The organism is Weissella uvarum (assembly GCF_016908785.1).
Lineage (GTDB): Bacteria > Bacillota > Bacilli > Lactobacillales > Lactobacillaceae > Weissella > Weissella uvarum.
The window spans coordinates 1-57,671 of record NZ_JAFBEO010000003.1; the positions used below are offsets into that span (position 1 = coordinate 1).

Annotated in this window: 63 protein-coding genes and 3 pseudogenes (1 of these 66 running past the window's edge); 58 read left to right on the plus strand and 8 right to left on the minus strand. The window is 33.8% G+C overall.

The annotated features are described in order from the left end of the window. The 13 genes and pseudogenes from JOC36_RS04330 to JOC36_RS04400 form a co-directional block, all read left to right on the plus strand. Positions 1-1,204 (plus strand): LPXTG cell wall anchor domain-containing protein (locus tag JOC36_RS04330; RefSeq protein WP_205145289.1); only part of this gene is annotated, 1,204 nt, incomplete at its 5' end. Between the two features lie 195 nt (positions 1,205-1,399). Beyond that, a complete protein-coding gene (locus JOC36_RS04335; RefSeq protein WP_205145290.1) occupies positions 1,400-2,056 on the plus strand; it encodes a phosphatase PAP2 family protein in 657 nt (218 codons plus the stop codon). Positions 2,057-2,184: 128 nt separating this feature from the next. Then, entirely contained in the window at positions 2,185-2,859 is a 675-nt protein-coding gene (locus JOC36_RS04340) for a VTT domain-containing protein (RefSeq protein WP_239517534.1), read from the plus strand. 621 nt (positions 2,860-3,480) lie between these two features. After that, a complete protein-coding gene (locus JOC36_RS04345) occupies positions 3,481-4,242 on the plus strand; it encodes an HAD-IIB family hydrolase (RefSeq protein WP_205145291.1) in 762 nt (253 codons plus the stop codon). Between the two features lie 127 nt (positions 4,243-4,369). After that, a complete protein-coding gene (locus JOC36_RS04350) occupies positions 4,370-5,677 on the plus strand; it encodes a Y-family DNA polymerase (RefSeq protein ID WP_420825617.1) in 1,308 nt (435 codons plus the stop codon). Then, entirely contained in the window at positions 5,670-6,041 is a 372-nt protein-coding gene (locus tag JOC36_RS04355) for a hypothetical protein (RefSeq protein WP_205145293.1), read from the plus strand. Before JOC36_RS04350 ends, JOC36_RS04355 begins: the two co-directional genes overlap by 8 nt. Positions 6,042-6,454: 413 nt before the next feature. Beyond that, positions 6,455-6,967 carry a glycosyltransferase family 2 protein gene (locus tag JOC36_RS04360; protein WP_205145294.1) on the plus strand — a complete coding sequence of 171 codons (513 nt, stop codon included), beginning with the start codon at positions 6,455-6,457 and terminating at the stop codon, positions 6,965-6,967. Further along, the gene (locus JOC36_RS04365; protein ID WP_205145295.1) at positions 6,940-7,191 is read left to right on the plus strand and encodes a glycosyltransferase family protein; all 252 of its coding nucleotides are present in this window, start codon (positions 6,940-6,942) and stop codon (positions 7,189-7,191) included. Before JOC36_RS04360 ends, JOC36_RS04365 begins: the two co-directional genes overlap by 28 nt. Before the next feature lie 99 nt (positions 7,192-7,290). After that, the gene (locus tag JOC36_RS04370) at positions 7,291-7,752 is read left to right on the plus strand and encodes a hypothetical protein (protein ID WP_205145296.1); all 462 of its coding nucleotides are present in this window, start codon (positions 7,291-7,293) and stop codon (positions 7,750-7,752) included. Between the two features lie 5 nt (positions 7,753-7,757). After that, entirely contained in the window at positions 7,758-8,228 is a 471-nt protein-coding gene (locus JOC36_RS04375; protein ID WP_205145297.1) for a hypothetical protein, read from the plus strand. 306 nt (positions 8,229-8,534) lie between these two features. After that, positions 8,535-9,572: pseudogene (locus tag JOC36_RS08705) on the plus strand (ketopantoate reductase family protein). Between the two features lie 187 nt (positions 9,573-9,759). Then, positions 9,760-10,515 carry an ABC transporter ATP-binding protein gene (locus tag JOC36_RS04395; protein WP_205145300.1) on the plus strand — a complete coding sequence of 252 codons (756 nt, stop codon included), beginning with the start codon at positions 9,760-9,762 and terminating at the stop codon, positions 10,513-10,515. 11 nt (positions 10,516-10,526) lie between these two features. Beyond that, positions 10,527-12,329: an ABC transporter permease gene (locus tag JOC36_RS04400; RefSeq protein ID WP_205145301.1), complete on the plus strand. Its 1,803-nt coding sequence runs from the start codon at positions 10,527-10,529 to the stop codon at positions 12,327-12,329. 76 nt (positions 12,330-12,405) lie between these two features. On the opposite strand, the gene JOC36_RS04405 is transcribed toward JOC36_RS04400, so the two are convergent. Then, the gene (locus tag JOC36_RS04405; RefSeq protein ID WP_205145302.1) at positions 12,406-13,476 is read right to left on the minus strand and encodes a YdcF family protein; all 1,071 of its coding nucleotides are present in this window, start codon (positions 13,474-13,476) and stop codon (positions 12,406-12,408) included. A gap of 441 nt (positions 13,477-13,917) precedes the next feature. Between JOC36_RS04405 and JOC36_RS08710 the strand changes: the two genes are divergently transcribed. The 3 genes from JOC36_RS08710 (at position 13,918) to JOC36_RS08720 (ending at position 14,703) form a co-directional block, all read left to right on the plus strand. After that, the gene (locus JOC36_RS08710) at positions 13,918-14,184 is read left to right on the plus strand and encodes a TraX family protein (protein WP_239517535.1); all 267 of its coding nucleotides are present in this window, start codon (positions 13,918-13,920) and stop codon (positions 14,182-14,184) included. Positions 14,185-14,256: 72 nt separating this feature from the next. Next, entirely contained in the window at positions 14,257-14,502 is a 246-nt protein-coding gene (locus JOC36_RS08715) for a hypothetical protein (RefSeq protein WP_239517536.1), read from the plus strand. 3 nt (positions 14,503-14,505) lie between these two features. Further along, complete coding sequence (locus JOC36_RS08720; RefSeq protein WP_239517537.1) at positions 14,506-14,703, plus strand: TraX family protein; 198 nt, start codon at positions 14,506-14,508, stop codon at positions 14,701-14,703. Between the two features lie 67 nt (positions 14,704-14,770). On the opposite strand, the gene JOC36_RS04415 is transcribed toward JOC36_RS08720, so the two are convergent. Continuing rightward, positions 14,771-15,043: a hypothetical protein gene (locus tag JOC36_RS04415; RefSeq protein ID WP_205145303.1), complete on the minus strand. Its 273-nt coding sequence runs from the start codon at positions 15,041-15,043 to the stop codon at positions 14,771-14,773. A 710-nt stretch (positions 15,044-15,753) separates the two neighbouring features. Between JOC36_RS04415 and JOC36_RS04420 the strand changes: the two genes are divergently transcribed. From JOC36_RS04420 to JOC36_RS04440, 4 genes are all read left to right on the plus strand, one after another. After that, entirely contained in the window at positions 15,754-16,332 is a 579-nt protein-coding gene (locus tag JOC36_RS04420) for a hypothetical protein (RefSeq protein WP_205145304.1), read from the plus strand. 5 nt (positions 16,333-16,337) lie between these two features. Further along, a complete protein-coding gene (locus JOC36_RS04425; RefSeq protein ID WP_205145305.1) occupies positions 16,338-18,431 on the plus strand; it encodes a hypothetical protein in 2,094 nt (697 codons plus the stop codon). Next, a complete protein-coding gene (locus JOC36_RS04430; RefSeq protein WP_239517538.1) occupies positions 18,428-19,084 on the plus strand; it encodes an ATP-binding cassette domain-containing protein in 657 nt (218 codons plus the stop codon). Before JOC36_RS04425 ends, JOC36_RS04430 begins: the two co-directional genes overlap by 4 nt. Positions 19,085-19,818: 734 nt before the next feature. Next, positions 19,819-21,036, plus strand: coding sequence for an AbiH family protein (locus JOC36_RS04440; RefSeq protein ID WP_205145307.1), 1,218 nt, complete (start codon positions 19,819-19,821; stop codon positions 21,034-21,036). A 571-nt stretch (positions 21,037-21,607) separates the two neighbouring features. Here the strand turns inward: JOC36_RS04440 and JOC36_RS04445 are convergent. From JOC36_RS04445 to JOC36_RS04450, 3 genes are all read right to left on the minus strand, one after another. After that, a complete protein-coding gene (locus tag JOC36_RS04445) occupies positions 21,608-22,090 on the minus strand; it encodes a hypothetical protein (RefSeq protein WP_205145308.1) in 483 nt (160 codons plus the stop codon). A gap of 314 nt (positions 22,091-22,404) precedes the next feature. Further along, on the minus strand, positions 22,405-22,530 hold the full coding sequence (locus tag JOC36_RS08770) for a hypothetical protein (protein ID WP_275585799.1): 126 nt from the start codon (positions 22,528-22,530) through the stop codon (positions 22,405-22,407). Positions 22,531-23,178: 648 nt separating this feature from the next. Beyond that, positions 23,179-23,598, minus strand: coding sequence for a hypothetical protein (locus JOC36_RS04450; protein ID WP_205145309.1), 420 nt, complete (start codon positions 23,596-23,598; stop codon positions 23,179-23,181). 500 nt (positions 23,599-24,098) lie between these two features. Here JOC36_RS04450 and JOC36_RS04455 point away from each other — a divergent pair, with 500 nt between their 5' ends. From JOC36_RS04455 to JOC36_RS04595, 29 genes and pseudogenes are all read left to right on the plus strand, one after another. Next, positions 24,099-24,848, plus strand: coding sequence for a hypothetical protein (locus JOC36_RS04455; protein ID WP_205145310.1), 750 nt, complete (start codon positions 24,099-24,101; stop codon positions 24,846-24,848). 80 nt (positions 24,849-24,928) lie between these two features. After that, positions 24,929-25,150, plus strand: a complete 222-nt coding sequence (locus JOC36_RS04460; protein WP_205145311.1) for a hypothetical protein — start codon at positions 24,929-24,931, stop codon at positions 25,148-25,150. A 57-nt stretch (positions 25,151-25,207) separates the two neighbouring features. Continuing rightward, positions 25,208-25,654 (plus strand): hypothetical protein, encoded by a 447-nt coding sequence (locus tag JOC36_RS04465; protein ID WP_205145312.1) that lies wholly within the window; start codon positions 25,208-25,210, stop codon positions 25,652-25,654. Between the two features lie 211 nt (positions 25,655-25,865). Further along, the gene (locus JOC36_RS04470) at positions 25,866-26,111 is read left to right on the plus strand and encodes a hypothetical protein (protein ID WP_205145313.1); all 246 of its coding nucleotides are present in this window, start codon (positions 25,866-25,868) and stop codon (positions 26,109-26,111) included. A 33-nt stretch (positions 26,112-26,144) separates the two neighbouring features. Beyond that, a complete protein-coding gene (locus JOC36_RS04475; protein WP_205145314.1) occupies positions 26,145-27,041 on the plus strand; it encodes an FtsK/SpoIIIE domain-containing protein in 897 nt (298 codons plus the stop codon). Between the two features lie 395 nt (positions 27,042-27,436). Beyond that, on the plus strand, positions 27,437-27,763 hold the full coding sequence (locus tag JOC36_RS04480) for a hypothetical protein (protein WP_205145315.1): 327 nt from the start codon (positions 27,437-27,439) through the stop codon (positions 27,761-27,763). Beyond that, positions 27,756-28,976, plus strand: coding sequence for a replication initiation factor domain-containing protein (locus JOC36_RS04485; protein ID WP_205145316.1), 1,221 nt, complete (start codon positions 27,756-27,758; stop codon positions 28,974-28,976). Before JOC36_RS04480 ends, JOC36_RS04485 begins: the two co-directional genes overlap by 8 nt. A gap of 33 nt (positions 28,977-29,009) precedes the next feature. Next, positions 29,010-29,312 (plus strand): hypothetical protein, encoded by a 303-nt coding sequence (locus JOC36_RS04490; protein ID WP_205145317.1) that lies wholly within the window; start codon positions 29,010-29,012, stop codon positions 29,310-29,312. A 261-nt stretch (positions 29,313-29,573) separates the two neighbouring features. Next, positions 29,574-30,095: a flavodoxin gene (locus tag JOC36_RS04495; RefSeq protein WP_205145318.1), complete on the plus strand. Its 522-nt coding sequence runs from the start codon at positions 29,574-29,576 to the stop codon at positions 30,093-30,095. An 84-nt stretch (positions 30,096-30,179) separates the two neighbouring features. Beyond that, positions 30,180-30,824 (plus strand): NAD(P)H-binding protein, encoded by a 645-nt coding sequence (locus tag JOC36_RS04500; RefSeq protein ID WP_205145319.1) that lies wholly within the window; start codon positions 30,180-30,182, stop codon positions 30,822-30,824. A 45-nt stretch (positions 30,825-30,869) separates the two neighbouring features. After that, on the plus strand, positions 30,870-31,724 hold the full coding sequence (locus tag JOC36_RS04505; RefSeq protein WP_205145320.1) for an aldo/keto reductase: 855 nt from the start codon (positions 30,870-30,872) through the stop codon (positions 31,722-31,724). 20 nt (positions 31,725-31,744) lie between these two features. Then, positions 31,745-32,143, plus strand: coding sequence for a MerR family transcriptional regulator (locus JOC36_RS04510; RefSeq protein WP_205145321.1), 399 nt, complete (start codon positions 31,745-31,747; stop codon positions 32,141-32,143). A gap of 371 nt (positions 32,144-32,514) precedes the next feature. Continuing rightward, positions 32,515-33,405, plus strand: a complete 891-nt coding sequence (locus JOC36_RS04515) for a conjugal transfer protein (RefSeq protein WP_205145322.1) — start codon at positions 32,515-32,517, stop codon at positions 33,403-33,405. A gap of 67 nt (positions 33,406-33,472) precedes the next feature. Then, positions 33,473-33,649, plus strand: a pseudogene (locus tag JOC36_RS08725) (TcpD family membrane protein); the annotation flags it as partial. A gap of 8 nt (positions 33,650-33,657) precedes the next feature. After that, positions 33,658-34,032 carry a TcpE family conjugal transfer membrane protein gene (locus JOC36_RS04520; RefSeq protein WP_205145323.1) on the plus strand — a complete coding sequence of 125 codons (375 nt, stop codon included), beginning with the start codon at positions 33,658-33,660 and terminating at the stop codon, positions 34,030-34,032. Then, a complete protein-coding gene (locus JOC36_RS04525; protein WP_205145324.1) occupies positions 34,029-34,541 on the plus strand; it encodes a hypothetical protein in 513 nt (170 codons plus the stop codon). Before JOC36_RS04520 ends, JOC36_RS04525 begins: the two co-directional genes overlap by 4 nt. Positions 34,542-35,223: 682 nt before the next feature. Beyond that, positions 35,224-35,811 (plus strand): hypothetical protein, encoded by a 588-nt coding sequence (locus tag JOC36_RS04530; protein ID WP_205145325.1) that lies wholly within the window; start codon positions 35,224-35,226, stop codon positions 35,809-35,811. A gap of 36 nt (positions 35,812-35,847) precedes the next feature. Further along, on the plus strand, positions 35,848-37,092 hold the full coding sequence (locus JOC36_RS04535) for an ATP-binding protein (protein ID WP_205145326.1): 1,245 nt from the start codon (positions 35,848-35,850) through the stop codon (positions 37,090-37,092). Positions 37,093-37,301: 209 nt separating this feature from the next. Further along, positions 37,302-37,649, plus strand: coding sequence for a hypothetical protein (locus tag JOC36_RS04545; protein ID WP_205145328.1), 348 nt, complete (start codon positions 37,302-37,304; stop codon positions 37,647-37,649). Between the two features lie 198 nt (positions 37,650-37,847). Then, a complete protein-coding gene (locus tag JOC36_RS04550) occupies positions 37,848-39,251 on the plus strand; it encodes a hypothetical protein (RefSeq protein ID WP_205145329.1) in 1,404 nt (467 codons plus the stop codon). A gap of 177 nt (positions 39,252-39,428) precedes the next feature. Beyond that, complete coding sequence (locus JOC36_RS04555; RefSeq protein WP_205145330.1) at positions 39,429-39,896, plus strand: hypothetical protein; 468 nt, start codon at positions 39,429-39,431, stop codon at positions 39,894-39,896. A 12-nt stretch (positions 39,897-39,908) separates the two neighbouring features. Continuing rightward, positions 39,909-40,067 carry a hypothetical protein gene (locus JOC36_RS04560; RefSeq protein ID WP_205145331.1) on the plus strand — a complete coding sequence of 53 codons (159 nt, stop codon included), beginning with the start codon at positions 39,909-39,911 and terminating at the stop codon, positions 40,065-40,067. A gap of 48 nt (positions 40,068-40,115) precedes the next feature. Next, positions 40,116-40,652 carry a phage tail tip lysozyme gene (locus tag JOC36_RS04565; protein ID WP_205145332.1) on the plus strand — a complete coding sequence of 179 codons (537 nt, stop codon included), beginning with the start codon at positions 40,116-40,118 and terminating at the stop codon, positions 40,650-40,652. A 123-nt stretch (positions 40,653-40,775) separates the two neighbouring features. Beyond that, positions 40,776-41,288 (plus strand): annotated as a pseudogene (locus JOC36_RS08730) (CHAP domain-containing protein). Positions 41,289-41,357: 69 nt separating this feature from the next. After that, a complete protein-coding gene (locus tag JOC36_RS04575; protein ID WP_205145333.1) occupies positions 41,358-41,555 on the plus strand; it encodes a hypothetical protein in 198 nt (65 codons plus the stop codon). Between the two features lie 2 nt (positions 41,556-41,557). Further along, positions 41,558-42,070 carry a hypothetical protein gene (locus JOC36_RS04580; protein WP_205145334.1) on the plus strand — a complete coding sequence of 171 codons (513 nt, stop codon included), beginning with the start codon at positions 41,558-41,560 and terminating at the stop codon, positions 42,068-42,070. A 122-nt stretch (positions 42,071-42,192) separates the two neighbouring features. Next, complete coding sequence (locus JOC36_RS04585) at positions 42,193-42,717, plus strand: hypothetical protein (RefSeq protein WP_205145335.1); 525 nt, start codon at positions 42,193-42,195, stop codon at positions 42,715-42,717. Further along, on the plus strand, positions 42,710-43,174 hold the full coding sequence (locus JOC36_RS04590) for a hypothetical protein (RefSeq protein WP_205145336.1): 465 nt from the start codon (positions 42,710-42,712) through the stop codon (positions 43,172-43,174). The genes JOC36_RS04585 and JOC36_RS04590 overlap by 8 nt, the downstream gene beginning before the upstream one ends. A 72-nt stretch (positions 43,175-43,246) precedes the next feature. Continuing rightward, on the plus strand, positions 43,247-43,975 hold the full coding sequence (locus JOC36_RS04595) for a hypothetical protein (protein WP_205145337.1): 729 nt from the start codon (positions 43,247-43,249) through the stop codon (positions 43,973-43,975). Positions 43,976-44,223: 248 nt separating this feature from the next. Here the strand turns inward: JOC36_RS04595 and JOC36_RS04600 are convergent, their stop codons facing one another. From JOC36_RS04600 to JOC36_RS04610, 3 genes are read right to left on the minus strand one after another with little or no spacing between them, the layout of a single operon-like run. Continuing rightward, a complete protein-coding gene (locus JOC36_RS04600; protein WP_205145338.1) occupies positions 44,224-45,486 on the minus strand; it encodes a lanthionine synthetase LanC family protein in 1,263 nt (420 codons plus the stop codon). Beyond that, positions 45,476-47,218: an ABC transporter ATP-binding protein gene (locus tag JOC36_RS04605; RefSeq protein ID WP_205145339.1), complete on the minus strand. Its 1,743-nt coding sequence runs from the start codon at positions 47,216-47,218 to the stop codon at positions 45,476-45,478. Before JOC36_RS04605 ends, JOC36_RS04600 begins: the two co-directional genes overlap by 11 nt. Beyond that, positions 47,218-50,214, minus strand: coding sequence for a thiopeptide-type bacteriocin biosynthesis protein (locus JOC36_RS04610; RefSeq protein WP_205145340.1), 2,997 nt, complete (start codon positions 50,212-50,214; stop codon positions 47,218-47,220). The genes JOC36_RS04605 and JOC36_RS04610 overlap by 1 nt, the downstream gene beginning before the upstream one ends. Before the next feature lie 191 nt (positions 50,215-50,405). Here JOC36_RS04610 and JOC36_RS04615 point away from each other — a divergent pair, with 191 nt between their 5' ends. The 9 genes from JOC36_RS04615 to JOC36_RS04655 form a co-directional block, all read left to right on the plus strand. Next, positions 50,406-50,582 carry a gallidermin/nisin family lantibiotic gene (locus JOC36_RS04615; protein ID WP_205145341.1) on the plus strand — a complete coding sequence of 59 codons (177 nt, stop codon included), beginning with the start codon at positions 50,406-50,408 and terminating at the stop codon, positions 50,580-50,582. Positions 50,583-50,657: 75 nt separating this feature from the next. Next, entirely contained in the window at positions 50,658-51,374 is a 717-nt protein-coding gene (locus JOC36_RS04620; protein ID WP_205145342.1) for an ABC transporter ATP-binding protein, read from the plus strand. Next, the gene (locus JOC36_RS04625; RefSeq protein WP_205145343.1) at positions 51,367-52,092 is read left to right on the plus strand and encodes an ABC-2 family transporter permease; all 726 of its coding nucleotides are present in this window, start codon (positions 51,367-51,369) and stop codon (positions 52,090-52,092) included. The genes JOC36_RS04620 and JOC36_RS04625 overlap by 8 nt, the downstream gene beginning before the upstream one ends. A gap of 851 nt (positions 52,093-52,943) precedes the next feature. Further along, positions 52,944-53,291 (plus strand): hypothetical protein, encoded by a 348-nt coding sequence (locus tag JOC36_RS04630; protein ID WP_205145344.1) that lies wholly within the window; start codon positions 52,944-52,946, stop codon positions 53,289-53,291. Then, positions 53,284-53,895, plus strand: a complete 612-nt coding sequence (locus JOC36_RS04635) for a hypothetical protein (protein ID WP_205145345.1) — start codon at positions 53,284-53,286, stop codon at positions 53,893-53,895. Before JOC36_RS04630 ends, JOC36_RS04635 begins: the two co-directional genes overlap by 8 nt. Next, positions 53,888-54,367, plus strand: coding sequence for a thioredoxin family protein (locus JOC36_RS04640; protein ID WP_205145346.1), 480 nt, complete (start codon positions 53,888-53,890; stop codon positions 54,365-54,367). Before JOC36_RS04635 ends, JOC36_RS04640 begins: the two co-directional genes overlap by 8 nt. Positions 54,368-54,378: 11 nt before the next feature. Continuing rightward, positions 54,379-54,792, plus strand: coding sequence for a hypothetical protein (locus JOC36_RS04645; protein WP_205145347.1), 414 nt, complete (start codon positions 54,379-54,381; stop codon positions 54,790-54,792). Positions 54,793-54,818: 26 nt separating this feature from the next. Then, a complete protein-coding gene (locus tag JOC36_RS04650; protein WP_205145348.1) occupies positions 54,819-55,742 on the plus strand; it encodes a hypothetical protein in 924 nt (307 codons plus the stop codon). A gap of 315 nt (positions 55,743-56,057) precedes the next feature. Next, on the plus strand, positions 56,058-57,671 hold the start of the coding sequence (locus JOC36_RS04655; protein WP_205145349.1) for a mucin-binding protein. 2,889 nt of this gene lie beyond the right edge of the window; only the first 1,614 of its 4,503 coding nucleotides appear in the window; it begins with the start codon at positions 56,058-56,060; the stop codon falls past the right edge of the window.

A 57,671-nucleotide genomic window follows, 5' to 3' on the forward strand; every position in this document is an offset into this window, starting at 1 on the left:
TACTGAAGGTAACGAGAAGGACCAAGCTAACAAGGCTGACAAGGACTTGCAAGACAAGAAGGACGAAGCTAAGAAGGAAGTCGATGGCCTTGAAACCTTGACTGATAAGGAAAAGGAAGATATTAAGGACAAGATTGACGGAGCAGGTACAACTGAAGAAGTCGACAACTTGGTTGATGAAGCTAACAAGCAAGACCAAAACAATAAGTCTGATAAGGACTTGCAAGATAAGAAGGACGAAGCTAAGAAGGAAGTCGATGGCCTTGAAAACTTGACCGATAAGGAAAAGGAAGATATCAAGGACAAGATTGACGGAGCAGGCACAATTGATGAAATCGATAAGACAATTGATGAAGCCAACAAGCAAGATCAAAAGAATAAGTCTGATAAGGACTTGCAAGACAAGAAGGACGGGGCTAAGAAGGAAATTGATAGTCTCGGCAACTTAACTGACAAGGAAAAGGAAGACTTTAAGAAGGAAATTGATGGCTCAAAGACAATTGATGAAGTTGATAAGACAATTGACGAAGCTAAGAAGCAAGATCAAAAGAATAAGTCTGATAAGGACTTGAAGGATAAGAAGGATGAAGCCAAGAAGGAAATTGATGGCTTAGAAAACTTGACTGACAAGGAAAAGGAAGACTTTAAGAAGGAAATCGACAATTCAAAGACAATTGATGAAGTTGACGAAACTTTGAATAAGGCGAAGGACAAGAATAAAGCTAACAAGCCAGATGGAAATGGAAACAAGCCAGACGGTAATGGTAATAAGCCAGATGGAAACGGAAACAAGCCAGACGGAAACGGAAACAAGCCAGAAGTTGAGAACCCAGATGGTAGCAAGAATCCAACAGGAACTAAGCCAGATGGAAACAAGCGTACTGAAGGTGGAACAGACAATGGTGGCCAAACGGTTAATCCGAATGGACAAGTTGATAATGGTTTGTCAGAAGCTAAAAAGACCGGACTTGCGGAAATCGACCGCATGGCTAATTTGACAGAAAGTCAAAAGTCAGCGCTTAAGGATCGCATTTTGAAGGCTAATTCAGCTGAAGAAGTGGCTGAAATCTTAGCAGAAGCTAAGCGGACTGCCCTACCAAATACTGGATTTGAAGATAATGTTGGCATGACCGTTGCTGGTGTTATTTCTGCAATGTTAGCAACCATTGGATTCGGCTTTGCACGTCGTAAGAAAAATGATTAATGAGATTGTTAGCTCATTAGCTAGTTACAATCGTTAATTTATAAATTTGCTCAGTAATCACAATAGTGGTTGCTGAGCTTTTTTTATGGCCGATATTTGAAGAAATTAATATGTTTGGGTATAGATGTTATGACTTTAGTTATTTTTAAGTCTGAAACCTAAGAATAGAAATATTATGAAAGGAAATGAGAAGTGATGATAGAAAAAAGAGAAGTACATTTGGCAGCAGCTTATTCAGGATTGTCTTTGTTAGTTTTATTTTTGATATTAGCTGTTTTGGTGAAATTGCATAGTCCGATTGTTGGCACAATTGATCAATTTGGGTTTCGCTTGGCTGAATCAGTAACATCCCCATTTGGAATTGAAATAGCCAAGATGATGACAACCTTTGGTGGCCCAATTCCAAATACTATTTTTGCTGTTGTAATTGCTACTATTTTTTGGTTCTGGCATAAAAAAGACGCTAGTTTAACATTATTGGTAAGTTATTTTACTGGTAGCGTGCTAGCGTTAATGGCTAAACTTGTGATTCAACGGCCTCGTCCAGTCGACCCTTTACAACATAATCATGGGTTTAGTTTTCCAAGTGGCCACATGGTTACGACGACGTTATTAATTTTATTAGTGACGGTACTTTTGATGCGTTATATGCAGCATGAAGCTTTGCAAGTCGTCTTGTGGATGTTCGCTCTTGCATGGATACTAATTATTGCGCTATCACGAGTTTATTTACGAGCACACTATTTAACAGACATTATCGGCGGTGGCCTTTTTGCCACTGGATTTGTATTATTAACGGTATTATTTAAACCATTGGTTATGCATGAACTTAATGATATGCGAAAAAAGTAGTCAGAGAAGGCTTAAAACTATTTACGGAATGGAGCTATTTCCGATATAATAGAAAAGCTTATTTACTTAACACGACAACATAAAAAAATTACACAAATAATAAAATTGATATTGGAGACACACATAACATGGTAAAAACGGTGGAAACCATTCTTGACATCTTTATTCATTTGGATAAACATTTGGATCATTGGGTAAATATTTTAGGGCCTTGGTCATATGGACTAATCTTTGCCGTTATTTTTATTGAAACAGGATCAGTGATTTTCCCATTTCTACCTGGTGATTCATTACTTTTTGCTGCTGGAGCGGTTGCCGCACTACCAAAAAATGTTTTGAATCCAATTTTTTTAATTGTTATTGTTTGGATTGCCGTTTTCTTAGGTGATTCATTGAATTTCTATATCGGACGGACCGTGGGATTACCATTAGTGCATAGCCGTATTTTTGGTCGCTTTATCTCGCAAAAAAATTTGGATGATACGAATAATTTCTTCCAAAAGCATGGTGCATTAGCTATTATTTTGGCCCGCTTCATGCCAATTATTCGAACGCTGTCTCCATTTACAGCAGCATTATCAGGTTACCCATATAAGCGATTTATCATGCTTGATATGATTGCGGCCGGCTTATGGACTTTGATTTGTATTCCTGCTGGTTATTATTTTGGCAGTATTCCATTTATTCAAAAGAACTTTTCACTCGTTATCTTTGGGATTTTGTTTGTTTCAGCTTTACCAGCCATCATTGGTGGAATTAAGTCGTATCTTTCAAATAAAAAAGAGAATGCGAACGTCGAATAAAATAAAAGCACCTGACCTATATGTCAGGTGCTTTTATTATTTATAATGAATGCCTATTTTTGAAGTCGTGTGATCGTTTTAGTTTTAATAGTTTTGAGGTGGTTGTTAGTGAAACTGATAATAAAATATTGATGATGGTGATGATTAAAAAGCCTTTGGGAATATTAGCCCCAGTGAATTGAATTAATAAGGTGGCTAAGGTCGTAAAAATTGTAATTAAGCTCATAATACCAAGGGAAATTTCATAGTTACCACGTAAATGTAAAATACGGTGGACGGCATATAAAATTCCAACACTAGCAATGATAAAAACCACATAGATGATGAAAAAACCATAAATGAAATTGGTTTGATGGTGTTTAGCATAGGCTAGAATGTCATCACTGGCCGTGAGTCCAATCACGAAATCAAAGATAAGAAAGATTAAGTAAATGGCAATGAGTCAGATGATGCTGGCAAAAATGAAATTAATGATTTTTTTGGAAATTTGTTTTAGATTTGACATGTTAATCCCAACTTTACTGCTATAATTTAGATTATTCATGTAATAGTATACTAAATTTATAAGATTATCGGCGTACGTTTTAAAGAAACTTGTTAAAAGAAGGCTAGGTAAACGGAATGAATGCGGTTTTTGATATTGATGGAACTTTAAGCTTTGATGGTCAGGTGATTGCAAAGACAATAGTTGATGCCTTGCATGCATTAGAAAACCAAGGGTACCAAGTGATTTTTGCTTCAGCTCGTCCAATCCGGGATTTATTGCCAATCATCCCTGAGTTTCAGCAGGATCATCTCTTGATTGGTGGAAATGGTGCAATTGTTCAACGACCGGATAACCAAGTTGTTGCCACACATTTGATTGATAGTGCGGCATTTATAACGATTAAAACGCTGATTGCACAATATCATTTGAATTATATTATTGATGATCGTTGGAATTATGCAGCGCGTGTACCGGCAAGTAATCTTATTTATCGCCAGCTCGATCCGGCCCAACTGGCACAACAAGTTTCCATTGATGAGCTTACTCAGCCAATTAAAATTATTTTGGTAGATATTCCTCAGGAAGACTTCCAAGACGTATTAACGCAGTTAGCGACACTTAAGCAATTGAATTTGGTAATCCATTCTGGCGAGCATAGCATTGATATTACGAGCCAAGGAATTAATAAGTATACAACCTTGATGAAATATCAAAGTCAGCCGTATATTGCGTTTGGGAATGACCACAATGATCAAGAGCTTTTACAACATGCACAAATGAGCGTGTGGGTCGGTGGTGTAAATGAGCGATTAAAACAGCTTAATTTTGAACCTAATCAGGTGGTAGCAGCTGATGTAGATGCCATTGCGCGGGCCATTCAAGATTTGATAAGTTAATGATAATAATATTTTAAAACATGCTATTCCTTGTAGGAAAGCATGTTTTTTATTTTAAGATAGGCTTGCTAAGAGACGTCAATTAGGTTTAAACTTATGTTAGTTAATTTTAAGTTGAGGTTGAATGATGTTTCCGACAGAAAATGAACCACGTAGAAAAATTATGATGATCGATTCAAAAAGTTTTTATGCGAGTTGTGAAAGTATTTCATTAGGTTTAAATCCCATGAAATCAATTTTAGTCGTGATTAGCCAAGCTGAAAATACAAATGGTGGGCTAGTTTTGGCGTCATCCCCCCGGGCTAAAAAAGAATTAGGGGTCACAAATGTGATGCGTAAACGTGATTTACCTCAGGATGAACGGTTAATAATGGTCGAACCGCGAATGAATTATTATATTGCGATGAATAAAAAGGTTAATGATATTTTTAAAGAATTTGTGGCTGAAGAAGATTTACAGATGTATTCAATTGATGAATCTATCCTAGATTTAACGCCTTCTTGGCGATATTTACAAAGTAAGTATGGCCAGGATTTAAACCTAAAAAAACTGGCGCGCATTATTCAATTGGAAATGAAAAAACGCTTAGGTCTGTATTTGACGATTGGCATTGGTGATAATCCAACGCAGGCTAAATTAGCGCTAGACATCGAAGCCAAACATAATCATAGTCTAATTGCTGAATGGCATTATGAAGATATTCCACAAAAGTTGTGGCCAATTACGGACTTAAGTTCAGTTTGGAGTATTGGTAAGCGTTCAGCTAAAACCTTACAACGGATGGGCATGATTTCGATGCAAGATATTGCCTTGGCTAACCCGTATTGGCTAAAAGAAAAACTAGGGGTGCGTGGTGAAGAGTTATTTGCTTTAGCTTGGGGTGTTGATCGCAGTATTGTGGCTCAGAAATATCAACCCAAGGCCGGTAATATTTCAAATAGTCAGGTCTTACCCCGTGACTATGCAGATGAACAGGAAATAAAAAATGTGATTCGTGAAATTGGTGAACAAGTGGCGGCCCGATTACGGAGTCACAATAAAACCTGTGGGGTGGTGTCATTAGGGAGTGGTTCAGCCTTGAGTGAGACGCAAAAAGGATTTTCAGCCCAAGCCAAAATTGACGCGACAAATCAGTCGCATAAAATTGTTGCGGCTCTTTTAGCGATTTTTGATCAACATTATGAAGGCCAGGTTATTCGCCATATTAGTGTGTCAGTTGGCCAATTGCAACCAGCATTAGGGGAGCAATTAGATTTGTTTGTGTCACCAGTTGAAGATATGAAACAGCAACAAGTTGATACAACGATTGACCATATTCGAAAAAAATATGGGGTAACCGCAATTGTAAAGTCTTCATCGAAGATTGATGGTGGGACAATGTTAGATCGAGCTGGTTTAGTTGGTGGCCATAATGGAGGTAATGCATATGGATGATGAGGATGCGTGGGTAATTGCTGAGCGTTTTTTCCGACAAGACTATCATGATCGGGGAATGGTCAAGTGGCAGGGCTTTTATCTTTCTGACCATACTGAAGATGTGGCACACTACACACAAACAGCTCAAGAAAAGCGTAATCAAAAGCAAATGCCTGAAATGGATATCATGGATATTTCGGATTGTCTATTGAAAGCGTACCAGCAAAGCGGTTCAGCTCAGTATCAACTCAAGGGTAAAAATGAATTAGGTTTTTATGCTCCCGTTGTTAAAGGCAAAGTATCGGGTTATCAAGACGAAGATGTCTTTATTGATCAAAATAAAGTTGCTTTAGAAAACATTCAATGGTGTGCACTTTGCTGAAAGATACTTTAATAACTTGTAATATTATTTAGTTGGATGGCGTATTTGGTGAATCAAAGCAGTGATTTTAGCGAAATAATCTAAACTTGGTACTGATTTATATCCTCAAAAGAAAACAGTTAATCTAAGACGACTTTGTGATTTATATCGTAAAGTCGTCTTTTTTTAGTATGCTTTGATGTATAAAATGATTTTAAAAATACGGAACGGTCGAGGTGAAACCTTTTAATTAATAATGTTTTGTCATCAGTTTTTTAATTTAAGGGCGTAACATGCAAAGGTGCTAAAAGCTCTAGCATTTATATAAAAGAATTTAGCGATAACTGGTTATTTTTTTAATATAAAAACTGAGGGAGTAAAAACACATAAATGATTAAACTTATACTGAATTTGTTTTTTTATATCTATTTGTGATGAGTATCATTATCACGATTGAAAGTCTGTATTTTAATTTTTATAAAAGAGGTGAAAAGTACGAAGATAATCCAAATTTATCAGAATACCAGCAATCGATAAGGGCAATCGATGAGCAACCATTCGTTAGTTTGTTAGTTCCGTGTTACAACGAATCAGACAATATCGAAGGTATCTTAAAAACAATCGACGAAGCTTTAGATTATGATTATTTGGAAGTTATTTTAATCAACGATGGATCAACAGATAATACAGCAATTAAGATACGGACTAGTTTGATGCGGATGCATTTAAATAAAGAATTTCGGTTTGTTGATATTGAAGAAAATATGGGAAAAGAAAATGTACTGTTGCAAGGCGCATTAGCCACTAAAGGGGAATTTTTAATGGTGATGGATACAGATGCGATTTTGGATGTGGATGCAATCAAAAAATGGTGGTGCATTTTAAAAATCCAGCTGTTGATGCTGTCACTGGGCAACCATTGGTACGGAATTTTACAACCCTATTAGCTAAAATTCAATTGGCTGAATATTCAAGTCCAGCTGTTGATGCTGTCGCTGGGCAACCATTGGTACGGAATCTTACAACCCTATTAGCTAAAATTCAATTGGCTGAATATTCAAGTATTGTGTCGTTAACTAAACGGGCCCAGAGTGTGCAAGGTCGTTTAAATACAGTTTCAGGAGTATGTGTCATGGTACGTAAATCAGCTTTATTAGCATCTGGCTGGTGAGATGAGACCACTATTACTGAAGACATTGCACTAACTTGGAAACTACAACGAGCAGGGTGACAAGTCGATTACGAACCAGAAGCATTGTGTTGGATCTTGGTGCCAGAAAAAATTTCAGGGCTCTTTAAACAACGCTTACGTTGGGCCCAAGGTGGCGCCGAAGTATTACTACATAATCTAAATCTTATTTTTAAACCGAAAGACTGGCCATTGTTGCCATTGCTATTAGAACAACTGGTCAGCACGACCTGGTGCTTATTGTGGTATGTATCCTTATTTATTTTCATTAAATCATGGATAGTAATGGGCTATCCTAACCGGATTTCAATTGCAATGGGAGCATTGCTAGTGGCCACTTGCTTAGTACAATTTATGACCGCGTTGTATGAAATCAAAAAAGTAGATGATACTGCTACGAGATATTTATATTGGGGAGGTTGGTATCCAATATTCTATTGGATTATTAACCCAGTAACGACACAGTGCTGGCTTTGCCAAAAGCAATTTGGAGTACTTTCGCTCAGAAGCAAGCTACTTGGACAAGTCCAGATCGGGGAGTGAATTAGATGGCAGAAAAACAAAATTATATAATCGATAAAAGTGAAAACCCATTGCTAACATTTTTATCATTTTTGATAACGATGTTAGCATGGTTGTTAGTTATTTACTTTGTCGTTTTTAGTATTTTTTCGCTTGATTTCTTTTTCTTTCATTGGCGAATGGCGACACGGTTTTATCATCCACAAACGATGACGATTGGGGTTTTGATTCTATTATGTGGATTTGGCTTCGCCATTATTTTAAATCTGCTTATTTATGTTATTGGGTTAACAATGAAACGCAAACAAAGTAAGCAAACAAAGTCAGAAGCCAAATTTGAGCAACAAAATCAGGTTGCCCCTATCGAACTGGCTCAATATTTTGCATTAACGCCAGATGATATTGCTAAAAGGCAGCACAATCAGATGGTTACAATTACAAAAGAACAGTGTATTGATGCGGATGCATTAGCAGAATTGCGAGAAGAGCATATTTAGTAATTATTTTTTGTAAGAACATTGCTAAACATTCACATGGCAAACAGGCGACTATAATTTAGTGGCCTGTTTTTTTATGGTTAGGGTGAGCGGTCGTTAGGAGTGGATGTGAGCCACCCTAAATTTTAAGGTTTCAAGGCAATGTTAAATCGATCACTTTATGAACTGATTTTCATCACTTTCTAATTTAACGGTTTGTAAGCGCTTAACTATAGGAATATAATTCTAATTTAAAGCTAATAATTATGTGAGCTTTAAAAAATATGGTTAGGCGTGATGAGTTTCATCGCGAAGGGGTATTTAAAAATGGGCGAAAATAAGATTGTGATTTATGGAACAGGCTCATTGGAAACAATTATCGGGGCCTTTTTAACGCAGGCCGGTGAAAATGTAACTTTGATTGATGTTTGGCAAGAAAATGTGGATACATTAAATGAAAAAGGTGCTCATGTGGTTGGAACAACAGATTTAACAGTTCCAGTTAAGGCAGTAACACCTGATCAAGTGTCAGATACCTTTGATATTATTTTGCTATTAACGAAGTAAGTATTTAATGAGACGATTGTACCAAAGGTCAAGGAATTGCTTAATCCAGATGGGACTTTGGTTTCATTGCAAAATGGCGTTCCAGAAAAGCATATTTTGACGCACCTTCCTGCTAAAAATGTTGTAGCTGGATCAGTTAAATTTTGCGGAACAAGCAAGGGACCTGGTGAATCAGCCTTAACAACTGATTTTGATACGTTTAAAAGCTTTGCTTTCAAGATTGGTGAAATAGATGGTTCAACAACTGATCGGATTAAGGATGTTCAAAGTGTCTTGAATCACGTTGGCGGTACCTTCATTTCAGATAATTTGATGGGGACAAAGTGGTCTAAGCTATTAATTAATTCATCATTTAGCGGTCTTTCAGCTACAACAAACTCAACCTTTGGGGATGTGGCAGATAATGATGAAACGGTCTTAGCTGCCCTTAACATTATCAATGAAGGGCTTGAAGCAGGTTCAGCCGATCATGTTCAATTTGATGAACTTAATAATTTTGATTTGAGCTACTTTAAAAAGCCAGTTGATGGCAAATTTACCGATGAGCAAGTGGCAACACTTCGTAAGCTAATCGAACCTATCCGCAAGCTTGAAGCAAGTATGTTGTAAGATTTAAAGAAGGGTCGTAAGACAGAGGTCCATGATATCAATGGTGTTGTTGCTGAAACAGGGGCACAACATGATGTGCCAACACCATTTAATGATTTAGTGATGACTGTGTCAAAGGCAGAAGAGACCAAACAATTACCAGAATTTGATACAACGCTGGCTGAAATTATGCCATTACTACAGGCATAAAAGAAGCATTGTTTATTTAGAAGACTTAGCGAAAGCTAGGTCTTTTTTTGTGCGGTGTGATAGCTAGCTGGCCTGATTTCGCAAAAAATTAAAATGTTTTACTTGCAATATTATACTCCATATCGTAATATCTTTTGTGCAACGTAGTTCGGAATATCATATTATAAATTCAATAAGGAGATTGATGATGAATCAACCAATTTTACAAGCAGAACATATTCAAATGACGTACCAAAAGGGGAGTGACATGTCACAAGCCGTCTTGAAAGATCTTTCTTTGACGGTGGCACCAGGAGAATTCTTAACAATCATGGGGCCATCTGGTTCAGGTAAGTCGACACTCTTAAACATCCTGTCAACGTTGATGAAGCCAACGGCTGGGGATGTGACAATCAACGGTCGTGATATCTTGAATATGAATGATAAGGATATGGCTAATTTTAGAAACCATGACATGGGCTTTATCTTTCAAAACTATAATTTGATTGAAAGTTTGAGTGTTGCTGAAAACATTGGTTTGCCATTGAACCTACAAAAAGTACCCACTAAGTTAACGCGTGAACGAGTTCAAAAGGTGAGCGCCTTATTGAACATCCAAGATTTACTCAAGAAGTATCCGGCTCAATTGTCTGGAGGACAACAACAACGTGTTGGGGCAGCGCGTGCTTTGGTACATGAACCAGCTTTAATTTTCGGAGATGAACCAACTGGTGCACTAGACTCGCAAAATGCCCGTGAAATGATGCAATACTTAATGCAAATTAACCAGGAAAAGTTAATTTCAATTTTGATGGTAACGCATGATGCCTTTTCAGCTAGTTTCGCTTCAAGAATCTTATTTTTGACCGATGGTGAAATTTCAGGAGAATTAATTCGTGGCGCAAAAAGCCGTGAAGCCTTCTATCAAGAAATTTTGCAAGCCTTAGGAAACTTTGATGAATAGGGGGTTACAAGATGTTAAATAAAATTGCTTTTAAAACCCTTCGTCAAAAGTGGCGTGATTACAGTATTTTGTTAATTGGTACCACCATCACGGTCGCAATCTTCTATATGTTTAGTAATATTGCGATGAATGATACTTTGTTGAAAAGTCTATCGTCGGTAACGCAAAAGACCATCGTGATTGTATTCATGTTGGGTCAAATTTTGCTCGGTGTAATTACCTTTATTTATTTGAATTTTGCGAATAACTTTTTGATCCAACTACGCCAAAAAGACTACGGCATTATTTCGATGCTAGGGGCAACAAAACGTCAATTAGGTAGTCTTTTGATGCGAGAAACACTGTTAATTGGTGCGGTTGCTTCAATTCTAGGTATTATTTTGGGGATGGGCCTTACACAACTGAGTGGAAAGTATTTGATGCAAGCGATTGATGTGAAGATTACGGCTTGGAGTAATTGGTCAACGCAAGGGGCTTTGGTAACGATTGTATTTTTCTTAGTTATTTGTTTCTTAAATGGGTTGTATAATCGTTGGCGGTTAATGCATTTAGACACTTTGACGTTATTAAAAGCTGATCAATCAGTGAAGGTTAAGCCAGCTAAGCCAAAACGTCAATTTGTACTGGGCCTATTAGGATTAATTATTTTAGGTCTTAGTTTTGCGATGATGCCCCAAGTGACCAAGTGGCAAATTCCTGGGCTAGTGGTCGATTTGATTTTAAATGTGATTGGAACTTACCTATTTGTCGGTCAAACGCTTGGCTTGGTAACCAATTGGTTAAGTCATGCTGATTTTGCCCAAAAGGGATTACGGAGCTTCTTAAATGGTCAATTGCGTTTCCGATTGGATGATTATAAGCGGGTGCTAACCATGATTTCAGTTTTGTTTGGACTTGCCTTAGGTGCTATTAGTGTGGGACAAGGTTACTATGTGACTTTGCCACAACAAGCCGTACAAAATGATTCCTTTACTTTGGCTGTTGAGAATCCAAAAGCGGATTTTTCTGGCTTGAAGGATGTAACTTACAATCAAGAGTTGGCTTATACGATTAAAAATCGGACGGTTTACTTTGATAAGCAACAGGTTGCGCAAGCTAAAGTGCCAACTTTGCAATATGATCACACGAAGAGTGATGTTAATGCTAAGCCAAAGCGGACAACTCTGGATGTGAACCATCCAGATGCTGCTTCAGACTTAACTATGATGAATATGGTGAATTATGTGACTAAGCAAAGTTTTGATGGTCCATTTGAACCATATGAAGCTAAATTAGTGGATCACTTGCCAGCAGGTAAGCAAAAGAGTCTTAAAATTGTGAAGGTAAAAAATCTAGCTGAGAATGAGCCAGCTTTGAAGAAAATCAAGCAAGCCGAACAAGCTTATACTGGTAATCATGAAGTGAACTTACCAGGGGCTTATGGTACTTTGGTAATGCTAAAGGGTGTCTTTGGTGGTCTAGAATTCATGAGTATCTTCTTGGGAATTGCCTTCTTGGTTATGTTGGCATCAACATTAATGTTTAAGACTTTGACTAGTGTTAGTGCAGATCGCCGTCGTTATGAAATTTTGTCAATGATTGGTTCAACACCACACAAGTTGACGATGACGACTTTCCAAGATACAGGAATCTTATTCTTAGTTCCAATGGTAATTGGCTTGGCCGATGTTAGTTTTGGTTTGCAAATCTTCAAACCAATTATGAGTGACCCCTATAGTGGATTAGCTTTGGGTTGTGGGTTAGTGCTTGGTATTTATGGAATCTACTATCTATTAACCAGTTTGATTTATCGGCACTTAGTATTAAAGAAGTAATTGAATAATTTATCTCAGGTTATAGAAAAAGGAACAAGTTAGCATGATGCTAACTTGTTCCTTTTTGATTTATTGATTAATGCCAGTTGGTTGAGTAACCTAGTGCTGAGCTAAGTCCAATATTGATAAGGACGATGGCAGCCAGGCAGATGGCATGAAAAATTTTGTGATTAGATAGCAGTGCGACGTATTCACGAAGATAAGCATTATATAAGAAGTAACGACTTGTCTTCGCACCAATCCCATCGATATTAAGTCCAACAGCGCGAGCGTAACCTGCGGCACGAAAGACGTGGTAATCACTTGTTGCGAATAATCCGTTTTGTTCATTAACATCTAATTGTTGTTCAATGACACGCTTTGAATACAACATGTTTTGGTAGGTTGTTTGGGACTGATCCTCAACATAGACCTGGTCAGCTGGGAATCCTTCTGATAAGGCATAGTCGCGCATGGCAACCCCTTCAGGAATCTTTTCATCAGGACCTTGACCACCAGACATTACCAAACTAGGCCGGTATCCAGCTTTTTCAAATTGCTTATTTGCGAAATTAATGGCGGCGTTTACGCGTGACTTGAGAAGCGGTGAAATTTTGTCGCTATCTAGCAAGCCAGCACCTAGGACAATAATGTAGCTTTGGTCATACTTAGGCTTAAAGAGCTTATACAAGACAAGGGACATCATGAAGCTGATCATCCAAAAGACTAGGTACATCACAACACTACCATAGATGTTTTGAATCCCTTGGGCTAACCAATTTGGTAAGTAATGGTGGATGAGACGCATGAAGACGGGCATGATAATAATGACCAAGCCAAGAATTAGCGTTAAGAGATTTCCTAAGTTATGGCTTTCTTTATGCCAGACGACCCAGGCATTCCAGAGTAAGATAATCCACAAGCAAACTGAGAATAGCGATAAGATAAAGCCAATTAAGGCTAGGAAGCCAATCCAGATGAAAAGGATTGTGCCGGCATGAAACTGATAGAGTGTTCCAGTAATGGCAATCGCTAAGACAATCAATAGAAGCGTCAAAAGCATTCCATTTAAGAGGCGGACCTTATTTGATTTAAAACTGGCGTACAGGGCAAGGCCTAGACAGACAACCACAGCCCAAAGCCCAATTACGAGCATAGTTAAGTGCATAAATGTTTTTCCTCACTTTTTATCGATAGCAGACTGTGTGTAGATTAGTGCCTATATCATTGACCGTCTACACATCGTGTCCTATTAATTCAAAACAAAAACTAATCGCTATCGTTTATAGATATATATTATACAAATATTCAATTGTGTTAAAGCCTTGTTTTGTAATTCTTAAAAAGAATCGCCAAAGCTAGTCATTTTTAAAACTATCAAAATTATCGATCCCTAATGCCATGGATTACCCTGTAAGCAGAGCTTCATCTTCTAGCAAGTCTAATCTAAAAATTTGATAAATGGGGGGATAACATGGAACAGCGTATCTGATTTTTGAAAAATTAAAAATAAAAAATCTTTACATACTATTTACGAAATAGTACCATATCAGAACAGATGACAAGGTTACACATAATCTATTCGCCCAAATTTGAAAGGACATTCTTTATGCTTGCAACAAAATTTAACGTACGTGGACTAACTTCATACCAACTTAAGATGATTGGAATTATCTTGATGTTTGGTGACCATATTCAACAAATGTTTGAATACGTCGGAGCACCATTATGGCTCCATATTCTGGGGCGCGTGGTAGCGCCAATTTTCCTTTTCTTATCAGCAGAAGGTTTTCACTACACGCATAGTAAGGCCAACTATATGCGGACATTGCTGATTGGCTTTATTATCTGTAATATCTTGTTTACAGGAATCTAACGCTTATTACCTAATGATTATGTGGTTTTAACAAATTCAATCTTTGGAACCTTGTTCTGGAGCACGGTCCTAATGTGGATTATCGATGGCTTCCGTAAAGAGCAGCCGTATAAGTTGAAAGCCTGCTTGGCATTAGTGGCTTCACTGGCTGTTTCAGCCATCCCAGTGGTTTTGATGGCGGTAGTACAAGATCCACAATGGTTACAAGTCGTTGCCTTAAGTGGCGTTTTTATCCCTTCAATTTTCTTGGTGGAAGGTGGTCCAGCCTTCATTCTGTTGGTCGGTGCTTTCTACTTATTAAGAGATAAGCGTGCTTGACAAATGCTGCCACTAGTGCTAATAGAGCTTATTATCTTTATTCAAGATTCACGTAACATCCAGTGGCTAATGGTATTTGCTATTATTCCATTAAGCTTCTATAACGGACGTGAAGGACGCAAGGACAAGTGGTTCTTCTATATCTTCTATCCAGCGCATATCTTGATTTTATACATCATTTCAACAGTCTTCTTTACTTAATATAAAAGCACTAACTATGTGGTTGTACATTGTTAGTGCTTTATTTTTTATCTGGGGATGTTCATTATCATTTCTGGTCTAAAATCTGTTTAAAGGCCTCAGTGTAATGATCGCAAGCATTATAGTCTGCAAGCAATGACTTATTCTGAGTAGGGCTAACACCTTCATTCAAAAGCTTTTTATATAACTCATAGTATGGCAAGTGCATCGTTTGGGCTAATTTCAATTCAGTCTCTATGTCGTAAGGGACCTTTTTAAAGTCCGCGTTTAAGAGACCATTGTCGTCAATTTCAATAATGGCATATCCGTGAATGTCTGATATTAAGGCGATTTTAGTCATGTTTATGTCCTCCATTGCAACAAGAAAATCAGTAGTATCTAAGGACTAGTATAGGCTAATTGAATTTTTTGTAAACGCTTACGTAAGAATATAGTGATGACAATGAAAGAATTAATATTTCCAATGCCGCAGGACGTAAGGTGATCATTTTACGTGGGTTTAAAAAATTCAAAGGGCGTGATGAAAGGAATACACGAGTTACGGTGATGGATATGATTTGGCTAACTGACAACTTTACATTCAACCTTGAGAAGGTTAGTGGATTCTTAACTATTGAACAATCGCAACAATCTCACATTGATGGTTAACTTAATCTGGCAACCTAAAACTATTTCTTCACCTTGCAAAAAGAATCTAACCATCAATTAGTTAACGTCGCTTAAAACATTACTTTATGCAGCCGTAGTTAGAACGGATGGCACAAAAAAAGTCTCTTTAGGTCTACTTCTTAAAGAGTTTTAATAATTCAAGGGCCGCCTCTGCCTTCAATAATTTTCGTCCATTTATTTATAACACCAATTAAATATACTGAATACGGGGCCTACCTGGGTTCCTCTTTATATAGAGTAGGAGAGGAGGTAGTGAGGGCCTTAGGGGATACGTTGTTTTATTACGGTATTTTCATGTTGATGAACGAGAGAAATGGTAAAATCAAAGCATTGATATGCATACTAAATATGGAAGTAATTCAATCAAGTGAGGATAAAGTGATGGCTGAGTTAAATTTAGCGCAATACACCGACCAATTAATTGAACTTTATTCAAATGATATCTCTGATAATCTTGATAGTTTTTCATTGGGGATGATCCGTGAGATAAGTGCAGATTATTTCATTTTCGAATCAGTTAGTGAATCTGGAACGTTTGACGCATTACAAATTAGGGTAAAACAGTGCGTGGCAAAAATTGAAACGCAAAGTGCTTATATCGATTTGTACCAGTTTATGATTAATATAAATGAGAAAGCTAATTTGTATGATCCATATAAGCTATTGACACATTCACCAAATTACGGTAATTATTTAGATCCACTCGCTAGTGTGCTAAATATAGCAAAGCATGAAGACAAACTCATTAGTTGTGTGACAACAGATGAGCAGGATCTCATCACAGGTAAAGTCATCGATTTATCTGACATGAGTGTAACTATGTTATTGTTCAATTTTGAGACTAATACACTTGAGGAACAAATTACGATTCCATTATCAAATGTAATTCAAGTATATGCTATTAGCGAACAGAATTATTTCTTGGAAGCATATTTGGATAATAGTACTTTAATGGGGTGAGTTATATGTTTAGAAAAATTTTGTCCGTTATATTGGGCTTGCTATTTATTTTAGGCTCATTTGTGTTATTTATTGATGCACAAAGTGATTATTTGGTACGAGAAATGGCCAAGCAAGATAGTATAAGTAAGAATTTTACACATTTTAATTTGCCTAATGACATAAAGGGTGATCAAGAATATCGGGAAGTATTAGATGTTTTAAATAAAACAAGTGAACAAGAGCATGTTAATTATGCAAAACTTCAAATTTTTAACGGCTTCAATGTGAATGCTTCAAAGCAAACGTTAAATTACGCCAGACCAAGTACAAAATTAAATTATCAAGTATTCACTGTTAAACCAACAAGTATTTGGTCTTATTTTGGAAAACAAAAAAGTTATGTTAATGATACATTTACTTTTAAAAACGGCATAAAAGGATATACAGCGAGTATCACACCCATAAATAAAAATATTTCGTATGATGGTCGGCAAGGCACATTCTATGTAGAAACTAAAAGCGTAAAAGAATACAATCTATTTATTACTAAACTGAAAGATAACTATAACTTTAAATTTGGTAAACAATATAAGACTGATGATTTTAAAACTAATCGTGATTATGACGAGAAGAGGTTAGAAATTGACGTGCCATCCTTTTCTAATCTTAACCAGGCTTTGTTTAGTATCTTAGCTATTTTTGTTGTTTTATACATTTTACTAAGTACAAAATATATAGCTGTTTATAGATTAGCTGGTTTATCTACATTTAGAATGGTTTTTAATTTATTTAAATCATTTTTTTTAATAGTATTCGTTGGCATGAGTGGATTAATTGGATACTTATTACTGATTAAAAAATGGCATATCGGTTTAACCCCATATATGCAAATCACGGCTATATTGATGTGCTTATTGGTACTTGCAGCAGTGATTGTTTATCTATTGAATTATTTGTCGTTCAATAGTCAGTTAAAAAATAAAAACTATTTGAATTGGTCATTTTATCTGGTTTATTTAGTTAAGGCAATTGCATTGATCATGGTTTTTAGTAATTTAATACCTTTATTTCAACTAGCTACTTCGATGTATAACTCATCATTACGGACTACATACGGTAATCGCAAGGTTGGTAATGAGTATGGGGTAATTTACCCGCATCTAATCGGTTATGATACTGATCAACATACTTTAGCAGATAGTGAAACATTAGATAATGAATTATATAGTTTCATGAATAAAAAGGGTGGGATAATTTTTGATGGATCTTCAAATGAAGATTACCAAACTGGCCCTGAATACATTAAAAGTAATATTGTTAACCCGAATTATTTACGTCGTTTTCCAATTAAAGATATTAATGGTCAAAAAATTCATGAAGCTGATTCTGAAAAAAAGATTTTATTAATTTTGCCATTGTCGGAAAAAAATAGTGTTGATAAGCGGGAAAAATATATAGAAGATACAGAATACGAAAATATAGGCAAAAAGCCGGTAATTCAAGTTGTTTTTGTGCCTAATAGTGAAAAATATTTCAATTTAACAGAAGGCAAGTATAAAGATATTACTGCAATGTTTGTAACTACTAAATACAATAGTGGGTTTATTAATCGTGATATGATGAACAGTCAGGGTAATCGAGATGCGCTTAAGATACCTATTTCTAAAAGTGAAAAGCAGACTTATTTAAATCTGTCGGATAGCTTGGAAAAATATAACTATGCAGATAATTATTTACAAGTTGTTAAATTAAATAATCTGGATTTTGAAGATGTGAAAAGGTCAGTAGGCGACGTAGTTCAAGCAAGTATCTCATTATCACTTACACTGATGTTTATATTATTTATCACAGTCTATCTGGTGGTTTTGTATTTTAGAAGTAACTCAAAAAAGATTTATTATAAATACATGGCAGGCTATAGTACAATGCGTATTTTGGTAGGATTATGGTGTTTAATTATCTTGCAATATGTATTCCTATTTTTAATTAACTTTATGGAAAATCAAATAGATGTCTTATCTACATTATCAATAATGACAATGTTCATTGTAGAAGTTATCTGTGTATTAATAACAAGTAAAATACTGACAAACAACTTATTAAAGGGGAACAAATGATGATATTATCTTCTTCAAATAATGTGACTTTACAAAGTGTGGATAAGAAATTTGGTGATAAACAAGTATTAAAGGATGTTAATCTTGAATTTAAAAAAGGACAAATTACGACCATATTTGGCCGGAGTGGTGCGGGTAAAACTACCTTGTTAAACTTAATTGGTCTTGTAGATACACCAGACTCCGGCAAAATAAAGGTGTTTGATCAAGTGTTACCTAAAATAACTAGTCGTGAAGCGATGTTGTGGCGAAGAAATAAATTGGATTATTTATTTCAAAATTTTGGGTTGATTGATGACATTACTGTTGAAAAAAATTTAAATATTAGTTTAACGTATAAAAAACTAAACAAAAAAGTTGCTAGTTTAAAAAAAGAACAGGCATTAGCTGACGTTGGTTTGGATAAATCATATTTAAGTAAGAAAATTCACACACTTTCTGGTGGAGAGCAACAGAGAATTGCGATTGCCAAGACAATTTTAAAAGATCCAGAATTAGTATTGGCGGATGAACCAACTGGATCATTAGATATAGAGAATAAAAAGAAAATTTTGAATCTATTAATTGAGCTAAAGGCACGGAATAAAACTTTAATAATCGTCTCGCACGATAGAGATCTAGAAAACATTAGTGACGCTTGTGTGTATTTATGAAGAATTTACTATTGCTCGCAACTGTCGTTGGTGGAACTATTAAACTGGGAAATATTCATTCAGGGAAAAGATTAGTAATTCATGTCATTTGGATTTGTCACTAAGGATTATAGAGCAAAGCACGAGTTAACGAAAAAACAGTTAGCCATTACGGTTGGTGAGACTAAACACATTGAGTTAAAAATAAATACAGTTAATCAAGGTGGCTAGGTTTAATTATTTAGATTTGGTACTTTTGGGACATGTAATCATGCTGTCTAATCACAAGCGGGAGAAGAAATTGAAATTGTAGTCACTACATTAACTATACTGCCTGGTGAAAAATCTAAAAGATTCAGTAGATTCATAGTTTAGAAGATAGAAGTAGTATATCTCTATTTCGATGTAAGAAGTAAGGATGGCTTTTTGTGTATTTATGCGGTAGGAAGTAGCATTATCAGCTAGTAATTAACCGGGTTACGAAATAATTATTATAAACATAATGGAGATGTTAAATGGAAAATAAAAAAACAGCTGATTATTTTGGGAAATGGGTTTGACATTAATTCAAAATTAAAAACATCATACGATAATTACTTTGATTCGATAAAAAAAGAGGGGGGAACAATTATTTAACTAAAAAATCAATTTGGCATACAATTTTCAATGTTTTAGTAGATAATTCAACAGGGAAATTGTGGTACGATGTTGAGTCCGAATTGTTGGATTTTTTGGTTAATTACCATATGCCATCTATGTGGATTTCTGCATACTTAGAATCGCATAATCATATATCAAATGAAGAGATAGATGAAATTGAGGAATACTACAATGATGCGATCGATGCTTTTATGCAAAACTTTGGTGAGGTTAGGGATTCTTTCTTCAATGATTTGGGGAGCAACTTATTACATAGATTAATTCATGATATTGTTGCCTATCAATTTCAACAAAATGAAAACTTTAACCTAGATACTAAAAAGCTATTTAGGCTTATTAAATGTTTTCTTCATCAAAGCAAATTCAACAGTTCTGACGAAGGGACAAATCTAGAATTTCAAATGTTTAGTGATAAAGTAAGAATCCTTTCTAATAATAAACAAATTAAGTGGACGGAAGAAATTAGAAAAGATTATTTCCCCTTAGATAATTATTTTGAGCGGGAATTGAGAATTTTCGAAAAAGATTTTAAGGCCTATATAATCGAACAGGTTAAAGATAATAGTGTATATGAAGATAGATCTAATGCTCTTTTGACTGTTCTTGCTGGTGACATTTCTTGGCCAGACTATGTTGAAGTATTCTCATTCAATTACACCTTACCCAAATCAAAGCGTATAGCTAATTTAAGGAATTTGCACGGAAATATTAAAGATGAAAATGAAATCATCTTTGGCATTGATAACGACTCTGTTTTCGAATCTGAATCATATGCTTCAACGGAGTACTCGTCATCAAAAATTAGAGAGCATTTATTGCCCTACACAAAAACTTATCGGAACTTATCAAGTACGAATGATGATGATTTTTCAAATAAGATAGCTGAATTAGAATATATAAAAGTATTCGGACATTCGTTGAGTAAAGCTGATTATGCCTACTATCAATCATTATTTGATGCTAATAACTTGTACGATTCAGATGTGAAATTAATTTTTTATTATTATGATCATAGTGCAACATCTGGTCAATCATTAGATGATATAAAGAATAGTTTCTTTAAGCGAGTAACTAATCTCATTACTGCTTATGGTGAATCTATGCCAAGTGCAATTCAAGGTAAAGACAATCAGCAAGGACGTAACCTAATGCATAAGTTAGAAATGGAGAACCGAATCAAAATAAAAGAGTTAAAAGAAGAAGAGATAGAAGCTGCAATAAAGAATAGAGCTAATAGTGATGCCAAAATTGAAGCAGAAATAAGAGGAGAACAACTTGTAGAATCAGGCATTATGCCAAGAAATTCTCAATAGTAACAATTGATTTTTAAAGTAGTGAACCTTTCCGGTTTGCTACTTTTTTATTTGCACTATTTACCGTTCAATTAGTCTCAAAAAATGGACCGAGAAGGTAAATGGTAAATAAATCAGATGACAACGTTCATGCAGACATAAAAAACATGAAATTCATCGATTAGTAGTTACGGGCTTGCTTGTGCAGTGATTACGATAGCTTTTTGTTGAAGAATAAGTATAGATGATTTGTGAAACAAAAGTATCCTATACTTTGGACATCATGTATGAATCTAATGGCATTACGGAAGTTACAGGGGGAAGAGAGACAGGTGGGAAAATTTAAGCTGCTTTTTCAAATTATTTATTAAAACAAATTCGTAAATAACAATTGATTAGTTTTTTAAGAGGAGGCTTTGATTGGGGGAAATATCTTAATTGAAAAGTATTTGTATAGAGATTATTAAAGAAAATTGACTTCTAAAATTTTTAAATCATCAGTGGTCAATCATCTAGAAAGTCACTGAAATATACGTCTTTTGACAATACTTTTAGCCGGCGAGAGAAGGTATACTTTTCCGAATCATTAGACTTAAATATACTTCCTACAATATACACTATACACTACACGTGGTTTCTTAGATTTTAGGTTGTTTCTTAGTTCGGATCTTACCTTTGGAGCATTTGGCATTCCAGTTAAGTCATCCAAATCCATGATAATATTTTTAAATTTTGACTGATTATATGAATTCGCTAATTTCAAATAGAATTTATTTTCATTGTACTTCGACGTATTAATACAAAAGCTCCCCTTAAATACCAGCACTTGGTTTGTAGGTGTTACTTCAGAAAAAGTTTCATCTAAATCAATAACAAACGAAGATAATTTTACTTTGGAATCGTATAGTAATCCTTTAACCAATGATTTATTTGTTGAAGGCCAGTCAATGCCACCAATAAATCTATCTGGATCTTCCGCATACATCTTAGCAAGAGATGCGATTGAAGTTAGTTTTCTTTGTGAAAAATGCTGATTAAACGTTTCATAATTTGAATTAGTCGCATGCGCATGCATGTGCAGATTATCCAAATTATCGTCATTTAGTAGAGAATCAGATTGTGTGTCATCAATAGTTTCAACAGTTTTGTTATTGCTAGAATCATCAATGAACTTAGTTAAATTGGTTGATATTTCCTCGCTAGAAATTGGCTTGGATTCAGTTCCATTTATTATGTTGAGAAATTTGTTAATTGCAGTCTCAGAACCATATTTAAAAATACATCCTATTTTATGACTTTGATCTGCATTATTATGGCTTTGGCGGAAATAAATTCTTTTTTTTGAATCTTTTCCTCAATTGATTAGGGTTAATTGGCATCCACAATGGTCTAAATCTGGACATATAAATTTACTCGGCCCAGTTGTTTTTGGGTTGCCGAATGACTATCTTCCCAAGCTTGTTGTGCAGTTAAAATATCTCCAGTATCTATTGATTGTGCTATTTCAAATTTCATAAAAAGTATCCTTTCGCCTCTATGAGAGAGGCCTAATCGATTATTTCTCACTTGAAAAGCATATATAATATTGTATTGGCACTTATTGTTGCCAAAAATTCAATGTGTCTCTTGCTCGTAAAGTCTAAACTAAACATCATTATAATTTGATAATAGCATAGACTTATGGCCAACCTAGGAATAAATTATTTGTTTTCCGGCAATGTGTGGAATATTCTAAATAGGGATGTACCTGAATTTATACTGAGTTGGTTAAGGTTGCAAATATATTTTTATCATACTTACTTAAATGTTTAAAAAGAGCAATAGGGAGCATCGTTCCGTTTAATTTATACTGAAGATTATATAGTGAAAGGCATAGAGATGTACTACTTGTTTTGTTACTGAAACAAGTAGTACATCTCTATGCCTTTTCTTTATTCTTTGCATTTTTGAATAAAGAAAAAGCCGACTAACTTTTGTTAGCCGACTTGATCTTTGACAATTTGATATGAATTAACAGGTTAACACTTATGCAAATCATCTACCGCAATTGAGAGTTTATCATATTTTGTTTCCTGTTACGAGGTGTCGCGGACGTAAAAGAGAACTGTTTGACCTCGTTAGAAAAAAGCCAAAGCTAAATTGAAGAATTTAGTAAATTCCTTTTCAAGCGAACGTAGTTTGAATTGGGATAGCCCATTCAATGGGGTCTAGTAGACTGCTACTGCGTTTATTTTTTAAAAGAACACTGGTTAATAATGAACAAAACGATACTAATAGAGAACCAAAAGAAATAATGATGGGCAACAAAGTTTTTATATTATCGAAAAGAACACTTTGTTCACTTAACTTATATTTAGTTAAATATTCAATAGTTCTTTGAAATCTATACACAATTAAAAATGAAAGTATAAATACCACTCCACACCAAACAAATGCTATTAGTACTACAGATAAGGTGTTCCAGTTGTTCAAGAAATCATCAGGATTAAAAACAACAAATCCAGTTACACAAAGAGTTAATAATAAAATTACTGGAAGGGAACATTTATTCAACGCAATGGTGTTCTTTTCTAAATTATTCATGTCTTTTGTCTTTGAAAAAAACTTAGTGTAAACAAATATTGATAACTAATCCAAATTAAAAAAATTGAAATATTAAAAATATACATTTTAGTAAAGTAACTTGATGTATATGAAGAAAAATTAATGAAATTTAAGGCAAATGCTAGTGTCTGTAGTATACAACCAAATGTGAAAAATGTTACTAAACCTGGAACCACAGTATTAAATAGTCTAGACTTCCAACTTTTTTCTTTTCTTGTAAAATTTTAAAAAGACTGAATTTCATTATTTTGTTTTGGTTTGGTTTAATTATTTTTACTTTCACTGTATTCTGTTCAACATCATTATTATCCATGATAAATTACTAACTCCTAAAATAAATTTAACGCATATTGCGATGACGTATTTAAGTATACAGAGCAGGCGATTTTAATACCACTAAGACTGGTTATCAACTTAATGATAATCAGTTTTTATTATATCTCAATGTATCTATATATAAAGAAAAGAGGATATTATTTATGTTAAAAATTACAGAATTACCTATCAATATCGACAAGACTTTTGGAAAACTAAAATATGGTGGAACGAGTCAAGGGTACGTGAACTTAAGTGCTGAAAAAATTAGTGCTAATCGTTTAATTAAAATCAAACCGGTTGATTCATTCAGCAATGATGACTTTGAATTCATGCAAGATGTTAAGTTGATTAATCCAACAATTGTTCAATCAGATATTAGTCAACGTAATAATTCAGGTGTCTTACAAGCCAAGATTGTTTCCATTGATTCCACTGAAACAACTTACTGGACAAATGAACCAACAGCGGGAGATGGTATTGTTGTTACGTTTGGTGGAAATGAGTTTGAAATTCCAGTTAAACAATACTTAGGTTCAGAACTACAATTTGTAGGAGTAACTACGGGTTATTCTCAAGGACAATCAACTATGAGACAACAAGCAATTCGTAATGGTGAACCTATTGATAATTTAACAGAAGAAGTTGTTAAGCTTGCTGTCTATGATTCTCAAAAGAAACAAAACTTATCAATCGACTTACCACTTGCTACTTTAAGCTCTATCGAAAATGATTATCAAATGGGGGATAACATTAAACTCGTTAATCTAAGAATCAGGTTCTTTATGCCTGAACAAGGTAATTACTCACATATAATGTCTGCTGATAATTTAATAAAAAGCATGAATAATTCACGTACTGAACCAAATTCTGCAGAAAATCACAAAAATAAACCCGAAAAAAATAATCAGTAATAACATTAAACCTTAAAAAACAAGTAAACGTATGCTATTCTAAGCAATAATCAATTTTTTAGTTAAAGGAAAGAATACATATGGATATTACTAATTTTTTAAGTAATCAAAATGGTTTTTGGATAACACCTGTTATCGCGTCTGTATTAACATACTTTTTTTCTACAAAGCATAATGATCGCATTAATGAGCAAAATAGAATTGCGGATAAAAAAGAAGCTGAGAGAGTTAGACTCTTAGATAAAGAAGAAGCAAAGGCAGATAGAAAAAAAGATATTTGGTATCGTAATTTAAGTGAGTAAAAAAACAATGTTGCATTCTTAGAGGGACGATTTACTAATATCAGTACTCTTTTGTATATGCCTGAAAATACAGAAACTTTCACTAGTTTTTTTGCTGCTACAAAATTCGATTTAGACTTCGAACAACAATTTGATGATTTATATGCTACCCTTGAAAAAATGAAGATTTGGTTCAATAATATTGACTCGGAAGATTTCGACAAGCAATTTTCTCAAGGTACGGGCAAACCCGAATATACGTATTCGTATCTAAAACATGTTTATTACACTGATATAAAATTACTTGTTGATGCAATGTCTGATCAAATTTGTTCTTACATGGTACAAAATCCATCTGTATATCTAGATTTTTCATATGGGAAAACTTATAAAGACGAAGCCAACCGTAAATACTATGACCGTTCTAAAGAAAACATCAATAATACTGCTGAACAATACGAGAAAACTGTAAAAATAATGAAAGAGATTTTAAATGACGATATTAATTCATTACAGATTTTATAAAGGAACTCAATGCTAATTTTTAGAAAAATAAAGATCCATCTTTTATATGGTGAGCTTCCAAAATATATTATTTTATTTTTGTCCTTACCATTGCTACTAGTCTCGATAATTCAATTGATGCTAGGTACAAAACACTATTTATTGACTGGATACTTTGAAGCACACTGGTGCTTAATACTTGTATCGGTGTTTTTTTATTGCTTAATGCTTAATGCTTTTAGGATTGTATATCATTTATCGTAAGAATCGCTATCAATTAGGATTTTGGGGTAAGGTTTACAAGTTAACCTTAGTTGCTAGATTGATTGAAAGTAAAAAGATATATGAAACTACGACTGTCACTAAGAATGGTAAACAGAAAACTAAGGTTACTTATTATCCACGTATCTATATGAAGTTTGGTGGAAGTGATTTTAAGTTGTATCTACCATTGGACTGCAATAAATTCCAAAAATAGTTTCAAGATGGGACGTTCTCACATGAATTAGCTATGTCGACTCGTGCTACTATCTCTGATGAGATCGCGGAAGATGGTTTTATCGTTCATGAATTCTTGACGTTTCCTGAAAAGTCTCGAATTGGCTTAAATGATATGCACATTAGTTCAGATTCAATTGAAATTATGGAAGGCTTTACTTGGAACTTTGCCAAAGTACCGCATATGTTGGTTGCTGGTGATACTGGTTCTGGTAAGTCTTTTTTCTTGTTCTCAATTATTTCTGGAATATTGAAATCTGGTGCCGAACTCATGATTGCTGATCCTAAAATAACTGACTTAGCTAGTCTTGCAAACACCAAGGCATTAAAAGGTAAAGTGGTTTATTCCGATGACCGAATCATTAAGTCATTTGCGAAATTCTATGAAGATATGTACGTTCGTGCAGATGAATACACCAAGATTTTGAAAGAATCAGACGGCATGGGGGATTATCGTGATTATGATTTACAACCTAAGTTCTTCATGTTCGATGAATACGGTGCCTTTTATAGTAAGTTAGATTGGAAACAACAAGAAGAGTTAAAACGTATGGCTACTGAAATTACAATGTTAGGTCGACAACTAGGTTTCTTCCTAATTATTGCTTTGCAACGACCTGACGCCGAAACACTAGGTGCTGGCGTTCGTAATCAATTCCAATTCCGTGTCATACTGGGTAAGATGAAATCAAATGGGTTAAGTCTGATTTTTCCAGATGATGACCCTAGCAACTTTGTTAATCTATCCAAAGATGTCAAAGGTTGGGGTTATGCGCAAAGGTCACCTGATAAAACACGTGCATTCTTTGCACCACTTATTCCTAAAAATTTCAAAGCCAAAGCCTATTTTAATAAGCTCGGAGAAGAACTGGAGGTAAAAGCAGAAAAAGAACGTGCAGATGAAGCTTAGTTGACCTTACCGTCCAAGAAAGTCTGTGTATTGAAATAATAAAAGATTAGAGCCTGTTTGTTTTTCGATGATTAGTGACGTTAGGAACTGTACTGGCCGACCCACATGTACTCATCAAAAACTTTACAGGCTCTTTGTTTTATATTGATTGAAACAGGCTTTTTCTTGCGGTCGTGGACTTAGGTCAACTTGCTTTATCTGCTAAGCCCCCGTTTACCTAATAGGGGGGGCTTAAAATTAAGAGAAAAGTAGCCAGTAACATTGTCATGACAGGGCTAACGTTGATTTTGGTAGCTGTCCCCGTTTGACCATTTGGGGACAGGTAATATTCCGGGAAATTATTCTAGTAAAAGGAGGTCATTAATCGAACGTCTGATTCAAAATCCTATCGCTATTTGGGTATCGAACACTTACTTATTAATCCCAAAAGTGACAAGTTCATTTTTACATTGGTTGATGAATCAGGTTCAGAACAAACTTATCTCGTCAATCCATGGAGCTTACCTAGTTTCATTCCTAATATGCTTGATGAGTTAATCGTTGAAAGTGTAGTTTACCAACCTGATGAACTATATCCAACTGTTAATTTAGAAATGAAACAGCAGTTGAGCTTCGACGAACAAGCAACCGTTATTCAAGTTTGGCAAGCTTATCGTGAACGACTAAGAAGAAAGGCTGTAGTTGGTGCTTCAATCATTACAGATGGTGAATTTCATGATTAAAGCAGAGACTCTAAAAGACATTCGTTTAGCTAAAAAGTGGTCATTACGGCAAATGGCTGCTTACTTAGATATTAGTAAATCAGCTTATGAACGTTATGAATCAGGCAAACGTGAAATTCCAAATCCACTAGAAGAGCGCATTCGAAATGCCTTTATTAACTACAATGGCACATTGGCAATCTCAATTGACTACTTACGGATCAGTTTTGAAAACCTCACTGCCCAACAAGTAATAACTGACGTCCTCAATATGAAAGTTGTCGATTTTTCAGTTGGTGGTGGCAATGAAGGTATGTTATATCGTGAATCTTTAAATTATTCCGGCTTCAATTACATTCGTATTTTTAGCCGTGATGAAATTGATTCAGTCGGTTCACTTTTACAAATATCAGGTAGGGGCTGTCGATCATTTGAATTTATTCTTGAGCAACAATCTACTGACTGGGCAACGTTTTTGTACAATGCAACATTCAAGAAATATGGAACAGTTACTCGAATTGACTTAGCGATTAATGATTATTGCGGGTGGTTTGATATAGGAACTCTAATTGAAAAAGCCCAAAACAATGATGTTAAAACTCGCTTTAAATCACCCCATGCCATTCATGGAAATCAGTATTCTGGTTGGACGTTAGAGTTTGGAAAAAGGGGTAATGTATTCTTTCGTTTCTACGAAAAAGATAAAGAGATTGCTAGTAAGTTAGGGATAGAAAACTATGACTTAGGGATTATCAATCGTTATGAATTACAAATTGCGGATACTCGAAAGGCTATGCAATTAGTGAATGATTGGGTGATTCGTGACCAATTAGTTGAATCAACTTACGGCTACTTTAATCGCTACCTTACTTTTTATGATGAGTTACCAGTTGATAAACAAGGCAATCAAGTTCAGTTAGAGTTTGATGACCGAACTATTTGGGAACCTTGGCATTACTTTGTTGTGAACGCAAAAGCGATTAAGTTTGAAACTATACCAGAAGAGATTAGTCTTGAGAGGTCACTTGCTTGGATTCAGCGTTCCGTAGCACCAACTCTAAAACTGATTAAACAAGTTGAAGCACTAGACTTAAATCATACGGGGTTAGGGACAGTCGCCAAATTTATTAGAGAAGCAGAATTATCGCCCAAACAAGAAAAGCTATTCCAGTCTATTAAAGACCAAATCGACAGTGAAATTAAAAAAGCGCAACTCTTTGAAGAAACGCATTAACTAATATTATTAAAGAAAAGGTGGATTATAACTATGGCAGAAAATACAAATACACAACGTGCAATTAAAGCACTTCAAGCTTCACAAGAACACGCCGATCAAGTTGTTTCTAGTATGAAAGGGCTAGATAAAGATACTTTATATGCTGGAGTCAATGAGCTAAAAACATTAATTGAAGAGGATCCACAACTTGAGAAAGTCTTTTCAGATGATTTAAAGAAACTACGTAACAACTTACGTTTTATTTCGCAAGCTTCAGGAATTGTGAAGAATGCAGGTAATGTTAATCAAGCAACTCAAAGTGCTGTTTCAAGTATCAAACGTTTTGTTAAGTAGCATTTGACTTTAAGTCTTGCAGTTGTTGAGGAATACTATAGTGTTCTTCCTACATAAGAGGTACTTCAATATGGCTATATCCCTAATAGTCATATTCAATTGCCTCGTCTGTCTAATATTGGTAGGCCACTCTTTACTTCATGTTTAGAGTGGTCTTTTTTTAAATTAGCTAATTTCTATATTAATTAACGCTTGCTTTGGAGTGAACTCCAAGGTGCATACTAAAGAAGTATTAAAAATACAGACAGTGAGGTATGCATCATGACAAAAAATAAAAATTTAATTATCTACTATTCACGAACAGGTAATACGAAAGAGATTGCTGAGTTAATCCAAAGTATGGTTGGCGGAGACATTATACGTATAGAAACACAAGAACCTCGTCCGGCTAACTATCGAAAAGAAGTTGAACAAAATCAATTTGAACAAGGAACTGATTTTCTCCCTGAACTTACAACTGTAATTGATAACTTTGATGATTATCAAAACATCTTCATCGGTACACCAACTTGGAATATGGCTTTACCACAGGCAGTACTTACATTCTTACGCACATACGATTTTTCTGGAAAACTTATTCTGCCATTTAATACAAATGGTGGATATGGAACAGGAAATACTTTGAATCAAATTGAAGGCAATATTAATGGCGCAAAGATGACATCTGGATTTTCCGTTAAAGGTGGTGAAGAAAACAAGGGGATTTTATTCACAATTGAAGGTATCCATAAAGATGGTGTATCAACTAAATTAGATAACTGGTTAAAACAAAATTATAAATAAGACTTGCTTTGGAGTGCACTCCAAGGAATATACTCAATTTGTTCAGTTAGATAAGTCATCAAATAAAGAAAGGGAGTGAATTATATGAACGTTATTATCATCGGCGCAAATGGATCAATTGCTAGATTAGTTGAACAAACATTAATCAGTAGTCCGGAATTTAAAAATGTTTATATCACCATGTTTTTACGTGATAAACAACGAGTAAATGATTTAATCGTTGAAAATCATAGTACTTCGTTTGAAGGTGATTTATATAATCTTGAATCATTGAAAAATGCATTTAAGGATCAAGATATCGTTATTGATACAACTGGTGCAACGAAAGATGTTGAAACAACTCAAAATATCATCGATGCAATGCAAGCTAATGAAATAGACCGGATTGTTTCAATTAATGATTTGGGTATTTATGATGAGGTACCTGGAAAATTTGGAGAATGGAATAAACGTATGGTTGGTAGTGGTCTTATAGTAGGTAAGCAATCTGCCGACTTATTGGAAACCTCTTCTTTGAATTATACAATTCTACGAATTGCTTGGTTGTCAAATAATGATGAAATCAATTATGAAATCACGTATAAAGATGAACCCTTTAAAGGAACTACCGTCTCTCGCAGAAGTGTTGCAGACGTTATTTTGAAGATTATTGGAAATCCAAATTATTTAGAAAATGTCAGTGTTGGATTAAATAAACCTGGTACAGATGGTGACCAACCACAGTTTTAGTAATAATTATGAAAAGAATTAGATTGATTAAAGGAGAATATTAAAATGGATAATTCAGTAAAGTTAAATGAAGAAACAGAAATGCCAAACTTAGGATTTGGTGTTTATCAAGTAACTGATCAAAGTGAAGCAAAACAAGCTGTACTTGATGCTATTGAACAAGGTTATCGCTTAATTGACACAGCTGCTAGTTATGGAAATGAACGTGCTGTCGGTGAGGCAATCGAAGAATCAAATATAGCTCGTGAAGATTTATTTATTACTTCAAAACTTTGGGTGGATGATACAGGTTATGATGCTACCAAAGAGGCTATTAAAGATTCACTAGACAGACTTCAACTTGATTACTTGGATTTGTTCTTAATTCACCAACCATATGGCGATGTCTTTGGTTCATGGCGTGCAATGAACGAAGCTAAAGAAGCGGGCTTGATTAAGTCTATCGGTGTTTCTAACTTCTCGATTGCTCAAATTACTAATCTAGCTGAGTTTAGTGGTGTTAAGCCTGATATTAATCAAATTGAAGTTAATCCATTTAATCAGAATACCGAATCTGTTGAATACCTACAAAATTATGGCGTTCAAGTAGAAGCTTGGGCACCATTTGCCGAAGGGAAGAATGGTTTATTCAGTAATGAAACGCTTCAAAAAATTGCAGATAATCATGGCAAGTCAATTGCACAAGTTGTGCTACACTGGAATGTACAACGTGGTATTGTACCTGTTTCAAAATCTACTAAGTCAGAGCGTATGGCTCAAAATCTAGACGTCTTAGACTTTGAATTAACTGATGAAGAGATGAAGACAATTGCACAATTAGATACTGGTGATAGCCAATTCTTCTCACATGAAGACCCTGAAATGATTACATGGATGGCTCACCGTTCTGTTGAAAAATAAAATAAGGTGAACAAATAATCATGAACGTTAAAGAAGCTAGTCAAACAACAGGTGTTTCTACCGATACGATTAGATACTATGAAAAAGAGGGCTTAATTCCAAAAATTGAACGAAATGATGCTGGCAACCGTGAAATTGATGAAAAGATTATTCGTCGAATCAACTTTGCTAAACAAATGCGTGACGCCGGTATGTCAATTAAAGCCCTTAAAGAATATACTGATTTAGTTGATGACGCTGAAGATAACACGGAAAAGCAGAAACAAATTCTTCGTGAACAAATTGATGCCATGCAAGAACGCAAAGATGATATTGATTTTGCGATTGAGCACTTGGAATACAAATTAGCTCACTACGATGATCACATGAAAAAAACAGAAGAAGAATTACATGAACTTGAAAAACGTGACCGTTCATAAAAAGTTAAATGTTTTATTATGTAAGCGTTGACTTTAAAACAGAATATTATATCCTGCAATTGTGGAGGATTTAGAACATCTCCTAAAACAGTTCCCATACCCATAAGGTAAATACCCTATCTTCCACGCACGCATCATACACCATTGTGACAATCAATGTCCGTGTAGACAAGACTGTCGCTTTAATATTAGTCAGATCACTCTTTACTTAATGTTTAGAGTGGTCTTTTTTATACCATCAATTCTTCTGAAAGGAGCGTCCTTATATTAAAAAACTACAATTTAAGCGTATTCCCAAATTTAAAATCAAGCGTTTACCACATGAAAAGAATCAAGTCTCTCTTAAAACTTCCCGTTGGATTCTGCTTGGCTTGATTGGATTATTAGTCATTAGTGGTCCAATTGCTTTTATCAGTGTCAAATCAGTTTCACACCAAAACAAGACATTAAAAGTACAACTCAAACAATTTGAAACAAAGCTCGATAAAGCCCAAACCGGTTCGCTAGCTTATAATCCTGCACTTGGTGGATATATGCAAAATTTTGTCCGAACATATATTAATCAATCTGGAAATGTTCAAGACTTTACCAAATGGAAAGACGCTCTCAAGCCATACTTCGCTAAAGACCTAGATACAAACAAACTAGCTGATAGTGATAACTGGAAAGAACAACATTTAATTTCAGCTTACTTAGTTGCTTTGTATGTTGAAAACAACACTAAAATTGCCCAACTAAAAGTTGAATACAAAATCAAAACTAAAGAGGAGGAAGTTAAACATAATAAGAAACATAAGCATGAGCTAAAACAAGAATGGAAAACTAAAACGGTCTACTTAAATGTTCCATATCAAGCTAAGGATAATCAATTTACTGTTGTTGCTTATCCATTTGTCTCTAATGCACGGTCTAACGTTGGTCATATTTCAGAAGCACTTGTTCGCAATACTAAACAAGATACTGATATGTCAACAAATGAAGTCGATGATGTCACTAAGTTTGCGACAAAGTTCTTAAACAAATACACTTCATCAACAGCTAAAGAAATGAGCTTCATCATGAATGAACCTGCCGGTTTAAATGGTGAATACACAGTAACTTCAATCGATGATCCACACGTTTCGGGTACAAAAGAAAAGCCTCGAATTTCAGGGACGATGATGTTAAAGCAAAAAGACACGGGTACCGTCCATTCAGAACAGTTTGATTTAAAGCTCAAGAAACAGGACAACACATACTTTGTTTCAGAATTCGGTCATTAACTAATTAATAAGGAGAGGAGTACAAACTATGAATTTTTCCGGATTATAACAATGAGTTTCCCAGCAAGGTGGTTCACTACTTTTTATCGGAATCATCATCTTAGTCATTATGGCTTTTATTCGACGTGACTTTAAAGACTTCGTAATGGTTGCATTATTTGGTGGCTTTGCTTGGTTGTTAATCGCTAAAGGGCCAATGGTTATGCGGGCAATTGGAAACATCTTCCAAATGATTTTTGGTTAGGAGGGGTTATGGAGGATACCTATAATTACCGACCTTTGTTTCGTCACAGTTATACCTTTCGTGGCACAGTTGCCAAGAAGTATGGTGGTTTCACCTATGCATTCTCTGTCGAAACGTTCTTCGTTATTTTGATTTCATTTTTAATCAATCTACCGTTCGTTTACTTAGTTTGGAAAGTAAACTCAAATTATTTATTTGCAACATTATTGATTCCACCATTTGTTGCTTACAAACTCTATGACACGATTAACCCTGATGGATTAAAAGTTCATCAATATGTCTGGCAATATCTCAAATACTACGTAAAGTTCTATTTACCAAATCGTACCCTTAGTCATGATAAACCAGTGTTCTATACAGAAAGTGAGGTGGTTATTAAATGACTTTCACGACTGATGATGTCTATATCACGATCAAAAAACGCTTAGGCTTTAGTCAAAAGTTCCGATTCCCGTTTGATGATTCGCAAATCTATGAATGGGCAAGAGATGAACCTTTTACCATGATGAATGAAAGTTTGCCATTTACATTAGGTGACATTTCTGAAATGAATGATTCAGACTTCAATCGACTAAACCATGTTTTAGAAACATTAGCCAACAGTGATTTTAAAATCTTATCGATGTACCAAATGAAACAGTTCATCGATGGCACATTAGGTTGTTGGCATAACTTAAACGAAGAAACCTTAAATGATTACATGTTAATTCCCGCTAGAGACCCAGAAGATATGGCACTCTCATATGCAAATGTTGCAGGGGATACGGATTCGATTTTACGTTCATTACCTGGCGATATTGACGCTTATCTTGATTGGCATAAAATTGGGCAAACGTTGATTGATTCAGACCAAGTTACTGAAATTCAAGGCGCTTATATTGCCGAAGTCTAACTAAATAACCTTATTAGTTCAGCTCGAAAGTTTAGCTTTCATGGAGGTCATACTCTAGCTGAGCTTTTTAAATCGACTTATCAATTTAATTCCAAAACAATCATGAAAGAAAGGTGGTGTTAACGCTTTGAAAACAACATTAGAAAGTCCCATTAAACAAATTAAAGATAACCTATTACTAACTAGAACTGGTGATGTTTGGGCGTATTACGGCATTAAAAGTTAAAGTATTTCAAATCATGATATTAAGCAAAAGACAGAGTGGAAGCATAAACTAGCATTTCTAGATAAAGACTTATCTCGTTTTGGAGAATTTGATTTAATCTTAATTCCAAAGGAACTAGATTTACAAGAACGATTCTTTGGTCAAAATTCCTTATCTGAAGACTTTGCTGATGATGTCCGAAATGTCGCTGAGTTCTATGCTCATAAACAAATTGACGCTTTAGAAAATGAATTCGATACTGTCACCAAAAGCTACTATGTTTTAGGTATTAAACTCAAATCATTCAAGTACGATGATTCAATTAAAGAATCAGTTAATGGCGTACTTGATGATATCGTCCGCAATATTGCACCAACCTTAGGCTACGACATAGTCATTGATGATCCCTTTTTTGATCAATATCATGATATTTCTGATGAAGTCGAAAATACGCTTGCTACAATTAACGGGCAAGTAATGACTGAAAATGAACTAGCATACTTGATTCGTTATAACTTTTTACGTGGTATTAAACATTCAGTGGTTGATGAAAGTCATGATCACTACTTAGAAAATCTATTAGACGGAACACTTAATGCTTCAAAGAAAGGAGCAATTTACTTAAAGAATCAAAATGGAGAAGGCTATATTTCAATGTTGCCAATCTCATCTACACCAACTGATTTGACCAACAGCCATTTCTTTGAGATTGCACAAAGAAAAAAATTCCCCGTTGAATTCCATATGAAAGTAATGACTGAAAAGAAAACTGGATTTGGTAAGAACTTGAAAAGTCGTTTAAGTGGCTTAGATAAAGAAATGAATTTCGAAGATAAGGACGCCTTGCAATCCGGTCAATATGATTCAAGTGATAAACGAAAGACGACTAAGTATCTTCTTAACCTAATGCGAAATGGATTAGATAAGGGTAATGAGTATTATCGTTGGTTTGGTGTTTATGTTATTTACGCCAATGATCTAAAAGAACTTCGACGAAGAACTAAGTCATTACAAGAAACTATGCGTCGTCGAAAAGTTGAATTAAGTAATGCCAGTGCGCAATAAATCGATTTATTCTACAGTCTATTACCAGGCTATTCATTGGAAGGAGAGCAACGGTGGTTACAGTATTCTAGTCAAGATGGTTTAGCTCAAAATCTATTTGGTATTTCTCATCAATTAGGTAATAATACTGGTTTCGTGATTGGCCGTGTCTCAAATACTTCAAGAAGCCAATCAATTATCAAAAGTGTTTATTCATCTAAAGACCTTATCTTTTTTAATCCGCTCGTTACAAATCAAGGTGTAGCTGGTTCCGTTACCGATAGTCCGCATATCACCGTAACCGGTCAAACAGGTAAGGGAAAGTCATTCTTGGTTAAATTAATCATGATGTATCTCTCGATGATGCAAGCTAAGTTACTATATATTGACCCTAAACAAGAAATAAAACGTTGGTTTAGTCGTGCAACTGATGACGAAGCTTTTAAAACTCAATATCCGGAATTAATTGAGCTTATTAATCAGTTCCATTTCACAACATTAGATCAATCAAATATTGATAATTGGGGCGCTTTAGACCCAATCGTATTCTTAGCAGGATTTGGAAACCGTAGTGATAATATGCAACCTGATACTGACCCAGCTTATGATGTCGCCGTAGCGATGTATCACCAAGTTTTTGAAATTAATGACCAACTAGCTCGTGCTATTCGAAAAACTGTCACAGGTGGTATTTTACGACTTAGTTTTTCAGATGGTTCTAATGATTCAGTCAGTTTTAATACACGAATCAATATTCTTGAAGTTGCTGGACTTGATTTACCAGATGAAAAACAAGACCCGTCAACTTATACCGCTATTCAACGTACTTCTTTAGCAACCATGTTTGCCTTAGGTAAATTCGCTGATAAGTTTGGGCGTGAAAACCCAGATGAATATACATTTGAAATTATCGACGAAGCTTGGATATTCCAAACTTCATCAATTGGTCGAGCTATTTTAAAGTCAATCAAACGTGTTTGTCGTTCATTTAATAATGCTTTGATTTACGCTACTCAATCGATTGATGATTTGAGTTCTAACGATGATCACGGACAAGTCGGAGTGGTATTTGCTTTCAATGAATCAAGTGAAACTAGTCGTATTCTTGAATATGTTGGACTTGAACCAACTGAATCAAACGTAAAATGGTTTGAGAACTTTATTAAAGGTGAAGCATTATTCCGTGATGTTTATGGTCGGGTTGGGAAGATTGCCGTTCACTCAATGATCCCAGAGTTTATGCAACTCTTTAAAATACTTGAACGAAATGCGAGTGCAAAAGCTGAAGAAAAGTGGAACTAAATCATTGTAATTTGAAAGGAGGTTAGATATCCTGAAAGCGTCAAAGTGAATCGAAAGGGGTACATTCTATGTCTAAAAACACAAAATGGATTATGGGCGGAATTGCCCTAATCGTTATAATCGCATTGTCAGTTGTAGGCTACAAAACCTATAAACATAATCAAGAACAACAAAACGCATAAGAAGCTTTAACTTATTCCATTAATGATGTGGCCAATTCACTTAAATCAGACTATTCTGAAAAAACTGAGCTAGCTTATTTAAAGCCTTATTCTAAATCTAATGTTAGTGGGCAAGTGTTTCGTAATCCAAATTCATCAAATGAAAATATATTTATAGTCAAATTAACGTACCCAGTCTTAAAAACAGGGTCAACTGCAAAGGAAATTGCAACTGGAAAACACGATAATTCCAAAGTTACTTTTCAAAAACAAACAACATTTGATTTAGTTAATTTAGATTCAAAACATGTTCAATCAATTAGTGATTCGAACCCTGATACTGGTAAATTACTTTACGAAATAGATAATTATAAAATTGATCGTCAAGACAACTAATTTTTAGTTGTCTTTTTATTATTAGTTGTCTTTTTATTATTTGAAAGGAATCGATGAATGATTAAAAGATTCAATTTAAAGTGACTAAACTTACTAGTTTTAGTTGCTTTTTTTATTGCATTAATTCTTTATCAAACAATAATTTATGCGGAACAAAAAGACTCCAGTCCAATTTTAACTGCATTAATTAATAATGATATGGATAAAGTTATACAGAATATTGATAGTTTTAAACTATATCATGAATCAACTGGTGTAACTGACTTCAATGCTAACAGCACATACTTTATTGGTGATTTACTTTGGTCATTAGTTACTTTAATTTATTCTGGAATGGACTCATTGATTAATATTTTATTCAATGCCGATTCGATGAATGGGTTAATTAGTTGGGTTACTGCAATATCCAAAGCACTTTACTCTGGTATTTCTGGCGTTGTCTTAAATACATTTTTTGCATTAGGTGCTATTGCTTCAGTTTTTTTCTACGTGACAAAAGGAAAGACTGCTGCCTATAAGCAACTAATACAAATATTTTGTATTTTATTAGTTTCATCAATCTGGTTCTTAAATGTTGGGCCAATTTTAACTAGCATTAATTCAGTTTCAGACAGTCTAGGAACAACAGTTGCTTCTAGTATTTCTCGTTCTTTTGATAGTTCTAATTCTAAAAAAACAAATTATACTGATTTAATTTCTGATGATAAAAGCAAAACAACAAAATCCGTAACTGCTGTCAGACGTGACTATTTTGATAATAGTATTTATAAATTATGGCAAATAGGGAAGTTTGGCGACGCCGAAACTAGTAAAAATGCACAAGCTCATTTTTTAAAGGACAAACCTTTAAGCGCAAAAGACGTTGATAAGATAAAAGGAAACAAAGACGTCACCCCTTATAAGAAGTATCTTGAAAAAGAAAACGCCAATCAAAAATCATCTACTGCCTTTGCTGGCATAATTGTAATTATCCTTAACGGATTATCCTATATTGGAATCGGCTTAATCAATTGGGTAGTAACATTGATTGCTACGCTGACTTTATCAATTCCAATTCTAGCGATACTATCGTACTTTCCGAGATTTAACCGATCATTGTACAACGGTATTTTTAAAATCATCACTGCTTTCTTCACCAAAGCAATTGTGGTTATTTTGATTGTTGTCGTAAACCTTTCAAATACGATTACAACAACATTAGTTTCTATTTTAAATGGTTCATTTAAAGGTTCATCAGCAATTGGATTAACTCTAGTTGCCTCAGTCTTACAGTTTGTATTGCTTTACTTACTATGGCGAAATCGCGGTCATATTATGTCTGCTGTAAGTGGTGGTCAAATCACTAATGTCCCTTATGCAGATGGCATGGCTCATTCAATACGAAATGGAACTGAGTTTATTTCTACTCACACACCAACTTTCGTAGAAGCTAAGAATGGTTTTTATGGTGGATTAGATCGAGTACATGAAGATGGAGAAAATGAAGTTCAACACGTTGCAGAAGAAACAAATGATGAAGAACAAAATGAAGTCCCTGATAACTTAGAATCAACGGATCTAATTAATAACAATCATCAAAATAATTCATCAGATGAAACTTGAACTATTACTGATACTAAGGATTTTCCAAACGATACTTCAGAGTCTGATGATGATTCTGATATCCCTGCTGATTATGTTGATGAAGAACCAGATAGCAATATACCTGATAATACTGAAGCATCGAATGCTCCAAAACACAATGACGTACCTAGTGATGTCATTGAAGATGAACCGGATATGACTAATATTCCAGCTGAAGCTAATGAAACAACTTCAAATGAAATTAATACAACTGATGTTCCTGCTGAAATACAAGATGAAGAGCATGCCTCAGAATCACTAATTCAACAATCACATCATGTAGCTCAACATGAAAATGATAATCCATTAAATGATCATTCCCAGTATGATCAATCACTAAGTGAAGCCAATCAAATCAATAGCGAATATATTCATGAACAACCTAGTCACAGTAATGATATACCTGATTACATTAATCAATCAGAAACTTCATCTGTTGAAACAACAATTGAACCTGAACAGTATTCTGATTCAGTTAAAAACAATGCTCATTCAGTTTCTGAATTTGCTTCAAATACTAATTCAGAAACTGAGAATGCTGACAAACATGATGAAACACAAGAACAACTACGTAAAATCTATGAGGAAGAGTCCAAAGAACAGCCTCAAAACTTTTTAAGATAAGGAGGTGGCTTCTTGAAGATTTATCGACTGATTGGGAAAGATACTAAGTTAATTTATGCATCAGCTCAATCAAAGAACATGTTATTTAGATTAATAAATCAAAAGTATCCATCAACTTTAGATGAGCCAATTTATCCAGAAGCATTGTTACTACAAATTATTCAAACATAACCAAACCACTAGCTAACTTAGACTAGTGGTTTTTATTAGGAGTAGTCTATGAAAAAAACAATTGTACTAATTATTGGAGCAATAACGGGATTACTGTTAATCATCATAATCTCTATACTCTCTATTTTTGGTACGGATTTATCTTGTAAAACAAATGTAGATTCTCAAGCACCAGTCCAATCAAGCAAAGGAGGTACAAGTGGCGGTAGTTGGAATAACAAGGGAAGCAAAGTCTACAAAGATATGAAGTATGCCAGTCAACGGTTTAAACAGATGGGCTATTCAGGTGATCAAACTGCAACTGTTTTAGCAATTGGTTGGAAAGAATCCAACTTTGATCCAACAATTGTAAACCCTGGTGGCGCAGTTAAAGGAATCTTTCAATGGGGAACTGGTGGTGTAAATGGTAATCGTTATGGGAATACGAAAGATAATGTTGAATCGCAAATGGATTTAGTAGATAAAGAATTGAACGGTTCGTATAAACATGTTGCTACAAAACTTAGTAAAGCCACTAGTATGGAGCAAGCAGAAGAGGCATGGAATGTAGGCTATGAAGGTGAAGGCCTACCTGCTGGTGATTAGGCTCAACGTAAATCTTCTCAAATTTTATCTAACGCACAATCAATCAAAAAAGCATTGAAGCTAGACTTTGCTTCACAAAAACATAATTCACCATTAGCACAAGACGCTAAATCTAATACGAAGTTGAACAATGAAAACACTTCTGATTTAGCTGAACAATTAGGTTGTGATAATAAATCAGCTACGGTAGGTGGTCAAAGTTCAGGAGCACCCGTAAAAGCCATGCCTGCTAAATACAAAGGCAAAATAAAATTCTCTGATAATCGTTCAACAACCTATAAAGAAAACCAATATCCATTCGGTCAATGTACTTGGTATGTCTTTAATCGTATGAAACAAACTGGTCATCCAGTACCTTGGTTTAGTGGTGATGGCGGAAATGGTGGGAACTGGGGAAAGATTGCTAAATCACACGGACTAAAAACACAAACCGATACACCTAGGGTGGGCAGTCTGTTTTAAAGGTGGTCAATATGGATCAGTTGCACCTATGGTCACATTGCATTTGTGGAACATGTCAATGATGATGGTTCATTCTTAGTTAGTGAGTGCAATGTCGTTAACGCTGGTTCAGGAACAATTTCATTTCGTGAGTTCAAAAGTGGAAAAGGGCTTACCTTTATTCAAGGAAAATAATAATCAATAAAAATAAAGACCTACGTAACTATTACTCAGGTCTTTTTATGTATGAAAGGAATCTTAAATATGCAATCAACAATTGAAACCGCTAATCAAAGAATATTAACTCTGTTACAACTTCCAAATAGCACCGTCATTAATTGGTATTTTAATGTCGCAATTGACTGGTATGTCAAAGTTAAAGGCTATGCATACCAAGTAATCATGAATGATAATTTCCAAATTGAAGATATATCAGAGTTGAAAATTATTAAGGGGAGTTAGTTATGAAGAGAACTCAACTTATTATCATCAGTATTATTGCTCTAATACTGTCAGGATTGTTTATTCATAGTGGTATTCAAGCTCATCGTGACAATCAGAAACTTCAATTCAAATTGTATCAACAGAACAAACAATTAGAGGTTATTGATTTACAAACAGCCAAACAAAAGAGTAATTCCAAACATCGCTCAATTGATTTATCTAAAACGGATAAGTTCGTGCGTGATTTTTCACTAAAAGCATTAAATTATCCAGTTAGAAATTCATCAGAGTTTCAAGACTATAAAAACGAATTAAGTGAAGAAGCTAGTTCGACCAATGCTATTTCTGAACTACTTAAGTATCGTCAACCAAATGTTATATCTAAAACCAAGTCGAAGCCTTATACAATTGTTTCGTTGAGTCGTCAATCAGTACAAAACGGTAATGTTAACTACTTAGTTATTCTAAAGAGTAAAGATTCAGCTATGCCGGCAATCGTTTTTACTATAAACCGTAGATTCATTAAATGTTGAAATTACAAAAGTGCATGCAAAAAGGGAGGTACCTGCTAATGCTTAACACGAATCGCAATAAGCTAATCGTGATTGGTTTACTGTTATTAGTTATTGGTAGTTGGTGATTTTTCAATCATGCCATGAATACTTATCAAAACACTTATGTTAAAAGTACCAAAAAACATAAACAGCTTAAGGTAACTCAATCAGAGTTAGATAATCTGCGTTCTAACCAAAATATCAGTTATAAAAACAACTATGATGCAAAAGAAGCGCAAACCAATATCCATAATTTTTTTGAAATCATGGATAAATATGATAGTTCGCAATCCTATAATGATCGTCGAGCCAAAATTGAAAAAAGTTACTTAGCTAGTATTAACGTTACTCAGTCAGACTTATTTAAAACCGATCGTGAAGAAACAGGAGAAGTTTATATCGATAATAATCATATGAGTTCCGATTTTGTTTCAGCTAAACTTTATATCACCCACATAAAGAACGGTGTATTAAAAGGAAAAGTCTTAGAAAAGCATACGATTACAACTAAGAATTCAGACACTGAAGATAATGAAGCTATCTACACTATCGAATATGATTTACCAACTAATCAAATTACTGATATTAAATATGACTATGGCGTGAAAGGAGTAGAAAATGGCTAATTATAGAAAATCAAACAGTATTTTAGATATGACTTGGAAGCAATGCTTATTATTAATCATCATCTTACTGGTTTTCCTTGATTATGAAATTGGTCAGTACAACAAGTTCTTACGCAGTAATCGCAATGTACCATCAACTCAAATTAAAAAGGGGGTTAAGAATAATAAATCCGTTGTCTTTTATCGTGATGACTGTACCAGCTGTCGTAAAGCTCTGTCAATACTGCTAGTACGCAATTTATTCAAAAAAGATTTAGTTCTTGTAAATATGAATGGTAGTGCGAACAAAAACTATAAAACTAAATATAAGTTAACTAGTGTACCAACCATTATGAATAACAATGGAAACTTTGATAATCTTCCAACTAATGATTATATTAAAGCTATTCAAGCAGTAGAAAAGACAGATTCAAACAACTCTGATTTATCTAATGCTACTGATATAACAATTGAATAAATAGGACGGTATATCTATGACGACTACTCCACAAACAGAAGCTATTGACCCTACTCGTGTTGATAGCTTTTTATGTGGCAAGACATTGCCACTGCTTTCGCTCGTGACTTTTATATAGACTGTCAAAGTTTGATTAAAAGTGTTCCTGATACCCCAGAAGAATATTTGAAAAGGCTAAAAATATATTCATCAAAAACTAGTGAACATGAAGAAAGATGGACTAACTTAGCTCAACTTCTTGAATTAATAAACTTATCAAATGACATTGAGTACCTAAGAGAGTGGTATAAAAAGGTGATGAAAATAGATGAATATGTAAACCAATACATTCAGTATTTGTCGAAAGTATCTAGTTTAAAAAATACAAGGACTACAAATATTCATCTATACGATTTTATAGATGACTTAATCCCAACTTTAAAGAGTTTTATGGAAACAATGGAACCTTTGCTCAATCAAATAAAAGAAGACTTTTTTAATACATTAGAGCGTTCACAAATTGAACTCCGTCTACTAGATAGGCTATATCAAAAATTTAATGATACTTTCAAAGACTTTGATATTGTTAAAATATCTTTTTATAAAGTTGAAACTGAAGGAGCGACCAAAGATTTTGACAGTATTTACCATAATATGCTTAACCAAACACAGAATGTATCAAACTTATTAGAACAACTTAAAACTGATTTTGACATGTTTTTTACAAATAAAGCTTTAAACTCACATATTTGCACGCTAATACAATTAATCAATGAAATTACTGAACATCCTTTAATTGATTTCAAAACAAAGGACATATAATATACAGGATTTTAAGGTTGGAATAATAGTGAATGATATTTTAAAAAAGATCCATAATATCAATAGAAAATTATGTTTCAGTGATAATGAAAGGCAGTATATTCTAAATTTGATTTCAAGAATAATATCAGCATAAACACACACTAGGACAAAATTTAGAACTTATTATTGCATATATATCAAAAAAGGAATGCTTAAAGTTTGAAAAATACAAGCTTTAAGCATTCCTTTTTAATTAATTAGATACACTATTTATTTTTAATTATTTGTGAAATTAACATCTCATAGTTATTCATATTAATTCCAAGTGCATATTCAAAATTTGTAGTTTTATATGGCAATAACGCATATGCAATACCTGCGATACCTGTTAGCATACCAAAATCAGCAGTTTGAGTTACCTGACCATCTTCACTTATTTTAGGATTTAAATAACCGATATCAATATCATAAGAATAAAAGTTATTAATATTTGATACTACCTCATTAGTACTAATAAATTCAAATGAGCTAATATTATTAATTACATCTGCTATAACTTTCAACCCCGCATACCCATGACAAATCATCGCATTATCAAGACCTTGAGGATGCTCTATAGTATTTTTTAAATTAGTTAAACTGCTTCTTGCATCTTTGCTATTTCCTAACACAAGATTTGCTTTTATTCGCGCTATTTCTATGCCTGGTGTCCCGTAACACCAACTATCATTTCTTACAAACTCTTTTTGCCCAATTGATTGTGGCCAACACTCAATTCCATCTTGGATATAGGACATATCATTGAAAAAAGAAAGGAGAGAACAAATTACAGAATCCACTTCATCTCTATGTCCTAATTTCATAGTAGAATCAGCTAAAAAGGTTAATACACCTGCTAATCCATGAGACATTGAAAAATCAATATCAATAGGTTCAGTTTGAAATCTACTAAAAGACCATTTTTTAATTTTTTGGGAATTGTTTTTCTGAGCTGGAAATTTTTCAATAAGATAGTTTTGCATATTAGCAAGCAAATCTACTAGTTTTTGGGTATTTTCATTATCTTCTACATGATCCAATTTACTCAACACATACATTCCAATTCCAACAACACCATACGCAAAATCAAACGCTTCATTTTTTGATACATCTAACATGAATTCCATGTTTTGTATTTCGGCTTGCATCAACTGGGATTTTACATTATCTAAATCATCACGTTTTACGGAATCTAAAGCTAAACTATCACCAATTAATCCATCGAATAGCGATAAACCATTTGATAGTGAAATATGGTTTAGCAAATCTAATAATTGTTCATTTAGATCAACATCAATAGGAAACTCTGGATGAGTAAACAGAAGTAACAATCCAGCTCTTCCACCCATGAGGCTACTAGGATTCCATAAATTAATTTTTTGTCCAAAAATAGATGTTTCTTTAGAAAAATCATTCCCAAAATTGGTTGGACTATTAAAATCTCCGAGTATTGTAACTAATCTGTTTAAAACAACATCATTACGATTCATTGTTCTTTTCAGCCTCCCAAAGTTTCTTATAAACAGCACTAATTTCTAATAATTCAGAATGTGTTCCAATGCTATCAATGTGCCCATTATCAACAACAATGATTTTGTTAGCTGATTTAGAAAATTTCAAACTATGAGATATGCAAATACCGAATTTATTATTTTTTAAAATATAATCTTTGAATGTATTAAACAAATCATTTTCTCTAATATTATCTAAAGCAGCATTTGGCTCATCTAATATAATCAAATCAGCATTATTATTTACTAAAGCTCTTGCCATTCCAACTGATTGCCACTGTCCACCAGATAGTTGTTTACCATCTTCAAACCAAACTCCTAGTTGTTGATTTAAATCATTCTCTTTTACTGAAGGAGCATACTTGTTGACAACATCGGAAATAAAGTCATCATCTTCGATTTTATCCAAATTTCCAACTCCAACATTATCTCTGAGAGACATTTCATACTTAACAAAATCCTGAAATAGAACGGCCTCTTTTTTATGCAACGACTCAATATCGATATTCTCAATTGGAATATCATTTATAAAAAGAGTATTTTCATTATCAGGGTAGTATAATCCCATAAGTAATTTAACTATTGTACTTTTACCTGATCCATTTTCTCCAACGATTACTGTAACTTCACCTGGATTTATGCTGAAACTAATATTGTTTAAGACTTGCTGAGCTTGATTTCCATACGAATAATTCAAGTTACTATATTCAATAGAATTAATATCATCAATTTCAATTGAATTTGATTGAGTAACAGTCTCCATGCTCAAAAAGTTATTTAATTCACGCACCATTGCAATATCATAATTCAATGAATAAGTTGTATTTATAATACTCTTAATATTTCCGTTAATCGTGGAAACAAGTTGTGAAACACTAGTCAAATTTCCAAGTAGCATTTTTTTATTCAAGATGTTAATAATCACGGAACAAATTAATATAAAACTCAATCCCGAAATTAGAAACTCATAAATATAATTAAAAACAGAAAGCTTTTTTAGTAGCTTATTATCTTGTTTAACAAACAATGAACGTAAAGAAATGAATTTATTGAAAAACCATTTAAAGGTGCTTTGTAGCTTTATCTCTTTTACAGCAAAGTCATGGGTTAACAAATATTTATAGTACCATGCATGTCTTTCCAATTCTGCTCGTTCCCATTGAACATTGAAGCTTTCATTAGATATTTTTATCAAAAAAGGAAACGCTATCAAATTGATAATTACTGTAGCTATCAAATACCAAATATTTATTGTTGCTAAAAAGATCAAGCCTGAAACAATCGTAATTGAAGCAATAAACATAGTATTAAGACTAGTAAAAATATCAATAGGCTTTTGCGTTGATTCATTTATCAATTTATCAATTACTGAATAGGTATTATTCTGTTCAAATTGCTCCATTGTTAATGATTTAACTTTTGTAATAATTGATTTTTCAATATCAAAAGAAACTTGATTAGTCAAAATACCATTCAAATAAGATTGAATAGTGTCAATTATGTTAGTAAAAAGTAATACTAGGCCATAAATGACAATTAATACAATTATTTTTTTTAAGTTTTGATTAGTAACAAGAGTATTAATCAGTTGTTGAATAACAAACACTGACGCAATGGGGGAGATACCAATTACTATATTGGTTAATAGTATGATTAATGAATATTTTTTATATTTTTTAAAAAAGTCTACATAGACCTTGAAAAGTATCATTATGCACCACCTTTATTCGTACTACGTATTAACAACGATTGTAATAACTTATAAAATTCAAATGTTAATCCGGATTCCAATTTTCTATTTATTCCAAACATCCTATTATAACTCATGTGCCAACTACCACATACTAAATTAATAATTTGATTCATATTCAATACATCTAAGTCCAATTCTCCTAACTCATAGTATCGGTCATAAAATTGATCTAAATGATGAATGCTTTGATTATTAATTGTAGGTAGACTATTATTCATCCATTCACTAACCAAATTATTATTATTAGTCTTATTTTCTTGTAACCACTGTTTTTCTTTTAAGTAATTCTTTGGATTCAAATCAAATATTTTTTCCATTACATCAATTACGTCTTTTAGATTTAGGTTAAGTGCCGTAACTACTTGGTACATAAGATTTAACAAAAGATATGTTTTATCTAATTCAGTTAATTTCATATTGGAAATTATAAAACCAGACTCTAGTGAAAATACTCTTTCCATTACATCAATGTTATTTTCTAGTCCATAACGATACATCTCACGATAGTAAGGGAGGATAGAATAATCTTTTATGATTCCATTTTTCATTAATTGTTGAACTTCACAGATAAGATCACTCAAAACAGCAAATATATTATCCATACTTTTTATGCGATATCTAATAGTTGGCTTTTGGTTAGTGGCAGTGTATCTAATAAAGAACTGAATGTCTGACTGTTCTTCATACTTTTCAAACCAATTATTGAAATAATCACTACAAAATATATCGAGATTTTCTTCATTTCCAAATTCCAATTCTAAATAGAGCCATCCATCAGCCAGAGTTAAAGGATTCGTTAATAAATCATGATTATAAACTGGCTTTCTATTATTACTCAAGACTAAATCATCTTTAGAAAAGTTTTCTGACGAAAATGTACATACAATCTCGTACGAAGCATTTCTTGCATCTTTTTGCAAATTTTTTCTATCAATTTCGTTTATATAAAATGTATCTGATCCTTCTTTTATTAGATGTTTATACAAAGCTTTAGCTGAAGAAACATTCTCAATTTCCAAAACTAATTTTTCATCTAAGTTACCTGCTAGAACATATTTTGGGAAATGTAATTTCTTCATTGTGTTCAACATATTAATATACCAAGACTGAAAGTCCGCTTCATTATAGATATCTGATTCAATATGCGCTTCCATTCTCCATGTTTTTTTGTTTAAGCGAATATTTTTATATATTACTTCAGGGAACACATTCATACTGTTAATCAAATTAAAAAACGGATTATTGTACCACCAATTAATATGTTGCTGATTTAAAGAAAGTAAAAATCTAACAACTGGAGATTTTAATTCATTATTTAAAATATTTAAATCTCTAAATTGTAAAAGTTCATTTGTATACACATTTTTACAATAAATGACATCATTAATATCATCTAATCCAATTACTAAATCGGACAAATGAATTTGTTCTTTATTTATATCCATTGGTAAGTCAATACTTAATTCTTTATCAAAATAGCGTTTATTATCTATAATCCCCATATAATCTTTTGATAAGGGTAGAGCGTTTATATCAACGCTTTTAACATTATTAAACCGATTCTCAGGAAGAATTTCGTCATCAAACTCTCTAAATCTCCCTCTAATTTGAACCATATCGTAAGTACCGTAAACGCCACCAAATGTATACATGTTTTTATTGCCTATCTTAGATGGTTCTACTTCTAAAATAATGTCACCAGAAAAGGGGAATTCATTAGTATTAAACGATGGATCATTATTTCCCATAAGATTTTTTAGTGAATTTTCATCTAATACAAGAGGCTCATCATTGATAATCGCTTGTGTTAACAACTCTTTGGCTGTATTTAAATATTTATCAGCATCTGGTTTTAAATCTACTTTGTACTCTGGAAAACCAATACCAAAGTTTGAATCTAATACATCCAACAATGGAATTTCAGCATCTTCTCCAAACTTCTCAACAAAATCATACTTAAAGTCTTTCAATTCATCCGTAACATAAGAAATATCATGCAAAAAATTTATTATTTCAGTTAATGCTTGAGCATCATCAGCTGACAATGCTTCAGACTGACTATTTTCGGGTTTTCCATAACCAATGATACTTAAATCATTCTTTTTTGTTGTATGCAATTCATTTAAAGTACTTTTAATTTTGAAATAAATATCAATACCATCACCCAAAGGTAAATATTCATATTCACTAATTAAAGCTATTACATTTTCCAAAAGTTTAGTTTCTTTATGCATAGATAAATTCTGTGTTAAATTGCATAAGTTTTCAAAATTCTCTTTTGTCTTATTGCTTAATAAAACACCCGTTTCAGGTATAAGTAACTCTTCCATAATTAAATTCAACAGATACTTTTCAATAAAATTGACTTCAACATCATTATAACTATCATGGATTTTCTCAACAATTTCATTGAAATTCAAAGGCGAATCTTTTGTTTCATCAACCAGTAATTTAATCAAATTCGATGCAATAATAGTAGTTTCTTTTCCATTTTTAAAATGGACTATATATCTGTCTTCTCCATTTGTTAAATAATCAACGAATTTAAATTTAAAGGTTTCCGGTCGTTTAAGCGCTAACTCTTTTACATAATCTGAAAACCATCGGAAACTCACTAAAACACTCTTTTTAATACCAGAATAATCATCACTTAACTGTCTATTATCGTAACTAGAACTAAACAAACCAAATGGTGTATTTCGTGATATAGATCTTAGATAATATTGAGATAGAGTATTAATCAATTTATTTTCTTTTTTAGATTCTAAATTGTTTGCAATACTCTTTTTAATTTCTTCATACAATAAATTATTAGACACTAAAATTTGTTCCATTAGGACTGGATTTTGATTAAATAAAGTAATAATTTTAGGAGTATATAGCTCATCTAAGTTAAACTCATTATTATTGACATGTTCTCTAAATAAATAATTTTCATTCAAATTAATATTCATAATCCATTCTTTTCCATTTCTTTAAAATAAGTAAAACGTTATACTTAACCAATCTAAAAGCATTCTTAACGTATATCAAATAAAATTATTTATATACTTGATTACATTATAATATCATGATATTATAACTTTGTGTTAAAGATATTACTTCTATTAACACCAATTTATACAGAAAGGAGTATATCCTAACCATGAATAATTTTAATGATTTCGATCTTGGCATGAATACTAGTTCAAACATTCCAGAACCTGAACTAGCATACAAGTCAAAGAGTGCTTGTACCCCAGGATGTAAGACTGGTATTTTGATGGGCTGTCCAGCACGTAATTTTACTAAGGGTTGCCATCTTCACATTAGTAAGAAGTAGTATTATTGGATAACATAAGACCGGTTTTCTACCCTGAAAATCGGTCTTATTATTTAATTTAAAAGGTACTTATACATGAATAATTTAATAGAATTTGAAAATGTTACTATCAACCGAAAAAATAAAAATATACTAAAAAATATCTCGTTTAACATTCCAAAAGGCAGTACTTATTGTCTAATCGGTGAAAACGGGGCAGGAAAGACCACTTTGATGAAAGCTATTCTAGGCCTTTGTCCTGTGAAATCCGGAAAAATTATATTTAACAATCAAGAAATTAAGCAAGATGATCTATCAGAAATAAGTGCATTAATTGAAAATCCACCTATTTATAAAAATCTTTCAATTTATGATAATTTAAAAGTTATTTCTTTGTTGCGCAATGCAAACCTCAAACAAATTAATCACATATTAGAAGTAGTTGGGTTAGATAATGTATCACCAAAAACTAAAGCTAAGTCTCTTTCATTAGGTATGAAACAACGACTAGGTATTGGTATGGCGCTTGTGCCAAATCCATCATTTTTAATTTTGGATGAACCTACCAATGGATTAGATATCAGTGGTGTTAAAGAATTTAATGAATTAATTAATCAATTAAAAAATCAAGGAATAACTATATTAATCACAAGTCACCATTTGCATGAACTTGAATCAATTGCAGATTATGTTGGTATCCTTAACAATTCACAATTAGCGTATTCTGAAAAGTTTATCCAAGGAACCCAGAATATAGAAGATATCTATTGGAATATTGTTAACACAAAAAGTATTGGAGCTAATAATGAGTAATTACATAAAAGGGGATTTATTAAAATTTAAAAATAGTTCTATAATATATAATTCCTTTCTTATAATAGTTATTTCAATTATCACGAGTTTTTTATGGTTTAGTGGTATTACTACTACCAGTAATGTGAATTTAGCAAAAACTATTATTAATAATTGGACTATATTTTGGAATCCTATATTAATAACATTGCTTATATACGGTAGAAAACAGCAAGAATATAATGCTGGTAAGTATACTAACTACATTTGTATTGATAAATCAAAATCGGTAACTTCATTCAATACATCCACTTTAATCATATATTTTGTGCTCTTAGCAGTAATGTTAGTATTATCGGCATTATTAACTTCCATAAATGGTAATATGTCTTTGCAACTAATATGCCAAATTTTTATTTTACCAGGCATATTAATCTTCTTTTACACAGCTTGGCAAATACCTCTATTTACATTCATTTTCCATAAAGTAAATACTATTGAGATATTCATTGTCACAATAGCAAATATCTTAATTTCTATAATGTTTACAGGCACATTTTTAGAACATGTTTATCCTTGGACATATTCAATGACCGAAATTGGAAATGTAGCTGGAATATCTATTAATGGACTAACAAAAGTTTCATCATATACAGGTTTGCCTATCTTTATAGTAGTTACACTCATCTTAATCATAGTTTCTTGGAATTTTAGAGTTTTAAAAGGTAAAAGGAAATAATATGAATTTTCTAAAAGCTGAAGTTTATAAACAGGGAAAAAAACTTTATTCTGTTTGTTTTAATTTAATCTTCTTAATGTCGTTAATATTTATTTATTTTCATATTTCGAATGCATATCCAAACATGGATTCTAAAAATATTATGTTAATGAATTATGTCTTTGGCATATATATACCAGCATTCAGCATATTAATGTTGTCTTTATCTGTTAATAGCGAAAAGTTGGCCGGTAATTTCATTAATCTTATATCTCAAAAAAATGAATTCACGAAATATGGTTTAATCCAAGTCTTCATTTCACTTTTAATTCCTAGTATAGCAACCGCAACGTTATTACTATTATTTTATGATCATCAATCATTCATGAGTTATTTCTTAATTATTATTACTCAGATGATCATGATGAATACATTTCATTATCTTATTTCTAGGATTATTAACATTGAAGCTTCAATGTTATTTCTCTGCATGGAAATACTCATACAATTAATAGCTAAAACAAGACTACTAGATAATTCATATTTTTTTATTCCACCATCTTGGGGAATAAGAACAATATTTTATATGCAATATAATCAATCACCTGTTCTTAGTTCTGGTTGGTTATATTTAATTGCATTTGTTATTTTATCGATCATAGTATGCGTATATCAGTATATTCAAAACAAAAAAATGTACTAAAATCAAAAAAGTGGTACAGATTGTGAAAAAAGAGCAGTAAAGCTATTTGTGAAATGACTTTACTACTCTTTTATTTGTTTGTGAAGTATGTTATTTTCACAAAGTTCCTTTTAAATGGATATATAGACAACTCACTATAACCAAGGTTAAGTCGATTGATGTGAACAAAATGGATCATCAAAATAAGGACTTTAGTTTGAAGGCCTTCAATACACCAATTAAAAACAATTCCGACTATTTAGAATATAAGACGAAAATGGCGAATTATGCTAGTTCAAGTTCGGTGGTTGAAGAATTAGTCGGTTATCGCAAACCAACGGTTTTGACTAAGGATTCTGCTAAGGACTACAAGGTAAAGTCTTTGAACCGTACAGGTGTCCATAATTCAAAGGTGAAATATTTGGTTGTCTTATCGGCTAAAGGGAGTGATGATTTTGTTTTAGAGCTAACAGCAGATTTGTTAACGAACCAAATTACAAGTTGTGTTGTTGATCGGGAGGTGCCAGACAATGCATAAAGACAAATTACAAGTCGCATTAGTGGTTGCTTTACTTGCGTTGGTTGGTTTTAGTTGGTATTTCTCTAATCAATCTATGGAAAAGTATAATGCGGTTGCGACTAATAAGCAAAAGTCTGTAAAGCTGGTTGAAACAAAACAAAGTGAGCTAGCAGATGTTGAGGCTAATCTGAATATTAACTATCAGCATAATTTTGAAACAGGACGGGCCCAACCCACGGTGACAAAATTCTTTAGTATTCTACGGACATACGACAGTTCTAAAACGTATAATGAGCGTCGAAATAAGGTCGTTAAAGCTAAATTAGCGGGTGTGAATGTGACGGAAAGCAGTTTATTTAAGACTGATCAAGCAGAAACAGGTGAACGCTATATTGATAATCATCAAATGAGTTCACAGTTTGACTCTGCAACAGTTTATGCCAGCAAAATTTCAAATGGCGTGCTAGTTGGTAAGGTATTGGTGAAGTACACGATGATGACGGGCAAAGGTTCTAGTCAAGACTCGATGGCAATTTATGATATTCGTTATGACTTGCCAACTAATCAAATGACAGAAGCGCGTTATGTTTATGGCGTCAATGGGGTGTTAGGAAATGGCTAAAAGAAGCGTTAACAATAAAAAATCAATCGTTGCAGGCCTGGGTGAGATGTCTATTAAAGAATGGTCAGTTTTAGGAGTTATCGTTTTGATTTTAGTGCTTTTTGGCATTGGCAAGTATAACGGTTATGTCCGGTCAAATCGCATTGTGTCAAAAGACACGGTTCAAAAAGCAATCAAGGAGGATAAAACCGTTGTATTTTATCGAGATGATTGTTCAAGATGTCGGAAACTGTTGCCTGAATTATTGGTACGTAACACATTCAAAAAAGACGTGTTGTTGGTCAATATGAATGGTAAGCACAACCGACCCTTCAAAGCACAGTATAAGTTAAAACAGGTTCCAACGTTAATTAATAAAACTGGGACATATAGCGGATTAACCAATAGTGAATATTTTGATGCAATTAAAGCAATACAAAAAGATGATGGTGGGGTTAGGTACTCAAATTCTCCTGATCCCACTGTTCAGTAGGAGGATTAAAGATGGCTTATGATTTACGACAAAAGGCGCATCATGTTGTCTATGGTGCCAAAGCAGATAAGCAGAAACAAGCATTTGATGCGAATGTAAAGCGGTATAAGCAACAAAGTTTAGCCGATTTGACCTTTCAGCGTTTCAAGCTACATGAGGCTGAAAAAACTGGGTCATTCTTAACGAAAGTAGCACTGTTGGTCGTTGTGGCATTTATCTTGTTTAATATCGTGGTGCAATTAACTTTTGTGAATATTACCAAAGATACCGCACTGTTTAATCCATTAATGTTTAAAGATTGGTTCTTCACGGTTCCGGTGTTGATGCTAGCGTTGCTGAGCGGTATGTTTGAAGAGCTAGCGTTTGCACAACGTAGACAGCTTAATGCGATTGCTTTCGTGATTTATATCAAAAAACGTAATTAACAATTAAATAAAAGGGGGGTATGACTATGCCGACTACTCCGCAAGTGGAAGCTATTGATACGAAAACTCGTGTTGATAGCTTTTTTATGTGGCAAGATATGATGATGGTCTTTGCGCAAAGTTTCTATATTGATTGTCAGTTGATTATAAAGGATATTCCAGATGATCCTAGTGAGTATTTGAGACGTTTGAAGAAATTCAGTAGTCAAGCTGATGATTATGGTGAACGATGGGTGCATATGGCGGAACTACTTGAATTAATCGGATTGGAAGATGATGTTGATATACTACGAGAGTGGTATAAGCAAGTTGTGAAAGTAACTCGTTTGGTTGATGAATATATTCAACGTTTGTCTCAAGTACAAAATCTTGAGAAGCAACGTACTAGTGACGTTAGAATGTATGAATTTATTGACTGTGTGCGCCCCTTATCTATAACGTTTGTTGAAGCGCAAGCGCAGGTGATGAAAGATATTAAAAAGGACTTTCTCGCAACGTTGGATAGGTCGCCGATTGAAATACGTTTATTGGACAATATTAGAACCCAGTTCATCCAGGTGTTTGATGGATTTGATGAAAATAAAATTGCCTTTTATGCGGTAGAAAACCAAGGTGCTTTTAAAGGCTTTGATGGGGTTTATGCGAATATGACGTTACTCATTAAAAGTCTATATGATACCCTTAAGGGCAGGATGATGAATGAGTTTGAGATTGTGGATGATGAAACACTAATTCAACAATTGGCCATGTTGATTGGCTATCTGAAAGGGATTGATGAATTGTTGTTAGAAATTCCTAAGCAACAGACCTATAGCATCCAAGGTTTAGAAAGCGGTGCATTTGGGACGGATATTTTTGAGCTAGTCCAACGAATTAATGAGCAACTGGTTATCGTAGGTCAATCACGGCAAAATATTTTAGATCGGATTACCGAATTAATGGCAGAATAAAAAAGCTCTAGCTATTCATCTAAAAGGGTGATTAGCTAGGGCTTTTTAATTTAGAAAACTTAACTATTAGTGAAAGTTTTAACAGGCAAGCTTATTTATACATAGGATAAAACATGGTTCACAGATAAATATTGCTTAGTTTAAAGAGCGAATTTAGTTGATAATCATGTACTGAAAGCTCATTAAAGCTATTTATTTGTATTATTTAATTGTATTGAAAATAAGTATACAAAGTAAAATTAGCCTTTAAATTCATTTCCCATTATGGTAGCTTGTTAAGATGGATTTAAGTTTTACAGGAATAGGAGCATATCTATGGGAAGAATACATAAACAGTGCGCAAAAATAGGGCTAATTATTTTTACGATCTTATTAGCTTTTCAAACCAATGCAGTCAGCGTATTGGCAGACATGCACATCAATAGTCACAGTACATTGAATAATGGCTTGAAAATTGATGCAGAGGGAAATATTTCTTCAGTCAATGATTTAACGGATCCGAGTAAAACAAAGCTAGATATTACGGCTCCGGCAAATATGTCTGATCAAGAATTCTATGACATGATGCTAAAAAGCCCGATTTGTTGGACACCTAATTCATCAGTGCAAGTTCTTACAGGTACAATAACGAATCCGCTTCCCCAGAAGAAAACGGGTTATAAGCCTAAAGGAACCACTTTTGATTTATCTAAAGGGACACCTAGTTTTCGATTAACGAATGTTTCAACAACCTATTCTGGTAAAACCGTCGATTTGATTATTACGGTGAATAATGTTCATAATCCCAAAACACTATCGTCGAAGACGGCTCAGCAATCCGCAACTATCAATAATTCGATTAATCCGGCGACCCACAAAGCAGCCACTACACTTAGCTCGAAGGCTGAAAAAAGTACAAGTTCGGCTAAGAACAACATGACATCAAGTAGTGATGCAACTAGTACAGCTGATAGTGTGCTCACAGATAAAGAAGTAACAACTAGTAATAAGACTAAGGTTAATTCAGAATCAGAGAGCTCAAAAGTGGCAGAACAAAAGTCACAGACGCAAACCAAAACAACGATTGCGACAAAAGAAGCGGAACAAAATTCGGACGAACCGCAAATTACGTTTAGTCCAGATAAAGACCAGTCGATAAAATCTAATATTAAAAATATCGAAGGGGCTTCGATTAGTTATCAATTTGTTGATCATGCCACAGGAAAGCCTTTAAACATCATGGTTTTCCCCGCCATTAATGATATCGATGCGTACCAGGTGTATGAAATCTCGAATGGGAAAGCCATTGGTTACGATACAAATATGTTAACGCCGACTAATAATGGTGGATTCCAAGCGAATGGGACAGCCGTAAATGGCGTACAAGACTTCCCAAATGGTGGCGCACTATTCCAATATTATGGCGACCAGATTCAAACGACTTTCTTGGATCCAAAGGGTGGCAGTAATACAGACTGGTCAGCAAGTGGAATCTTTGGGGTGTATGGCTCACTACGTAATGGGACGATTTCACGGCCCAATCAGTCGAAAGCAGTCCGAAAGATTGCGTTTGCGAAGGACGGACACCTTTTAAAAAATAAAGCACAGCAAACCGTTAACTTTAAAGGGACTGATACTTTTAAAATTACCGGAAATGATGTTAAAAAGACTTCTTCAGCTAAACCAGACGGCACCGATAATTGGAATTCAATCAGTGTCCCCCAAATAGCAGGCTACGTTCCGGATACCCGAAAGGTACAACAAAAGAAAGTTGATAGTGATACGCCTGATGAAAGCAAAGTCATTACTTACTATCCAAAAGCTGAGTTAAAGGTTTCTGATACCAATGAAAGCAAAACATCAAAAAATACCCTAACAAAAATAAATGAACCTTTTATTTATACCACGACTCAGAAAGTGCCAGCACTTGAACAAGATGCGGATCCGTTG

Bases quoted from the DNA above. Each gene is read 5' to 3' on its own strand.
- JOC36_RS04465 (WP_205145312.1), top strand. From the start codon at position 25,208: ATGCCTGAAAATACAGAAACTTTCACTAGTTTTTTTGCTGCTACAAAA.
- JOC36_RS04520 (WP_205145323.1), top strand. From the start codon at position 33,658: ATGGAGGATACCTATAATTACCGACCTTTGTTTCGTCACAGTTATACC.
- JOC36_RS04550 (WP_205145329.1), top strand. From the start codon at position 37,848: ATGGATAAAGTTATACAGAATATTGATAGTTTTAAACTATATCATGAA.
- JOC36_RS04505 (WP_205145320.1), top strand. From the start codon at position 30,870: ATGGATAATTCAGTAAAGTTAAATGAAGAAACAGAAATGCCAAACTTA.
- JOC36_RS04555 (WP_205145330.1), top strand. From the start codon at position 39,429: ATGACTAATATTCCAGCTGAAGCTAATGAAACAACTTCAAATGAAATT.
- JOC36_RS04355 (WP_205145293.1), top strand. From the start codon at position 5,670: ATGGATGATGAGGATGCGTGGGTAATTGCTGAGCGTTTTTTCCGACAA.
- JOC36_RS04630 (WP_205145344.1), top strand. From the start codon at position 52,944: ATGGATCATCAAAATAAGGACTTTAGTTTGAAGGCCTTCAATACACCA.
- JOC36_RS04335 (WP_205145290.1), top strand. From the start codon at position 1,400: ATGATAGAAAAAAGAGAAGTACATTTGGCAGCAGCTTATTCAGGATTG.
- JOC36_RS04600 (WP_205145338.1), bottom strand. From the start codon at position 45,486: ATGAATCGTAATGATGTTGTTTTAAACAGATTAGTTACAATACTCGGA.
- JOC36_RS04625 (WP_205145343.1), top strand. From the start codon at position 51,367: ATGAGTAATTACATAAAAGGGGATTTATTAAAATTTAAAAATAGTTCT.
- JOC36_RS04530 (WP_205145325.1), top strand. From the start codon at position 35,224: ATGACTGAAAATGAACTAGCATACTTGATTCGTTATAACTTTTTACGT.
- JOC36_RS04575 (WP_205145333.1), top strand. From the start codon at position 41,358: ATGCAATCAACAATTGAAACCGCTAATCAAAGAATATTAACTCTGTTA.
- JOC36_RS04450 (WP_205145309.1), bottom strand. From the start codon at position 23,598: ATGAATAATTTAGAAAAGAACACCATTGCGTTGAATAAATGTTCCCTT.
- JOC36_RS08770 (WP_275585799.1), bottom strand. From the start codon at position 22,530: ATGAAATTTGAAATAGCACAATCAATAGATACTGGAGATATTTTAACT.
- JOC36_RS04580 (WP_205145334.1), top strand. From the start codon at position 41,558: ATGAAGAGAACTCAACTTATTATCATCAGTATTATTGCTCTAATACTG.
- JOC36_RS04430 (WP_239517538.1), top strand. From the start codon at position 18,428: ATGATGATATTATCTTCTTCAAATAATGTGACTTTACAAAGTGTGGAT.
- JOC36_RS04440 (WP_205145307.1), top strand. From the start codon at position 19,819: ATGTGGATTTCTGCATACTTAGAATCGCATAATCATATATCAAATGAA.
- JOC36_RS04405 (WP_205145302.1), bottom strand. From the start codon at position 13,476: ATGCACTTAACTATGCTCGTAATTGGGCTTTGGGCTGTGGTTGTCTGT.
- JOC36_RS04445 (WP_205145308.1), bottom strand. From the start codon at position 22,090: ATGCATGCGCATGCGACTAATTCAAATTATGAAACGTTTAATCAGCAT.
- JOC36_RS04360 (WP_205145294.1), top strand. From the start codon at position 6,455: ATGAGTATCATTATCACGATTGAAAGTCTGTATTTTAATTTTTATAAA.
- JOC36_RS04565 (WP_205145332.1), top strand. From the start codon at position 40,116: ATGAAAAAAACAATTGTACTAATTATTGGAGCAATAACGGGATTACTG.
- JOC36_RS04475 (WP_205145314.1), top strand. From the start codon at position 26,145: ATGTCGACTCGTGCTACTATCTCTGATGAGATCGCGGAAGATGGTTTT.
- JOC36_RS04525 (WP_205145324.1), top strand. From the start codon at position 34,029: ATGACTTTCACGACTGATGATGTCTATATCACGATCAAAAAACGCTTA.
- JOC36_RS04485 (WP_205145316.1), top strand. From the start codon at position 27,756: ATGATTAAAGCAGAGACTCTAAAAGACATTCGTTTAGCTAAAAAGTGG.
- JOC36_RS04375 (WP_205145297.1), top strand. From the start codon at position 7,758: ATGGCAGAAAAACAAAATTATATAATCGATAAAAGTGAAAACCCATTG.
- JOC36_RS04595 (WP_205145337.1), top strand. From the start codon at position 43,247: ATGTGGCAAGACATTGCCACTGCTTTCGCTCGTGACTTTTATATAGAC.
- JOC36_RS04610 (WP_205145340.1), bottom strand. From the start codon at position 50,214: ATGAATATTAATTTGAATGAAAATTATTTATTTAGAGAACATGTCAAT.
- JOC36_RS04350 (WP_420825617.1), top strand. From the start codon at position 4,370: ATGTTTCCGACAGAAAATGAACCACGTAGAAAAATTATGATGATCGAT.
- JOC36_RS04395 (WP_205145300.1), top strand. From the start codon at position 9,760: ATGAATCAACCAATTTTACAAGCAGAACATATTCAAATGACGTACCAA.
- JOC36_RS04615 (WP_205145341.1), top strand. From the start codon at position 50,406: ATGAATAATTTTAATGATTTCGATCTTGGCATGAATACTAGTTCAAAC.
- JOC36_RS04650 (WP_205145348.1), top strand. From the start codon at position 54,819: ATGCCGACTACTCCGCAAGTGGAAGCTATTGATACGAAAACTCGTGTT.
- JOC36_RS08720 (WP_239517537.1), top strand. From the start codon at position 14,506: ATGCTGCCACTAGTGCTAATAGAGCTTATTATCTTTATTCAAGATTCA.
- JOC36_RS04340 (WP_239517534.1), top strand. From the start codon at position 2,185: ATGGTAAAAACGGTGGAAACCATTCTTGACATCTTTATTCATTTGGAT.
- JOC36_RS04585 (WP_205145335.1), top strand. From the start codon at position 42,193: ATGAATACTTATCAAAACACTTATGTTAAAAGTACCAAAAAACATAAA.
- JOC36_RS04590 (WP_205145336.1), top strand. From the start codon at position 42,710: ATGGCTAATTATAGAAAATCAAACAGTATTTTAGATATGACTTGGAAG.
- JOC36_RS04425 (WP_205145305.1), top strand. From the start codon at position 16,338: ATGTTTAGAAAAATTTTGTCCGTTATATTGGGCTTGCTATTTATTTTA.
- JOC36_RS04500 (WP_205145319.1), top strand. From the start codon at position 30,180: ATGAACGTTATTATCATCGGCGCAAATGGATCAATTGCTAGATTAGTT.
- JOC36_RS04605 (WP_205145339.1), bottom strand. From the start codon at position 47,218: ATGATACTTTTCAAGGTCTATGTAGACTTTTTTAAAAAATATAAAAAA.
- JOC36_RS04620 (WP_205145342.1), top strand. From the start codon at position 50,658: ATGAATAATTTAATAGAATTTGAAAATGTTACTATCAACCGAAAAAAT.
- JOC36_RS04460 (WP_205145311.1), top strand. From the start codon at position 24,929: ATGGATATTACTAATTTTTTAAGTAATCAAAATGGTTTTTGGATAACA.
- JOC36_RS04345 (WP_205145291.1), top strand. From the start codon at position 3,481: ATGAATGCGGTTTTTGATATTGATGGAACTTTAAGCTTTGATGGTCAG.
- JOC36_RS08710 (WP_239517535.1), top strand. From the start codon at position 13,918: ATGCTTGCAACAAAATTTAACGTACGTGGACTAACTTCATACCAACTT.
- JOC36_RS04415 (WP_205145303.1), bottom strand. From the start codon at position 15,043: ATGACTAAAATCGCCTTAATATCAGACATTCACGGATATGCCATTATT.
- JOC36_RS04640 (WP_205145346.1), top strand. From the start codon at position 53,888: ATGGCTAAAAGAAGCGTTAACAATAAAAAATCAATCGTTGCAGGCCTG.
- JOC36_RS04645 (WP_205145347.1), top strand. From the start codon at position 54,379: ATGGCTTATGATTTACGACAAAAGGCGCATCATGTTGTCTATGGTGCC.
- JOC36_RS04510 (WP_205145321.1), top strand. From the start codon at position 31,745: ATGAACGTTAAAGAAGCTAGTCAAACAACAGGTGTTTCTACCGATACG.
- JOC36_RS08715 (WP_239517536.1), top strand. From the start codon at position 14,257: ATGTGGATTATCGATGGCTTCCGTAAAGAGCAGCCGTATAAGTTGAAA.
- JOC36_RS04420 (WP_205145304.1), top strand. From the start codon at position 15,754: ATGGCTGAGTTAAATTTAGCGCAATACACCGACCAATTAATTGAACTT.
- JOC36_RS04495 (WP_205145318.1), top strand. From the start codon at position 29,574: ATGACAAAAAATAAAAATTTAATTATCTACTATTCACGAACAGGTAAT.
- JOC36_RS04400 (WP_205145301.1), top strand. From the start codon at position 10,527: ATGTTAAATAAAATTGCTTTTAAAACCCTTCGTCAAAAGTGGCGTGAT.
- JOC36_RS04490 (WP_205145317.1), top strand. From the start codon at position 29,010: ATGGCAGAAAATACAAATACACAACGTGCAATTAAAGCACTTCAAGCT.
- JOC36_RS04455 (WP_205145310.1), top strand. From the start codon at position 24,099: ATGTTAAAAATTACAGAATTACCTATCAATATCGACAAGACTTTTGGA.
- JOC36_RS04635 (WP_205145345.1), top strand. From the start codon at position 53,284: ATGCATAAAGACAAATTACAAGTCGCATTAGTGGTTGCTTTACTTGCG.
- JOC36_RS04470 (WP_205145313.1), top strand. From the start codon at position 25,866: ATGCTTTTAGGATTGTATATCATTTATCGTAAGAATCGCTATCAATTA.